Source organism: Pseudomonas sp. S2_H01, from assembly GCF_054668305.1.
Genome location: NZ_CP162756.1, coordinates 1,036,683 through 1,094,353, shown reverse-complemented (window position 1 = coordinate 1,094,353; position 57,671 = coordinate 1,036,683). Strand labels below are relative to the sequence as shown.

Genomic DNA, 57,671 nt, shown 5'->3' with positions numbered 1-57,671 from the left:
CATTCTAGGGTACGTCGAACCGTGTGGAAAGCCAACTCTGACCACGGAATGTCGGCCTCATCGAACAACTTCACCTCAAGGCTTTCAACGCCTGCGGCAAACTCCGCACCGGCCATGCTGGCCCGGTAGAAAATGTGCACCTGATTGATGTGCGGCACGTCGATCATTGCGTACAGGTGCAGGTCTTCCAGAAGGGCGCAGGCCTCCTCGACAGTTTCTCGTCGGGCGGCCTGTTCGACGCTTTCGCCGTTCTCCATGAAGCCTGCCGGCAGCGTCCAGTAACCCAGGCGCGGCTCGATGGCGCGACGGCACAGCAACACCTTGTCGTCCCATATCGGCAGTACACCGGCGACAATGTTCGGGTTCTGGTAATGAATCGTATGGCAGTGTTCGCACACGTAACGCGGGCGGCTATCGCCCTCGGGAATGCGCTGGATAACCTGTTCGCCGCATTGGCTGCAGAATTTCATGATCGAATCGGGTTCCTGTCGTCAGCGGCTATCTTGGCGTGCGGCGCGGGTGGTCGGCAAGTGGCGTCTTGTTAACGGCTGCCCGGATGTACTGCAAGGGGTTGGGCGCATTCGCGCTTTGGTGCATGATGCCGGGTAGGCAACAGGACGAGAATTCCCATGCTGGACGAGCTACTTAGTCGTATAAGCAGCCATACGCCGGGCACTCTGGAAACGGACAAACGCTTTCCCGAGGCGGCGGTGTTACTGCCCATCACCCGCAGCGACGAACCTGAACTGGTCTTGACCTTGCGTGCCAGCGGTCTATCGACGCACGGTGGCGAAGTGGCGTTTCCGGGTGGCCGGCGTGATCCGGAAGACCCGGACCTGATCTTCACGGCGCTGCGCGAGGCCGAAGAAGAAATCGGCCTGCCGCCTGGACTGGTCGAGATCGTCGGCCCCCTCAGTCCGCTGATCTCCAAGCACGGAATCAAAGTCACACCGTACGTGGGCGTGATTCCCGACTTCGTCGAATACCGTCCCAATGACGGCGAGATCGCTGCCGTATTTAGCGTTCCTCTGGCGTTTTTTCGAGAGGACGCCCGCGAGCACACTCACCGCATCGACTATCAGGGCCGCAGTTGGTACGTGCCGAGCTATCGTTTTGGCGAGTACAAGATCTGGGGGCTAACGGCCATCATGATTGTCGAACTCATGAACGTAATGTTCGATAGCAATATCAGCCTCAACCATCCGCCCAAGCGCTCGATCATTCACACCTTGAAGTCCTGACCGCACTTCTTCATTCAACCGTGAGCCATGCGCTCGACCCACGGCCGCAGAGCCTTGAGGACAACAATATGAAATACCGTCTGGGGACGTCCCGTGTCCAAGCCCACCCGCAAAGCTGGATCGCGCCGACCGCCACCCTGATCGGCAACGTCAGGCTTCAGGCCAATGCCAGCGTCTGGTTCGGCGCGGTGCTGCGCGGGGATAACGAACTGATCGATATCGGCGAGAACAGCAACGTGCAAGATGGCACGGTCATGCACACCGACATGGGGTCGCCGCTGACCATCGGCAGGAACGTGACCATCGGCCACAACGTCATGCTGCATGGCTGCACCGTGGACGACAACACGCTCATCGGCATCAACTCGGTGATCCTCAACGGCGCCAAAATCGGCAAATACTGCATCATCGGCGCCAACTCGCTGATCGGCGAAGGCAAGGTGATTCCGGATGGCTCGCTGGTGATGGGATCGCCCGGCAAGATCGTGCGTGAGCTGACCGACGCGCAGAAGAAAATGCTTGAGGCCAGCGCCGCGCATTACGTTCACAATGCGCAGCGTTACGCGCGCGATCTGGCGCCACAGGAAGACTGATGTCCACCGACCCTACACAACACGAGAAACCCGTTCGTTCGCCCTGCGTGAGCATCTGTGCGCTGGACGAGGCCGATATCTGCGTCGGCTGCCAGCGCACCGTTGCGGAAATCACCGGCTGGAGTCGCATGAGCAACGAGGCGCGGCGCGCAGTGCTGGTGCTCTGTGATGATCGCGCCAGGGCCAGCGGGATGATGTTCTCGGTGCCCGCTCGCTGAGGCGCCCGTCCGCGGTCGCACCCCAATCCCCGGCCTTCGTGGTAAATTGCGCGCCTTTCTCCCCTGCGGTTGCTCGTCCATGGCGGGCTGCCCTCGATATCTGCTCCACGAGGACCTGTGATGACTCAAATCGGAACTCCACTGTCGCCGACCGCGACCCGCGTATTGCTCTGCGGTTGCGGTGAGCTGGGCAAGGAAGTGGTGATCGAACTGCAACGCCTGGGCGTTGAAGTGATTGCCGTCGACCGTTACGCCAATGCTCCGGCCATGCAAGTCGCGCACCGCAGTCATGTGATTAACATGCTCGACGGCGCCGCGCTGCGTGCCGTGATCGAGGCCGAGAAGCCGCATTACATCGTCCCGGAAATCGAAGCGATCGCCACCGCGACGCTGGTGGAGCTGGAGTCCGAAGGTTTCACCGTGATCCCGACGGCGCGTGCCGCACAGCTGACCATGAACCGCGAAGGCATTCGCCGTCTGGCGGCTGAAGAGCTGGATCTGCCGACCTCGCCGTATCACTTTGCCGACACTTTCGAAGACTACAAGAAAGCCGTCGAAGACCTGGGCTTCCCGTGCGTCGTCAAGCCGGTCATGAGCTCGTCGGGCAAGGGGCAGAGCCTGTTGAAAACCGACGCTGATATCCAGAAGGCGTGGGATTACGCGCAGGAAGGCGGTCGTGCCGGCAAAGGCCGCGTGATCATCGAAGGCTTCATCGACTTCGACTACGAAATCACCCTGCTGACCGTGCGTCACGTCGGCGGCACTACGTTCTGCGCGCCGGTCGGCCACCGTCAGGAGAAGGGCGACTATCAGGAATCCTGGCAGCCACAAGCCATGAGTCCGATTGCACTGGCGGAGTCCGAGCGCGTTGCCAAGGCTGTGACCGAAGCACTGGGCGGCCGCGGCCTGTTTGGCGTCGAGCTGTTCATCAAGGGCGATCAAGTCTGGTTCAGCGAAGTGTCGCCGCGTCCTCACGACACCGGTCTTGTCACCCTGATTTCCCAGGACCTATCGCAGTTCGCGCTGCACGCTCGCGCGATTCTGGGCCTGCCGATTCCGTTGATCCGCCAGTTCGGCCCATCGGCCTCGGCGGTGATTCTGGTGGAAGGCACATCGACCCAGACCGCCTTCGCCAACCTGGAACAAGCCCTGAGCGAGCCAGACACCGCGCTGCGTCTGTTCGGCAAGCCTGAAGTCAACGGCCAGCGCCGCATGGGTGTGGCCCTGGCGCGTGACGTGTCGATCGAAGCCGCGCGCGGCAAGGCGACCCGCTCGTCGATGGCCGTCAAGGTTCAGCTGTAAGCGTTCCCGCAACAAAAAAACGGCGCCCTCAGTGGCGCCGTTTTTGTGTGTGGCTTACGCGGTGCCGTGTAGGAGCGCGCTTGCCCGCGATTGCGGTGGGTCAACACCCCATTTTTACCTGACACACCGCAATCGCGGGCAAGCGCGCTCCTACAGATCAGGCATTACCTGATCGTATCCAGATCCGCATGACGGGTTTCTTTCAGGCACAGCACCGCGATCACGCTGATCAGTGCCGCGGCTGATACATAGCCGCCGACCCAGCTCAATCCACCCATCTCTACCAGTTTCTGTGCGAAGAACGGTGCAACCGACGCGCCGACGATGCCACCGATGTTGTAGGCCGCCGACGCGCCGGTATAGCGCACGCGAGTGGGAAACAGTTCAGGCAACATCGCGCCCATCGGTGCGAACGTCACGCCCATCAGGAACAACTCGATCGACAGGAACAGTGTCACGGCCCAGGTCGCGCCATGTGTCAGCAGCGGTTCCATCAGAAAACCCGACAGAATTGCCAGTACACCACCAATGATCAGTACCGGCTTGCGCCCGAAACGGTCACTGGCCCATGCGGAAAGCGGGGTGGCCAGTGCCATGAACAGCACGGCAAAACACAGCATGGCCAAGAACGACTCACGGCTGTAGCCCAGCGTCTTGACCCCGTAGCTCAGGGAGAACACGGTCGAGATATAGAACAGCGCGTAACACACCACCATCGACGCCGCGCCCAGCAGCATCGGCGCCCAGTATTGCGAAAACAGCTCGGCAATCGGCATTTTCAGGCGTTCATTGCGCGCGATGGCTTTGGCGAAGACCGGTGTTTCTTCCAGCTTCAGGCGCACGTACAAACCAATTACGACCAGCACCGCGCTGAGCAGGAACGGAACGCGCCAGCCCCACGAGCGGAATTGTTCGTCGGTCAGGGTCATGGCCAGCGTCAGAAACAGGCCATTGGCCGCGAGGAAACCGATCGAAGGGCCGAGTTGCGGGAACATGCCGAACCAGGCGCGTTTGCCTTTGGGTGCATTCTCGGTGGCGAGCAATGCGGCACCGCCCCATTCACCACCCAGTCCGAGCCCTTGGCCAAAACGCAGGACGCACAGCAGGATTGGCGCCCACGACCCTATGGCTTCATAACCCGGCAGCACGCCGATCAGGGTGGTGCAGATGCCCATCAGCAGCAAAGAAGCGACCAGTGTCGATTTACGGCCGATGCGGTCGCCAAAGTGGCCGAACAGCGCGGAGCCCAGCGGGCGGGCCAGAAACGCGATACCGAAGGTCAGAAATGCCGACAGCATCTGTGCGGTGCTGGAAGTCTGCGGGAAGAACACCGGTCCGATCACCAGCGCCGCGGCGGTGGCGTAGACGTAGAAGTCATAGAACTCGATGGCGGTGCCGATGAAGCTGGCGGTGGCCACGCGGGCGGCGGAGTTGGCAGGACGTGCCTCGCGCTCGTCGCTTGGCTGATAGGTGGAAGTGCTGGTCATGCGGGTATCCCTGGCAGTCATCTTGCCTGTCAGCGAGGAACGAAAGATCGTACGCGCGCTGGGGCAATCGTTAATTATTTTTGGGTACAGCGCTGAACAGACTAGCCCGGATGCGGGCGAAGGCGACTGGCGACGCTCGGGATATGAGCTGGCCAGGGTGTTGCGTGAAGACGTCAGGCTGAGTGACTGGCCGGATCGCGCTTTGTGCGGGTAGCACGCGGATCGGCGGGGCTGGGTAAGCGGCTCGATTATAGGAAGGGCGTCAGCGCGGAAACAAGTGTTTCAAACGCGCTTTAGATCACGTCTTTGGTGCGGGTGTTCTGCCACATGAGCACACGAGTGACGCGGTTGTCCTCGGTTTCGAGGGTTTCCAGCCGATACGGGCCGATTTTCAAACACACGGAGCTGTCGGGAATGGTTTCCAGCGCTTCGGTGATCAGCCCGTTGAGGGTTTTCGGGCCGTCGGCAGGAAGGTGCCAACTGAGGGTCTTGTTCAGGTCGCGAATCGACGCCGCGCCATCCACTACCAGACGCCCGTCGGGCTGTGGGTGGATGTGCGGATTGTCGAGGGATTGCTCGCTTTCGAACTCGCCGACGATCTCCTCGAGAATGTCTTCCAGGCTGACGATGCCCAGCACTTCCCCGTATTCGTCGACCACGACGCCCATGCGTCGCTGCTGCTTGTGGAAGTTGAGCAGTTGCAGCTGCAGCGGGGTGCTTTCCGGCACGAAGTAAGGTTCATAGCAGGCGGCTTTCAGCGCCTCTTTGGTCAATTCCCCGCGCGGCAGCAGATGGCTGATCATGCGGGTATTGAGCACGCCTTCAACCTGGTTGATGTCGTTGTGGTAGACCGGCAGACGGGTGTGGCGCGAAATGATCAGCTTGTCGGCGATCTCTTCAATGGTGTCATCCAGATTGATGCCGTCCACTTCACTGCGCGGCACGAGAATGTCGTTGACGCTCATGCTGTCCAGCGCATGAATCCCTGAAATGATGTGCGCGCGACCGAACTGGCTTTCGTTGTCCTGGTAGATCGTGGGGCCCATGTCGTCGTCATCGTCGGTGTCGTCTGGCCGGCGTTTCGACAGGAACGGGCGCAACAGCAGCTTGGCGATGTTCTTGTAAATCCAGGTCAGCGGACGCAGCAGGCGAACGGGAATGCGCAGGACATTGTTGCCCAGCAGCAGGATCGCCTCGGGACGACGTGCGGCCAGTTTGCGTGGAATGAATTCGGTGACGATGACCAGCACGCTGGCGACCGCGAGCCAGGCAATCAGTGGGCCATGGAAATACCACTGACTGATGGCCAGCAGCGTAGCCAGCACGGTGATCAACACCTTTAGCAGCGTGTTGCCCAGAATCAGACTGTTGAGGTTGAACGCCAGCGTCGGTTTGGGCGGCTCGGACGAGCGCGGATTGACCGGCACGGCGCGCAGGTTGTGGTGAGCCGCTTCGACTGCCGTGAACAGCGCTGACCACAAGGTGAGCAGGGCGAGCAGCGCAAGCATCGTGCCGGTGGGCAGGTTATCCATGGTCGGCGCCCGTCAGATGTGCAGGATGTATTCGCGGACGAGCTTGCTGCCGAAATAGGCCAGCATCAACAGCAGAAAGCCGCCCAGGGTCCAGCGAATGGCTTTGTGGCCGCGCCAGCCCAGACGCGTGCGCCCCCACAACAGCACACTGAACACGATCCACGCCAGGATCGACAGCAAGGTCTTGTGCACCAGGTGCTGTGCAAACAGGTTCTCGACGAACAGCCAGCCGGAAATAAGCGACATCGAAAGCAGGGTCCAGCCGGCCCACAGGAAACCGAACAGCAAGCTTTCCATGGTTTGCAGCGGCGGGAAGTTCCGGATCAGGCCGGAAGGGTGTTTGTTCTTCAATTGATGGTTCTGCAGCAGGAGCAGCAGCGCCTGGAACACGGCGATGGTGAACATGCCATACGCCAGGATCGACAGCAGGATGTGCCCGATCAGGCCTTGCTCCGCGACGATCGGCTGCAGCGTGCCGGGCGGTGCGAACTGCGCCATCAGCGTGGTCAGGATACCCAGCGGGAATAGCAGGATCAGCAGGATTTCCACGGGAATGCGGATGCACGCCAACATGGTCACGATGATCACCGCCACGGCAATCAGGCTGGCGGCGCTGAAAAAGTCCAGGCCCAGGCCGATCGGGCGCACCAACTGGCCGAAAAGCGCACTGGTCTGACAGGCAACAGCCAGGGTGCCGATCAGGCACAGCAGCCATTTATCGGCCTTTTTGCCCTGACGCAGGCGAGTACCTTGATAGAGGGTCGCAGCGGCGTAGAGAACGGCGGCGGCGAGGCTGAATAGCAAACTCGGTGACAAGGGGAACATAGATCCTGATGGGCGTGCCCGAAAGCCGCTGAGTTTGGCATAGAACCGACAGTCCACGAAAGACCACAGAAGCAGACGTCGTGGTGTCCGTGCGCCAGACTCTTCGCTATAATCCGCGACCTGCTCAAGCCACAGGCTCGTCGAGCGCTGCTCCTTCTCTATAAATGCATCGCGTTTTGACGCTGCATCGGGGGGCAGAGCCGCATCAACTGGGGTTCATGACGAACTCAAAGGATCACGCATGTTTGAAAATCTGACAGATCGTCTCTCGCAGACGCTGCGCCAGGTCACCGGCAAGGCCAAGCTGACCGAGGACAACATCAAGGACACTCTGCGTGAAGTGCGTATGGCGCTGCTCGAAGCCGACGTCGCCTTGCCGGTGGTCAAAGACTTCGTCAACCGCATCAAGGAACGCGCCGTCGGCACCGAGGTGTCGCGCAGCCTGACGCCGGGCCAGGCGTTCGTGAAGATCGTCCAGGCCGAACTGGAAGAGATGATGGGGGCCGCCAACGAAGAGCTGACCCTCAACGTCACGCCGCCAGCGGTCATCCTGATGGCGGGTTTGCAGGGTGCGGGTAAGACCACCACTGCGGGCAAGCTGGCGAAATTCCTCAAAGAGCGCAAAAAGAAAACCGTGATGGTGGTGTCGGCGGACGTGTATCGTCCTGCGGCCATCAAGCAGCTGGAAACCCTGGCCAACGACATCGGCGTGACGTTCTTCCCGTCCGACATCAGCCAGAAGCCGGTGGCGATCGCCGAAGCTGCCATTAAAGAAGCCAAACTCAAATTCATCGATGTCGTGATCCTCGACACCGCCGGCCGTCTGCACATTGACGCCGAGATGATGGGCGAGATCCAGGCGCTGCACGCGGCGGTGAAGCCGGCTGAAACACTGTTCGTGGTTGATGCCATGACCGGCCAGGACGCCGCCAACACGGCCAAGGCCTTCGGCGACGCGCTGCCGCTGACCGGTGTGATCCTGACCAAGGTCGATGGTGACGCACGAGGCGGTGCTGCGCTGTCGGTTCGCGCCATTACCGGCAAGCCGATCAAGTTCATCGGTATGGGCGAGAAGAGCGACGCTCTGGAGCCTTTCCACCCTGACCGTATTGCCTCGCGCATCCTCGGCATGGGTGACGTGCTCAGCCTGATCGAACAGGCCGAGCAGACCCTCGACAAGGACAAGGCCGACAAACTGGCCAAAAAGCTGAAGAAGGGCAAAGGCTTCGACCTCGAAGACTTCCGCGATCAGCTGCAACAGATGAAAAACATGGGCGGCCTCGGCGGCCTCATGGACAAGCTGCCGACCATGGGCGGCGTCAATCTTTCGCAAATGGGCAACGCCCAGAGCGCGGCAGAGAAGCAGTTCAAGCAGATGGAAGCCATCATCAACTCCATGACCCCGGCCGAGCGCCGCGACCCTGAGCTGATCAGCGGTTCGCGCAAACGCCGTATCGCCATGGGCTCCGGCACTCAGGTGCAGGACATCGGGCGTCTGATCAAGCAACACAAGCAGATGCAGAAGATGATGAAAAAGTTTTCCACCAAAGGCGGCATGGCCAAAATGATGCGTGGCATGGGCGGAATGCTGCCCGGCGGTGGCATGCCCAAGATGTGATTTGCACCGCGCGGGAGTCTCTTTCGCGCGTCCTTCTTTGGGGCAACCGTCCCACTGGCCTGCTTGCGCAGGCGCTAAATGGCCGTTGTTGATGACGGCTCCATTGCAAATCTTGATGGCCCGACGGCGTGCGCCGGAAAAAGTCATTTGCAAAAGTCCGGATATTCCTTAGAATATGCGGCCTTTCGGGCACCCATGCCCGCTGTGCATCTTAGATTTGCAGCACCGACTACAGGAACTTTGTTCAATGCTAACAATCCGTCTTGCCCTTGGCGGCTCCAAAAAGCGCCCGTTTTACCACCTGACTGTGACCGACAGCCGTAACCCACGCGACGGTTCGCACAAGGAACAAGTAGGTTTCTTCAACCCGGTTGCCCGTGGTCAGGAAATCCGTCTGTCCGTGAACCAAGAGCGCGTTGCCTACTGGCTGAGCGTTGGTGCACAACCTTCTGAGCGCGTTGCTCAGTTGTTGAAGGAATCTGCCAAGGCTGCGGCCTGAGCAATATGAACGCGACGCCAGTTGTTGCTGATGACCTGATCGTTGTTGGCAAAATTTATTCTGTTCATGGCGTTCGCGGCGAAGTGAAGGTGTATTCCTTTACTGATCCGACTGAAAACCTGTTGCAGTACAAAACCTGGACGCTCAAGCGCGAAGGCAATGTGAAGCAGGTTGAGCTGGTCAGTGGACGCGGGAGCGACAAGTTCCTGGTCGCGAAGCTCAAAGGTCTTGATGATCGTGAAGAAGCTCGTCTTCTCGCGGGTTATGAGATCTGCGTGCCGCGCAACCTGTTCCCTGAACTGACCGACGGCGAGTACTACTGGTACCAGCTTGTGGGTTTGAAGGTCATCGACCACCTTGGGCAATTGCTCGGGAAGATCGATCATCTTCTGGAAACCGGCTCGAACGATGTAATGGTGGTCAAGCCCTGCGCAGGCAGTCTGGATGATCGCGAACGCTTGTTGCCCTACACAGAGCAATGCGTGTTGGCCGTCGATCTGGTTGCAGGCGAGATGAAGGTGGATTGGGACGCGGATTTCTAAGCAATGGCTAGCCTGCGCATAGAAGTCATCAGTTTGTTTCCCGAGATGTTTTCCGCCATCAGCGAATACGGCATTACCAGCCGTGCGGTGAAACAAGGGCTATTGCAGCTCACTTGTTGGAATCCGCGGGACTACACCACGGATCGGCATCACACTGTGGACGATCGCCCGTTTGGCGGCGGCCCTGGCATGGTGATGAAGATCAAGCCTCTGGAAGATGCACTGGTTCAGGCCAGGCAAGCTGCCGGGGACGCGGCGAAGGTTATTTACCTGTCGCCACAAGGCCGCAAGCTGGATCAGTCTGCGGTGCGCGAGTTGGCGCAGGAAGAAGCACTTATCCTGATTGCCGGTCGTTATGAAGGCATTGACGAGCGTTTTATTGATGCTCATGTCGATGAAGAGTGGTCGATTGGAGACTATGTGTTGTCTGGCGGTGAGCTGCCGGCCATGGTCCTGATAGATGCGGTTACGCGACTGCTGCCTGGAGCTTTAGGGCATGTGGATTCCGCGGAGGAAGATTCCTTCACGGATGGTCTGCTGGATTGCCCGCACTACACCCGACCGGAGGTGTATGCGGATCAGCGTGTTCCCGACGTATTGCTAAGTGGCAATCACGCACACATCCGGCGTTGGCGTTTACAGCAGTCCCTTGGGCGGACCTATGAACGACGCGCCGATCTTCTGGAAAGCCGCTCGCTTTCTGGAGAAGAGAAGAAGCTGCTGGCGGAATACCTCCGCGAGCGGGACGATAGTTAACGTATCGATGGTAAATCCGATTGATTTACCTTAGGAGCACAGCATGACTAACAAAATCATTCTTGCACTCGAAGCAGAGCAGATGACCAAAGAAATCCCTCCCTTTGCCCCGGGCGACACCATTGTCGTTCAGGTGAAAGTGAAGGAAGGCGACCGTTCGCGTCTGCAAGCGTTCGAAGGCGTTGTTATCGCCAAGCGTAACCGTGGTGTGAACAGTGCTTTCACTGTTCGTAAAATCTCCAACGGTGTTGGCGTTGAGCGTACTTTCCAGACCTACAGCCCGCAAATCGACAGCATGGCTGTGAAACGTCGCGGTGACGTTCGCAAGGCCAAACTGTACTACCTGCGTGACCTGTCCGGTAAAGCAGCTCGCATCAAGGAAAAACTGGTTTAATCCCAGTCTCCGATGCAGAAAAAAGCAGCCTACGGGCTGCTTTTTTGTTGCCTGAAGAAAAGCCAATCCCGGTTCTCACAAAATCGTGGGAGCGAAGTTAATCGCGAGAGGCCGTTATAAACACTGCATTCACATCGCTCACACCCTCGCATCGCGGATAAATCCGCTCCCACGGTTGCTGTGCATGCCTGATGGTTTTTGTACCGCGCTTGCTTATATGAAAGACTGCCCCTCGTTTTCCTCCGCTCAAGCCGAAACCATGCCCGCCTTAGACCATCCCATGATCGACCGCTTCCTCGACGCCCTGTGGCTGGAAAAAGGACTCTCGGACAACACCCGCGATGCCTACCGTAGCGATCTGACGTTGTTCAACGGCTGGTTGCAGGAAAGGGGTATTGACCTGATGGCGGTCGGGCGGGGCGCGATCTTCGATCACTTGGCCTGGCGCGTCGATAACGGTTACAAAGCGCGTTCGAGTGCACGATTCCTCTCCGGCGTGCGGGGTTTCTATCGTTACCTGCTGCGGGAAAAACTGATCTCGGTCGACCCCACCTTGCAGGTGGACATGCCGCAACTGGGCAAACCCTTGCCCAAATCGCTGTCCGAGGCTGACGTGGAGGCGCTGCTCGCCGCGCCGGACTTGAGCGAGGCCATTGGTCAGCGGGACCGGGCCATGCTGGAAGTGCTTTACGCCTGCGGTCTGCGGGTGACCGAACTGGTCAGCCTGACGCTGGAACAGGTCAACCTTCGGCAAGGTGTGCTGCGAGTCATGGGCAAGGGCAGCAAGGAGCGATTGGTGCCGATGGGCGAGGAAGCCATCGTTTGGGTCGAGCGTTATATGCGGGACGCGCGGCAGGAAATACTCGGCGGCCGCCCCAGCGATGTGCTGTTTCCCAGCTTGCGTGGCGAACAGATGACCCGACAGACGTTCTGGCACCGAATCAAGCTTCAGGCCAAGGTGGCGGGCATCGGCAAATCACTGTCGCCGCACACGTTGCGTCATGCGTTCGCCACTCACCTGCTTAACCATGGCGCCGATCTTCGCGTGGTGCAGATGCTTCTCGGGCACAGCGATCTGTCCACCACGCAGATCTACACCCATGTGGCGCGCGCGAGGCTGCAGGACCTGCACGCCAAACACCACCCCCGAGGGTAGGGGCGACCGTAATTTACGACGTGTCTTACATCAGTCGGCGTCGGTGTTGCGGGCCTTATGTGATAGGCTTTGCCGGTTTCGCAGATTGGAGCTCCGAAAACTTGCCGGTGCGTCCGCGTCCGCCGTTTTCATTCCCGCCCGTCTGCCCACCGCCCGAGGAGTTTTCATGCGCGTGACTCGTATTATCGGTGCTGCCGTTGTAGCGCTGGCCAGCACTTTCAGCCTGTTTGCCCACGCCGATGAGGCGTCTGACAAGGCGATTCGCAAGACCCTGGAAACCCTGAACCTGGAGATTCCTGTCGAAAGCATTTCCAGCAGTCCGCTCAATGGCCTGTACGAAGTCAACCTGAAGGGCGGCCGCGTGCTCTACGCCAGCGCCGACGGTCAGTTCGTGATGCAAGGCAACCTGTACCAGATTCAGGGCGGCAAGCCGGTCAACCTGACCGAAAAAGTCGAACGCCAGGCGATTTCCAAGACGATCAATGGCATTCCGGCCGCAGAAATGGTCGTGTACCCGGCCGTTGGCGAGACCAAGTCGCACATCACCGTGTTCACCGACACGACCTGCCCGTACTGCCACAAACTGCATGGCGAAGTGCCGGAGCTGAACAAGCGTGGCATCGAAGTGCGTTACGTCGCGTTCCCGCGTCAGGGCTTGGGCTCGCCGGGTGACGAACAACTGCAGGCCGTGTGGTGCTCCAAGGATCGTCGCGCCGCCATGGACCGCATGGTCGATGGCAAGAACATCGAGGCACCGAAGTGCGCCAACCCGGTGACCAAGCAATTCGAGATCGGTCAGTCGATTGGCGTGAACGGCACGCCAGCCATTGTTCTGGCTGACGGTCAGGTGATTCCGGGCTACCAGCCAGCGCCGCAAGTCGCCAAACTGGCACTCAGCGCCAAGTAATCCTGTTCGTCGCGGGCTGCCTGCGACGAACATTGAAGCGGCGAATCTGCCGGTGCTTCATCAATAGCGAGCCGCAATTCACTGCGGCTGTTTTCACGGCCGGCCTCGCGTCGGCCGTTTTATGGGGAGTTCATAGTGAAACCGGTCAAAGTAGGCATCTGTGGGCTGGGTACTGTCGGTGGCGGTACCTTCAATGTGCTAAAGCGTAACGCCGAGGAGATTGCCCGCCGTGCCGGGCGTGGAATCGAAGTGGCGCAGATCGCTGTGCGTACACCCAACCCCAATTGCCAGATTACCGGTACACCGACCACGACCGACGTATTTGACGTGGCCAGCAACCCTGAAATCGACATCGTCATCGAACTGATCGGTGGCTATACCGTCGCCCGCGAACTGGTGCTCAAAGCCATCGAGAATGGCAAGCACGTGGTCACCGCCAACAAGGCGCTGATCGCTGTTCACGGTAACGAAATCTTCGCCAAGGCCCGTGAGAAGGGCGTCATTGTTGCGTTCGAAGCGGCAGTGGCGGGCGGCATCCCGGTGATCAAGGCGATTCGTGAAGGCCTGTCGGCCAACCGTATCAACTGGGTCGCGGGCATCATCAACGGCACCGGTAACTTCATCCTGACCGAGATGCGCGAGAAGGGTCGCACCTTCCCCGACGTCCTGGCCGAAGCCCAGGCGCTGGGTTACGCCGAAGCCGATCCGACCTTCGACGTCGAAGGCATCGATGCCGCGCACAAGCTGACCATTCTGGCGTCGATTGCCTTCGGTATTCCGTTGCAGTTCGACAAGGCGTACACCGAAGGCATCACCAAGCTCACCACCGCTGACGTCAACTACGCCGAGGCGCTGGGCTATCGCATCAAGCACCTGGGCGTGGCTCGCAGCACCGCCGCCGGCATCGAACTGCGCGTGCACCCGACCCTGATCCCGGCTGACCGTCTGATCGCCAACGTCAACGGCGTGATGAACGCTGTGATGGTCAATGGCGACGCGGCCGGCTCGACCTTGTTCTACGGCGCTGGCGCCGGCATGGAGCCGACTGCATCGTCCGTGGTCGCTGACCTGGTCGACGTCGTTCGTGCGCTGACCACTGACCCGGAAAACCGTGTTCCGCATCTGGCGTTTCAGCCTGACTCGCTGTCGGCTCATCCGATTCTCCCAATCGAAGCCTGCGAGAGTGCGTACTACCTGCGCATTCAGGCCAAAGACCATCCAGGCGTTCTGGCCCAGGTGGCGAGCATCCTGTCCGAGCGTGGCATCAACATCGAGTCGATCATGCAGAAGGAAGTCGAAGAGCATGACGGCCTGGTGCCGATGATTCTGTTGACCCACCGTGTGGTCGAGCAGCGCATGAACGATGCGATCCAGGCGCTGGAAGCCTTGCAGGACGTGGCTGGACCGGTTGTTCGTATCCGCGTCGAGCATCTCAACTAAGCAGCGAAGAGCCCCAAGCGGCTTGCTGCAAGTCAGAGCACAATCACATCGCGGTGAGCTTCGAGCCGCGAGCTGCAGGTAAAAAGGCGGACCGCTTTGACTTGCAGCTTGGCACTTGAAGCTTGCGGCCCAAACCGAAGGTTTGACTTATGCGCTACATCAGTACCCGTGGCCAGGCACCGGCCCTGAATTTCGAAGACGTGCTGCTCGCCGGCCTCGCCAGCGATGGCGGTTTGTATGTTCCGGAAAACCTGCCGCGTTTCACTCAGGAAGAGATCGCTTCCTGGGCTGGCCTGCCTTACCACGAGCTCGCATTCCGCGTGATGCGCCCGTTCGTCACCGGCAGCATTCCGGATGCGGACTTCAAGAAAATCCTCGAAGAGACCTATGGCGTGTTTGCGCACAGCGCGGTCGCGCCGCTGCGTCAGTTGAACGGCAACGAATGGGTGATGGAGTTGTTTCACGGCCCAACGCTGGCGTTCAAGGACTTCGCCCTGCAACTGCTGGGTCGTCTGCTGGACTATGTGCTGGAAAAACGCGGTGAACGCGTCGTGATCATCGGCGCCACCTCCGGCGACACCGGTTCTGCCGCCATCGAAGGTTGCCGTCGCTGCGACAACGTCGACATCTTCATCCTGCACCCGAACAATCGTGTGTCGGACGTTCAGCGCCGCCAGATGACCACGATCTTCGGCGACAACATCCACAACATCGCCATCGAAGGCAACTTCGACGACTGCCAGGAGATGGTCAAGAACAGTTTCGCTGACCAGAGCTTCCTCAAAGGCACGCGTCTGGTCGCGGTGAACTCGATCAACTGGGCGCGGATCATGGCCCAGATCGTCTACTACTTCCACGCATCCCTGCAGTTGGGCGGCCCGGCGCGTTCGGTGGCATTCTCGGTACCAACCGGCAACTTCGGCGACATCTTCGCGGGTTATCTGGCACGCAACATGGGCCTGCCCATCAGCCAGTTGATCGTCGCCACTAATCGCAACGACATCCTGCACCGCTTCATGAGCGGCAATCAGTACGTCAAGGAAACCCTGCACGCCACGCTGTCGCCGTCGATGGACATCATGGTGTCGTCGAACTTCGAACGTCTGCTGTTCGACATGCACGGCCGCAACGGTTCGGCGATTGCCGCGCTGATGGACAGCTTCAAGCAAGGCGGCGGTTTCAGTGTTGAAGAGGACCGCTGGACCGAAACCCGCAAGCTGTTCGATTCGCTGGCCGTCAGTGACGAACAAACCTGCGAAACCATCGCCGAAGTCTTTGCCAGCACCGGTGAGTTGCTGGATCCACACACGGCGATCGGTGTGAAAGCCGCGCGCGATTGCCGTCGCAGCCTGGACACGCCGATGGTGATTCTGGGAACCGCCCACCCGGTTAAATTCCCGGAAGCCGTGCAGAAAGCGGGCGTAGGAAAAGCGCTAGAGCTGCCTGCACATTTGTCTGATTTGTTCGAGCGCGACGAGCGCTGCACAGTGCTGCCGAATGACCTCAAAGCCATGCAGGCGTTCGTAAGCCAGCACGGTAACCGGGGTAAACCGCTCTAACGGTTTCTCCCTGTAACAACTTCAGGCCCGCTCTCCAGCGGGCCTTCTCATTTCTGCGTGCCACACTTGCAAGGTATTTCTGAATTTCACGGACAATCCAGTGGCGGTAGAACCCATGAACATGAGCACTTCAGTGGTGCTCATCAAGACCCGATTCCTTCGATATGCGCTGTGCGTCTTGTTGTCGCTGGCGTGTGTCTGGAGTGTGAAGGGCCAGGCGGCACAGAACCTGCCGTTTGTGCTCGGCACCCCCTTTTTGAGCCAGCCAGCGCTGGCACTCGATCCTGCTGACCGGCAATGGCTGCACGAGCACAAGGTATTGAGGGTCGGCATTGCGATCGCCGACTACGAACCCATCGACATCACGAGTGATCGCAATCGTTATCAAGGGGTGAGCGCGGATTATCTGAGCCTGGTCAGCGCCAAGCTCGGGATACCGGTCCGGGTTTCGGGATTCGCCAAGCGCGAGCAGGCGGTTGCTGCCTTGCTGGCCGGTGACATTGATCTGCTGACCAGTGGCAACGGGTACGAGCGCGGGGTCGAGGGGCTGGCATTTACCCACGACTACCTGCCGGACCGGGCCGTGGTGGTAGGGCGGGGCAACGACGCCAGCCTGACGGTTTCGTTGAAGGGAAAACGGCTGGCCTTGCTGGATGGATACGCCGATGCGCAGGTGCTGCACCGTGTGTATCCGGACAGCGACATCGTGCTGGCACCCACGCTGTACAGCGCGATGGAGGCGTTGTCACATGGCGACGTTGACGCATTCATTGGCAACGAAGTGATCGTTCGAGCGTACAACGCGCAGCGGCCTTACCAAGGGCTGCAGATCAAGTTCGAGAGCCTGCTGCCGCCCACCGGTTTCGCGTTCGCCATGCGGCAGGATGAGTCAAGGCTGCTCGCCCTGTTCAATCGCTCGCTCGCCGAGCTGGGAGAGTCGGTCGACCGTGAGATTCAAGGTCGATGGACAACCGGACTGGGTGCTGACGTTGCCCAGCAACGGATTCACCTCAGTACTGCCGAGCAGTTGTGGGTGCGCAATCACCCGCAGGTCATCATCGCCTCCACGCAACACCCGCCCTATATCTACACGGACAACCGCGGCGATTGGGTCGGTTTGAATATCGACGTGCTCAATCGCATCGCCCGCATGACCGGGCTCAAGTTCGTCCATCAGGTCATGCCGTCGACCCAGGCGGCGCTGGAGGCGCTGACTGCAGGGACGGCGGACATGAACACCACGCTCGCTGAAAGCCCCAGCCGCCGCGCCTTTCTCGATTTCACTTACGCGTTTGGCGGCAACAATTGGGTCTACGTGGTCCGTTCGGATCGCTCGTCAGAGATCAACCTTGCGCAGATGGCTGGCAAGGTCCTGGCGCTGCCGGCGCGTCACGCGTTGCTGGAGTTTATTCAATCCCACTACCCCGATATTCAATTGCGTCTGGTGCCGACCTACGACGATGCCCGCAGGCTGGTGGAAACCGGGCAGGCCGATGCGACCATTCAGAATGAGGCAGGGGCCTGGTTGTACCCGCCGGGCCGTTTGAAGGTCGGACGCAGTGTCGAAGGCAAATGGTCCCCGGACCGCTTCTCGGTCATCAAGACCCAACCGGAGTTGTTGAGCATTCTGAACAAGGCGCTCGACGAGTTTCCGGTCCCGGAAATGCGCGCCATCCGGTTGAAATGGCTCGGCGCGGTGATTTCTCAACCCTCGCTGTGGCAACGTATTCCGGGGTGGGTGTACTGGACGCTGGCCGTTGCATTGTTGCTGGGCCTGGTGTCGCTGACCTGGAGCAGCCGTCTCAAATTTCAGATTCGCCAGCGTCTGCGCGCGGAAGAGCAACTCAGCGACCAGCTGGCATTCAAGCGGGCGTTGCTCGACGGCATTCCCAACCCTATTTACGTCCGTGACCTCACGGGGCGTCTGATCTCCTGCAACCGCAGCTATGAGGAAAGCTTCGGTATCAGCTACGAACAAATGAATGGCCGTCGGTTGATCGACGTAGACCTGATTCCCCGCGACAGCGCCGAACGCATGCACGCTGACTACATGACGCTGCTGCAGACCCAGACCCCTGTGTTCGCTGATCGCAGCATGCTGCTGGCTGGCAAGCACATTGAGGCGTGGCAGTGGACGGTGCCGTTTTACAGCGCCGATGGTCAGCTTCAGGGACTGCTCGGCGGCTGGATCGACATCACCGAACGCAAGCGACTGGAGCGCGAGTTGACCCTGGCGCAGCAACAAGCCGAGCAGGCAAACCGCGCGAAAAGTGCGTTTCTGGCGACGATGAGCCATGACATTCGCACGCCCATGGGCGCCATCATCGGCCTGCTGGAGCTGGAACGTGAACACCGCAAGCTGCGCGGTGAGCCACCTGCCGAGGGACTGGACGTCGCGCACCGTGCAGCCGTTGAGTTGGTTGAGTTGATCGGCGAAAGCCTTGATCTGGCAAAGATTGAATCAGGTCGGCTGCAGCTGTCGACGGTCGCAACGATACTGCGGCCATTTCTGGAGGACGTCTATCAGCTGTTCAGGGTTCGTGCGCAGGAAAATAACCTGTCGCTTACCCTCAAGATTGCGCCTGATGTCGAACCCGCTTACTTCATCGACCCGCTGCGCGTGCGACAGATCCTGCACAACCTGATTGGCAACGCGCTGAAGTTCACTGCCCAAGGGTCAGTCTCGGTCACGGTGACGCGCGGTTGCGAGACTGATCAACCAGGGCTGCATATCGAAATTGCCGACACCGGTTCAGGGATGAGCCGGGAGCAGCAAGCGCAGTTGTTCCAGCCATTCAGTCAGGGCGATGATCAGGCCGCCGGCTTGTTGGGTGGCAGTGGGCTGGGGCTGAGTATTTGCAAACAACTGGTCGACCTGATGGGCGGCCGGATCACGGTCATCAGCGCGGTGGGAGAGGGGACGCGGGTCAACGTTGATCTTCCGGTCAAACCGGCGGATGTGCTGGCCCTGCCGGAGCAACCGCCCGTGCACTCGCAACGCTCGGAAACGAGTCTGAACATTCTGGTGGCTGATGACCTTTCTGCCAATCGCCTGGTGCTGACAGGGCAACTGGAGCTGCTCGGGCATCGGGTGACGGCCGTCGACAGCGGCGAAGCGGCTTTTGCGGCGTGGCGCGACGGAAGCTTCGATGTACTGATCACCGATTGCAACATGCCAGGCATGGACGGTTATGAGCTGACTCGCGCCATTCGAAGCCTTGAGCAACGGGATCGTCTACGCGAGCGCCCGATCATTGGCTGCACCGCCAACGCGATGCACGAGGAACGCGACCGGTGTGAAACGGCAGGCATGGATGCGCTGCTGGTCAAGCCGGTCTCGTTGGCGCAATTGGCGCAAAAGCTCGAAGACGTCGTGATGCCCGCAGAGAAAGAAGAGCGAGCATTCGACATTCAGGTATTGCATCACATGACGCAGGCCAACGAGGTGCAGATCCAGCGCATGCTGGCTGAACTCTGGAAAAACCTGCGACAGGAACACGATCTGCTGGTGCCAGCGGTGGCGGCGCATGACTGGCAGGCCCTCAGCGCGAGCCTGCATCGCCTCAAGGGCGTGGCCTGTCTCATCGATGCGGTGCCGCTTGCCAAGGCGTGTGCGCAGATGGACAGCGACGTGCGTGAGCAGCGCGGCGCCAGAATCGAGGTTACCTGGCAGACCCTGAACGCCTGCATGGACGCATTGCTCGACGAACTTCAGGACCATCTGGTCGAGGTGCCTGCACTTTAGGACGTGTCCTATGGGGGGCAGATGGCGGGCTCTTTAGAGTGCAGATACCGGGGCCGAAAAGGGCCTCGACTGCAAGAGGGTCCAGCGTGTGCATTCGCTCAAGGTTCTGATACTCGAAGACAATCCTTTCCAGATGATGGCGTTGCACCAGATGCTCAATGCCAATCAGGTGTTCGACGTGCTCACGGCGGACTGCGTCGAAGCCGCGCAGCGTTCGCTCCAGCTGCGCGGGCCGGTGGACATCGCCATCTGTGACTTGCAAATGGAGGGGCAGGACGGCCTCTCGCTGATCGGGCACCTTGCAACGTCCGGTATGGCGCGCGCGGTCATCATTCTCAGCAGTGCTGAAGACACAGTGCTCGACAGCGCGGCACAGCTTGCACGGCAGCAAGGTATCAACGTGCTTGGGATCATGCGCAAGCCGGCATCGGTGGCCGCCATTGGCGGGTTGCTCAGCAAATGGCTGCTGGGGCAGTCGGGTGCGGCGCAGGTGGTGACACCCTTGGCTCCGTCCGAGGCGCCCGCCTTGAGTGCGCTCGATCCCGCCCACGATTACGCCTCGCAATGGATCGCCCATTTTCAGCCCAAGGTGAGTCTCGACGGGGCATTGGCGGGGGTTGAGCTGCTGGCCCGCTGGGATCATCCAGAGCACGGGTTGTTGATGCCGGGCCGTTTTCTCCCGATGGTTGAAAGCGCCGGGCTGATGGGTGCGCTGACGTGGCACATGCTTGAGCTGGCGCTCAGCCTGTCTCATCAGCGATTGCTTTCCCATGGTCGGGCGCTGCCGGTGGCGGTGAACATTCCGCCCGCGCTGCTGGATCAGCCGGATTTCGTCCCGCGCTTGCTGGTGCTGCTGGAGCGGTTTCCCGTCAGGCCCCAGATGTTGACGCTGGAGGTGATCGAGCAATCGGCGCGGCAATTGGCGGTGGTTCAGTTCGAAAACCTGCTCAGACTGCGCATGGCGGGCTGCCGTCTTTCCATCGACGATTTCGGAACGGGCGCGTCGAACATCCAGCGTTTGCTTGAGTTGCCGTTCAGCGAGTTGAAGATTCCGGCGGAGTTCGTGCGCGGCCTTGCCGACGACCGACGTAAAGCGGCGATCGTCGGCGGGGCGTTGTTCATGGCTCAGAAGATGGCGCTGGATGTGGTGGTCGAGGGCGTAGAAACCGCCGACGACTATGAGGCGCTGTTGATGCTCGGTCACCCCGTTATACAGGGCTATTTCATTGCCAGACCGATGCCGGAGGCCGACTTTCTAAACTGGCTTCAGGTGCTTGAGCGCAATCCTGAGCGGGTCCTGCCGTTCGACACGGTCAGACCAGACCGTGCTCCTGCACGTAAATGAACAAGGCCGCATCGTTGGCCAACCCCAACTTGCGCATGGCGCTGACTTTCTGGGCGCTGACGGTCTGTTTGCTGCGGTTGAGCTGCGCGGCAATGGCCCCGACCGATTTACCGGCGGCGAGCAAGCGGATGACCTCCAGCTCTCGAGGCGAGAGGTCCTGCAGGGCGACCAGCGTGTCGGGACCGTAATCCGCTGCTTCCAGCAGGCTGCGCTGGACGGAATCGGCAACGAACGATTTGCCATGGCTGACACTGTTGATCGCCGCAGGCAGCTCGTCGGCCATGCTTGCCTTGCTGAGCAGCCCTTGGATCTTCAGCGAGAGCATCGAGCGAAACAGCCCTGCATGGTTGAGCATGGTCACCACGATGATCGGCAGCGCCGGGTACTCGCGTCGAATCCGCTCAAGCAACCGCAATCCGTCATTTTGATCCTGAACCGGCATCATGAAGTCGGTCACCAGCAGGTCGCAGGGGTGCTCGCGGAGTTTGTCCAGCAGTTCGTCCGGGGCACTGGCTTGAGCGATCACCCTGGCGCGCTCGTTCTGCTCGATCACCACCTTCAGACCAATGAGGAATATCGGGTGATCGTCCGCCAGGATGATGCGCAACGGTCGATTGTCGGTAGCCATCGTGGCTTTTCCTCTGAGTCCGGCCTGATTGATTTTCGGACGCGTCCTAAATGCCTGTAGACGGTTCCGGCCGAGAATCAAGGCCAGTCGTCTTGTTGCAGGAGTTGTCGATGCGCATGTGCAAGGAACACCCGATATGTCGGGAAGAGCAAGTCTCTTCTACAGCGCTGATCACCGATTATGTGGCGCGTATCACGCCTTGCCGGTATTCGGTTCGTCAGGCCATTGGTCGTTATCGCCACATCCAGAACGACGAAGTTAATCAGCCGTTATCGGTATTCGTCGCGGTCTTGGGATGAGCTGAAGGCTCTGCCCCGGGCGTCAGGATACTGAATTCTTTCTGTCACATCCGGCAGGCATGCTCCAGTGACCAGGTTGCAGCAATCACCCAACTCACGGCACAAAAGAACTTTCCGGTTCCGCCGATGGTCATTGATAAGCACCTTTGCATTCAAACTGTTGAGTGGTGATCCGGATGGAAAATATCAGCTTACTGCTAAGCGAAGCACTGGCACCGTATCAGGCAAGCCTGGGCGCTGCGGGTGTAAATGGCGAGCGTCTGGTGACGCTGAGAAATGCAGCCGGTGCGATTGTGATCGAACGCATGTATTCCGCTGCGCAGTTGTGTGACAAGCGCCAACTGACGGATGTGGTCGACGGGCTTCACCGTGATCTGATGGTTGCCGAAGGGCGAATTGAACCGTGTGTCATCGCGGCCATGCGAAATGCGACACAGGTCAACAATTTCACTGCAGGTCGGGCTTTTGTCTGAGCCGCGGGGAACCTTATCGATTCAGTAGGCTCCTATCAGTTACGGCAGGCGCAGGCATTGTGCTCCGGTGTTTATGTTGCCTGCCGTACGGGTCCAAGAAGGACCACGGTTGACCCCGAGCAGTCTCCCCGCTGCTCGGGGTTTCTTTTTGCCTGACCGCCAGACAGCCACTCGGTCGCCGGCTGACGTTTCACTTCGGCGGTTCGTCGAAAAACGTCTGGGCATCGCGCAGGTACTCTTCTTTCTTGACCATCCACTCCGCGTAGAAACCAATCAGCCTGGTGCTGCGCAGCACGCGCATTTCCCGGTTGATGATCTCCATGGCTGCGCGCCCCTTGTCAGTCTTTGAACAGCCGATGTGCGCGAACTGGTATTTGGGGGCGCCCTTGACCGGGAAAAACTCAAGTTCTGTCAGAGGGATGCCCTGCTGCTGGGCGTGATAGCGCGCCTCTGGCCAGTAACTGATGATGGCCTGGAAACGGTTCATGCGTTCCATTTGCAGCATGCTGCCCACGGCGGCGTTGCCGTAGTGAAGGATCAGGATGTCGGGCTGCGGGGTAGCGCGAAGGATCTTGTCCACCACCGGCCCATAGCTGCGTTCGGCGACGATGCCGACCTTGACCGTGTTGCTCGCCAGCAGGGCGGCGAGATCGAGATGGCCGTCTTCGTCCAGGAACGGCGTGAACAGCGCCTCTTTGCTGCGTTCGATGGTGACGCCATTGCCGGGCGTGGCATAGGCGGGAATCGAGAACAGGATGGTTTTTTCGCGCTCCGGGGTCCACAGCAGGGTCGGGTCACAGGCGAAAACGTCAGGGTCCTGAAGCATCTGCGTCCCGCGTGCCCGGTTGACGTGCATGATCTGGTGATTGTATTCGGGCATTCGCGCAATCAGTTCGGGCATCAGCTTGTCGATCGCGCCCTGACCGCTTTGCGGGCCGGTGAAGATCGTCAGTGGCGGAAAATCACGTAACAGCCAGGTCAGCGTCTCCTTGGCGTGTGCGGTTCCCGGTGTCGCGCCCAATACCGAGGTGGCAAGCAGGAGCACAAGCCCGGCTTTGTGGAAAAGCGGGTAACGATTGACCATCCGTCGATGTAATTCCCGAAAAAACTGACTGAGTCCGAGGACAACGCACCCTCGATCGCCTTGGGCGGATCGACAGCAGACGTCGGCAACGGGCCGCTCTGAATACTTCATGCTAGAGGGTCTCGCAGTAAGGTATCGGCGTTGTGGATCATTTGTTTAACACTCGTCACCTTCGGATCAGTAAAGCACTGCACGGAGCCTGCGGCAGAGTGAATTTGCGGGCAGGGTCGAGGCGACCGTCGAGTTCGTTCGTTCAACGGTCCCGCATCGGGTAGACTTGGCGCCTTTCCTGTCTTTAGAAGCCCGTTCATGGCCCAGCCGTCCACGACCTACAAATTCGAACTGAACCTCACCGACCTCGATCGTGGGGTTTACGAAAACGTCAAACAGACCATCGCGCGCCACCCTTCTGAAACGGAAGAGCGCATGACCGTGCGCCTGTTGGCTTACGCGTTCTGGTACAACGAGCATCTGTCGTTCGGACGTGGCCTGTCGGACGTGGATGAGCCTGCGTTGTGGGAAAAGAGCCTGGACGATCGCGTGCTGCACTGGATCGAAGTCGGCCAGCCCGACGCTGACCGCCTGACCTGGTGCTCGCGTCGTACCGAGCGCACCAGTCTGCTGGCTTACGGCAGTCTGCGCGTGTGGGAAGGCAAGGTCGTACCGGCTGTGAAGAATCTGAAGAACGTCAACATCGCCGCCGTTCCCCAGGACGTGCTGGAGACGCTGGCCAAGGACATGCCACGGGTGATCAAGTGGGATGTGATGATCAGCGAAGGCACGATTTTCGTGACCGACGATCGCGGTCAGCATGAAGTGCAGTTGCAGTGGTTGGCGGGCGAGCGCGGCTGATCGCCGACCTCCCGACGCGACACCCCATCAGCTCCAACAAAAGAACATCAGCGGAACCCGCATGCGCATCGAACCACGCCAGTTGCCCGACACCCTGCCTTTTCTGGGCGACCTGCCGCCCTTGTTGACCCGCCTTTATGCGGCTCGCGGCGTGCAGTCGCAGGATGAGCTGGATAAGGGGCTGGCGCGGCTGATTCCGTATCAGCAGCTCAAGGGGATTGATGCGGCCGTGGACCTGCTGGTGACGGCCTTGCAGCAGCGCCAGCGCATTCTCATCGTCGGCGACTTCGATGCGGACGGCGCCACGGCCAGCACGGTCGGTGTGCTGGGCCTGAGATTGCTGGGCGCGGCCCATGTGGATTATCTGGTGCCGAACCGCTTCGAGTACGGCTACGGCCTGACGCCGGAGATCGTTCAGGTGGCGCTGGAACGTCAGCCTGATCTGTTGATGACCGTGGACAATGGCATCTCCAGCGTCGAGGGCGTCGCTGCCGCCAAGGCCGCGGGTTTGCAGGTGCTGGTCACCGATCACCACTTGCCGGGCAACGAGTTGCCGGCTGCCGACGCCATCGTCAATCCCAACCAGCCCGGTTGTACCTTCCCGAGCAAAGCGCTGGCTGGCGTGGGCGTGATGTTCTACGTGTTGATGGCCCTGCGCGCGCGTTTGCGTGACATGGGCTGGTTCGAGGCCAATGGCCGTGCCCAGCCCAACCTCGGTGAGTTGCTGGACCTGGTCGCCCTGGGCAGTGTGGCCGACGTGGTCCCGCTGGACGCCAACAATCGAATCCTCGTGCATCAGGGCCTGATGCGTATCCGCGCCGGTCGTGCGCGTCCCGGTTTGCGGGCGATTCTCGAAGTCGCTCGCCGCGAGCCGTCGCGCATTACGTCGACCGATCTGGGTTTCATCCTTGGGCCCAGGCTGAACGCCGCCGGCCGGCTGGATGACATGAGCCTGGGCATCGAATGCCTGCTCTGCGACGACGAGACGCAGGCGCGGGAAATGGCGGTGCAACTGGATGAGCTCAATCAGGACCGCAAATCCATCGAGCAGGGCATGCAGCGTGAGGCGTTGGCCCAGCTCAAGGATTTGCCCCTGGAATCGATGCCGTTTGGCCTGTGCCTGTTCGAGGCTGAATGGCATCAGGGCGTGATCGGCATCCTCGCTTCGCGGCTGAAAGAGCGTTATCACCGGCCGACCATCGCGTTTGCCAGTGCGGGCGAGGGCGTATTGAAAGGCTCGGCGCGTTCGGTGCCGGGTTTTCACATTCGTGACGCACTGGATGCCGTGGCCGCGAAGCATCCCGAATTGATCAGCAAGTTTGGTGGCCACGCGATGGCAGCCGGCCTCTCCTTGCCGGAAGCGAACTTTCCGGCATTCGCCGAGGCGTTCGATGCCGAAGTGCGCCGTCAGTTGAACGAAGAGGACCTGACCGGACGCCTGCTGTCGGACGGCACGCTGGCGGTTGAAGAGTTTCACCTGGAGCTGGCGCGCGCCTTGCGCAATGCCGGGCCCTGGGGCCAGCACTTTCCGGAGCCGCTGTTCCACGGCGTGTTCCAGTTGGTGGAGCAGCGCGTGGTGGGCGAGCGGCACCTGAAGATGGTGCTCAAGACCGAATGTGGCACGGTGAAGCTCGACGGCATCGCGTTCGGCGTCGACCGCGACGTGTGGCCCAACCCGACGGTTCGCTGGGTCGAGCTGGCCTACAAGCTGGACCTGAACGAATTCCGTGGCAACGAAACCGTGCAACTGATGGTGGCGCACATTTCGCCGCGCTGAGGCTCCCGATGCACGGCAGCAGGAACCTGAACTTCTCTCGGGTTGTCGACTAGGCTCTAGGTTCATAACAAAGGAACCTTTACGTCGACTTGAGAGGTGCCCATGAGCCTGCTGCTTGAACCTTACACCCTTCGCCAACTGACCTTTCTGAATCGCATCGCGGTATCACCGATGTGCCAGTACTGCTGCGTCGACGGTCTTGCCAATGACTGGCATCTGGTCCACCTCGGCAGCCGTGCCGTTGGCGGTGCGGGGCTGATCTTCACCGAGGCAGCGGCGGTGACCCGCGACGGTCGCATCACCCCGGAAGACCTCGGCATCTGGAACGATGATCAGATCGAACCGCTGCAACGCATTACCCGATTCATCACCGCCCAGGGCGCCGTCGCCGGTATTCAACTCGCCCATGCCGGGCGCAAGGCCAGCACCTGGCGTCCGTGGCTGGGCAAGCACGGCAGCATCAAACCGGAGGATGGCGGGTGGATTCCGTGGGGTCCGTCGAAGATTGCCTTCGACCCGCAGCACACGCCACCGACGCCACTGGAAGAGGACCAGATCCAGACCGTGATCCAGGCCTTCGTCGACGCCGCCAAACGTGCCCTGACCGCCGGGTTCAAAGTAGTGGAGATACACGCGGCGCACGGCTATCTGCTGCATCAGTTCCTGTCGCCATTGAGCAACCAGCGACGTGATCAATACGGTGGATCGTTTGAAAATCGCATCCGGCTGACGCTGGAAGTGACCAAGGCCGTGCGCGAGGTGTGGCCGCAAGAGCTGCCGCTGTTCGTGCGCGTGTCGGCAACGGACTGGGTGGAAGACGGCTGGAATCCGGACGAGACGGTCGAACTCGCCAAGCGTTTGAAGACGCTGGGCGTCGACTTGATCGACGTGTCGTCTGGCGGCACGGCGGCCAATGCCGAGATCCCGGTCGGGCCGGGGTATCAGACGGAATTTGCGGGCCGTGTGCGCCGTGAGTCAGGGATTGCGACGGGGACGGTCGGGATGATCACCGAGCCGTTCCAGGCGGATACGATTCTGCGCACAGGACAGGCGGACCTGATTCTGCTGGCGCGTGAACTGTTGCGCGATCCGTATTGGCCGCTGCATGCCGACGACGATCTGGGAGGGCGCAAAGCGGTATGGCCGGCGCAATACCAGCGCGCAACGCACCGTGACCAGCCCATTCACGAGTCGGATTTGCGCGACTGATCAACGTCCAGGCACCTGCTTGTTCCCGAGGCGTGGGAGTCGGCCAGCCGGCTTCCACGGGCTTCATCCGTCAGCCAAGGCCGGGCCTTATTCTTCCAGCAGTCCCTTCACCCGCTCACTCAGAGAGGGAATCGAAAACGGTTTGGTCAGCACATGCATGCCGGGCTCCAGTTGACCGTTGCCCAGTGCGGCGTTTTCCGCGTAGCCGGTGACAAACAGGACTTTCAGGCCGGGTCGCAGCGAGCGCGCGGCATCGGCCAGTTGTCGGCCGTTCATGCCGCCGGGTAATCCGACGTCTGAAACCAGCAAATCAATCGTCTGCCGTGTTCGCAGGATGTCCAGCGCCACGGCGCCGCGGTCAGCCTCCAGTACGCGATAACCCTGATCCGTCAGGGCCTCGGCCACGAGTGCCCGTACGGCAGGTTCGTCATCGACCACCAACACCGTTTCGCCGCCCGCTGTGCGATCGGGCAACTCCCGGTGATCCGGTGGATCGTTGGCGATGGGGGCTGACTCGTTGCACGCCGGCACATAAATGCACACGCGCGTGCCTCGTCCTGGCGTGGAGTCGATGTGGACGCCGCCACCGGACTGTCGCGCAAAACCGTAAATCATCGACAGGCCAAGACCGGTGCCCATACCGATGGGCTTGGTCGTGAAGAACGGGTCGAACGCACGCTTGAGGACTTCATCGGTCATGCCGCTGCCGTTGTCGCTGACGCACAGTGCCACGTAGTCACCGGCAGACAGATCAAGGGCTCGTGCTTCGTCCGCATCAAGATGCCTGTTGCTGGTTTCGATCAACAATTGCCCGCCATCGGGCATCGCATCGCGGGCGTTGAGGCACAGGTTGAGCAGCGCGTTTTCCAACTGAGGAGGGTCCACCAAAGTCGACCACAACCCCCGGGTTGCGAGCACATCCATGGCAATGGACGGCCCAACCGTACGGCGAATCAACTCGGCCATGCCGTCGACCAGGTGATCGACGTCAGTGAGTTTCGGATCAAGGGTTTGCCGACGCGAAAAGGCCAGCAAGCGGTGGGTCAACGCCGCTGCCCGACGCGATCCCTCAAGCGCCGCGTCGATGTAGCGATCCAGATGCTCGGTGCGGCCTTTGGCGACACGGTTCTTCAGCAGCTCCAGGTTGCCGCTGACCCCCATCAGCAAGTTGTTGAAGTCGTGGGCCAAGCCGCCAGTGAGTTGCCCCACGGCGTCCATTTTGTGTGACTGGCGCAGGGCTTCTTCGGCGGTGCGCAGTGCCTGGGCCTGTTGTTTTTCGGTGGTGATGTCCCTGGCGCTGCAATACAGCTTGCCGCTTTCTGGCACCGCGACCCAGGACAGCCAGCGATAGCGGCCATCTTTGTGGCGGTAGCGGATTTCCAGATTGAGCACCGGGTGGTTGCTCGACAGCGTGTTGAGTGCTACCTGGCTTCGCGCAACGTCGTCGGGATGGAGGAGATCAATGAACGTGAATCCGGACAGTTCATCCTCAGACCAGCCGAGGGTCTGTCGCCAGGCAGGGTTTGTGGTTTCGAAATGCCCCTGCGACGTCATCACTGACAACAGGTCCGGGCTGACTTGCCACGTGAGGCCGCGTTGATGGGCGCGTTCGATCACCTTGCGCTCCAGGTCGGCAATCAGGTCGAGACGGCTTTGCTCGCTGGCCTTCAGCGCCCGCTGATCGAGCACGCGACGGGTGGTTTCGTTAGTGACGCACAACAGCCCGACCACCTCGTTGTTTTCGTCGATCAGCGGCGAAAACGTAAATGACCACCACGTGTGCTCGGTCTCACCGTAGCGGGCCATCGTCAATGGCAGATCTTCACATTCGTAGGGAATGCCGCGCAGGGCGTCCTCCGCATAAGGCTTGACCTGACTCCACACGTCCGACCACAGCTCGTCCACGCGTGCGCCCATTGCCTGGTTGAGGCGTGGCCCGAGAATCGGTGCGTAGGCGTCATTGTGGAAAAACAGCAGATCGGGGCCCCAGAGCAGATACATCGACTCCGGTGAATTGAGGATCAGGTTCAAGTGGATCTTCAACGCGGCAGGCCAGGCTTGCATCGGGCCCAACGTCGTCGTGCTCCAGTCGATTGCCGTCAGGGCACGACCCGCTTCACTGTCGCCTGCGGGGAAGCGCGGGTATCTGGTCAACGAGGCAAGCTCCAGTCAGGGGGAAATCAGTGTACGGAGCCGGACGGAGAAAATCCCCACCTTTCATATCCAGTTGAAGGGTGAAAGGAACGTATTGAGGACTTTTTGTTACTCATACGAATAGCAAAAAAGCCTCGACCGATCCAGAGCAGCGTCTGATCTGTTGACCATTGGGAAGCGCAGGGGTTGCGTAGTGATATCAAATTCTAATCATTTCTCTGAGAGGCGCGATTGAACGTGTTTTGAGTCCGGGGAGCGGCTGTTCGACCTGTCGACGGCGGCGATTTCAAAACCTCCACCGTCGGTTGTCGTACTGCTACGGCGGCTCTGTCAGGTCAGGTACCACGCGTTCATGGGTTGCGCTTCCACGCATCACCCGCAGGTGCAGTCCCGTGGTCATACGGTTTGCCGATCCACATGTACACCAGGCCCAGGCCGATGACGATCACAGTCGTCAGAACCATAGAGTAGTTGATGTACCAGGCCGCGTCCGGTGTGCGTGGCCAGGCCATGTTGATGATGGCGAGCACGCCGTAGATCAGCGCGCCGAGGTTCACCGGCCAGCCCCATTTACCGAGGCTGAACTGGCCGCTTGGAATCCACCCACGCATCCGTGCGAACAGGGCGGCAAGTACGATCATCTGGAAGGCCAGGTAGATGCCGATGGCCGCGAAGCTGACGATGGTGGCGACGGCGTCCTGCAGGACAAAGCCCAGGCAGATGATGATGGCGGGCACCACGCCGGAAACGAACAGCGCGGCGACCGGGACTTGCGTAGTGGGTGAGATGCGTTTGAGCAGGTCGCTGCCGACGATCATTTCGTCCCGCGCATAGGCGTAGAGCAACCGGCTGGCGGCGGCTTGCAGGCTGATGACGCAGGAGATGAACGACACCATGACGATGCCCATCACCACTTTCGAGCCGGTGACGCCGAAGGCCATGCTCAGGATGGTGGTGACCGGGTCCTTGTCGGTGCCATTGATCACGGCGTTCATGTCCGGCACGGCGAGGATCAGTGCCAGGCACGCGAACATCGCAGCGGCGCCACCGATCCAGATGGTCATGCGCATGGCACGGGGAATCTGCTTGCTTGGGTTCGGTGTCTCTTCGGCCACGTCACCGCAGGCTTCGAAACCGTAGTACAGGAACATCCCGGCCAGCGATGCGGTGAGGAACGCCGGCAGGTAAGAGCCGTCTATGCGGATGTCGAAGGTGTTGAAGAACACGCTCAGCGGCTGATGACGCTCGAAGATCAGCAGATACCCGCCCACCAGCACGGCGCCGATCAGTTCGCAGAGGAAGCCGAACATCGCGATGCGTGACAGCACCTTGGTGCCGCTGAGGTTGACGACGGTGGCGAACAGCGTCAGCACCAGCGCGATGACGATGTTGGTGTTGGCGCTCGGTTCAAAACCCAGCATCGCGGCCAGATAAGGACCGGCACCGACCGCTACGGCGGCGATGGTTACGCACAGGGCGATGGCGTAGACCCAGCCGACCATCCACGCCCAGCGTTTGCCGACCAGGCGGCGCGCCCATGGATAGACACCACCGGAAATCGGGAACTGCGAAACCACTTCGCCGAACACCAGGCACACCAGCATCTGGCCGATTCCCACCAGCAGATAGGCCCAGAACATCGGTGGTCCGCCCGCCGCGAGACACAGGCCGAACAGCGTGTACACGCCCACCACGGGCGAGAGGTAAGTGAAGCCCAGCGCAAAGTTTTCCCACAGGCTCATGCTGCGATTGAAGTTGGAGGTGTAGCCCAACTTTCTCAGTTGTTCGGCATCGCTGTCGGCGGCCGGTGGAACGGGGATGCTGCTCATCGTGTTTCTCCAGGAAATCGGCAGATTTCGGATGGCCGAGGCCGTGGCGGTGCACTTGGGCACAACCCGGTCGGTGGTTATTGTTTTAAAAGCAGTTGCGGTTAAAGCGTTCTTGAGTGCAAAGCTCTTGATCGTTCCCACGCTCCGAGGGGTAACGCCTCCCTGGACGCTCTGCGTCCCTTGTGTGACGCAGAGCGTCACCGGCTGCATGCCCACGTGGAACGTGGGAACGATCATGCGTTGACTGACGCAAAGCTTTCGCGGGCAAGCGCGCTCCTACGGTGGTTCTGCGTCAGTGCTTGAACATCACATGCCGCACGGTGGTGTAATCCTCCAGCCCGTACATGGACATGTCCTTGCCATAGCCGGACAGCTTCTGCCCGCCGTGCGGCATTTCGCTGACCAGCATGAAGTGCGTGTTCACCCAGGTGCAGCCGTATTGCAGGCGGGCAGACAGGCGATGGGCACGGCCTACATCCTGTGTCCAGACCGACGACGCCAGGCCGTAATCCGAATCGTTGGCCCAACCCAGTACCTGCGCCTCGTCGTCAAACCGAGTCACGGAAACCACAGGGCCGAACACTTCACGGCGTACGATTTCATCGTCCTGCTGGGCGTCGGCGATGACCGTCGGCTGGAAGAAGAAACCGTTGCCTTCGATGGCCTTGCCACCGGTGATCAGGCGGATGTGCGACTGCGCGACCGCACGCTCCACAAAGCCCGTCACCCGGTCGCGATGCTGCGCGGTGATCAATGGCCCCAACTCGGTTTCCGGGTCGTCCTGCTGACCCACTTTGATGCTGCTGACCGCTTCGCCGAGCTTCTGCACGAACTGCTCGTAGATGCCTTTCTGCGCGTAGATACGGCACGCGGCGGTGCAGTCTTGCCCGGCGTTGTAGAAGCCGAACGTGCGAATGCCTTCCACCGCAGCATCGATGTCGGCGTCGTCAAAAATGATCACGGGCGCCTTGCCGCCCAGCTCCATGTGCATGCGTTTGACGCTGTCGGCGGTGCTGGAAATGATGTGCGAGCCGGTGGCGATGGACCCGGTCAGCGACACCATGCGCACCTTCGGATGGGTCACCAGCGGGTTGCCCACGGTCTGGCCGCGACCGAAGACTAGGTTCAGTACACCGGCCGGGAAAATATCGTTGGCCAGTTCCACCAGACGCAGCGCGGTCAACGGTGTTTGTTCGGACGGTTTGAGCACGACAGTGTTGCCGGCGGCCAGCGCTGGCGCGATTTTCCAGGCGACCATCATCAGCGGGTAGTTCCACGGGGCGATGGACGCGATCACGCCGACCGGGTCGCGGCGAATCATCGAGGTGTGACCGGGCAGGTATTCACCGGCGGCCGAGCCGCTCATGCAGCGGCTGGCACCGGCGAAAAAGCGGAACACATCGGCGATGGCCGGAAGCTCATCGTTCAACGCGGCGTGGTACGGCTTGCCACAGTTGTCCGATTCCAGCTTCGCCAGTTCCTCGGCGTTTTCATCGATGGCGTCGGCCAGTTTCAACAGCAGCAGCGAGCGGTCTTTGGGCGCGGTCTGCGACCAGCTTTCAAACGCGGCATCGGCGGCGCGCACGGCGGTGTCGACCTGACCTTCGGTGGCCTCGTTGATTTCCACCAGCACCCGGCCCAACGCAGGGTTGAACACCGGCTGGGCGGGACCGTCGCCGGCGACCAGTTGGCCATTGATCAGCAGTTTGGTTTGCATTGTTTTCTCCTGAATGACTCAGTCTATGTAGGAGCGTGGCTTGTCCCGCGATCGGCTGCGCAGCAGTCGCAAAATCACGCGCCGCGGTTTTGCTGACACACCGCATTAGCAGGTTTTACGACCGGTTCCCGGCCGATCGTCCGAATGCGGCCCAGACACAAGCCACGCTCCTACAGTTGTATGTATTCCAGGCCGGGAGCGGGATCTGCCACGCGGCCTCACTTTGGTTATTTCCCGCCACTTCCGGCCACGCTTTCCCCGCCTCGGGTGAGGTAATAGGCGCCGAAAATCGGCAGCATGGTCACGATCATCACCAGCATCGCGACCACATTGGTCACGGGCACATCCCGTGGGCGGCTGAGTTGGTTGAGCAGCCAGATCGGCAGCGTGCGTTCGTGGCCTGCGGTGAAAGTGGTGACGATGATTTCGTCGAACGACAGCGCGAACGCCAGCATGCCGCCGGCCAGCAACGCCGAGCCGAGGTTGGGCATGATGATGTAGCGAAAGGTCTGCCAGCCGTCGGCACCCAGGTCCATCGAGGCTTCGATAAGGCTGTGAGAGGTGCGGCGCAGACGTGCGATGACGTTGTTGTAGACGATCACCACACAGAAGGTCGCGTGACCGACGATGATCGTGAACATCCCCGGCTCGATGCCCAGCGTCTTGAACGCCGACAGCAACGCCAGGCCGGTGATGATGCCGGGCAGGGCGATCGGCAGGATCAGCATCAGGGAGATGCCGTCCTTGCCGAAGAAGTCGCGTCGATACAGCGCCGCCGAGGCCAGCGTGCCGAGCACGATGGCAATCAGCGTGGCGACGCAGGCGATCTGCAGCGACAGCTTGATCGACTCCAGCACGTCAGGCCGTGAGAACGCCACGCTGAACCACTTCAGGGTGAAGCCCTGCGGCGGAAAGCTGAACGCGGCGTCTTCGGTGTTGAAGGCGTACAGGAAGATGATCAGGATCGGGAAATGCAGAAACACCAGCCCGCCCCACGCCGCGATCTTCAGACCCCAGGAGGCCTGGTCGCCCTGCTTCACGAAAGGTTTAGAGCGCATCGAAAGCCCCCAGTCGTTTGACGATGGACAGGTAGATGGCGATCAGCACGATCGGCACCAGGGTGAAGGCCGCCGCCATGGGCATGTTGCCGATGGCGCCTTGCTGGGCGTAGACCATGCTGCCGATGAAGTAGCCGGGTGGGCCGATCAGTTGCGGCACGATGAAGTCACCCAGGGTCAGCGAGAAGGTGAAGATCGAGCCCGCAGCGATGCCTGGCACCGACAGCGGCAGGATCACGTGCATGAACGTCTGCCGAGGCTTGGCGCCCAGGTCGGCCGAGGCTTGCAGCAGCGACGGTGGCAGGCGCTCCAGCGAGGCCTGGATCGGCAGGATCATGAAGGGCAGCCAGATGTAGACGAACACCAGGAAGCGCCCTAGGTGCGAGGTCGACAAGGTGCTTCCGCCGACACCGGGAATCCCCAGAATCACCTGTAACACCGGCTCAAGGCCCAGGTGCTGAACGAACCACTGAGCGACGCCACCTTTGGCCAGCAGCAGCGTCCAGGCATAGGCCTTGACGATGTAACTGGCCCACATCGGCATCATCACCGCGATGTAGAAAAACGCCTTGGTCTTGCCCGTGGTGTAGCGCGCCATGTAATAGGCGATGGGGAACGCGACGATGGCGCTGGCGATGGACACGGCAATCGCCATGCTCAACGTGCGCTGGATCACGTCGAAGTTGGCCGGGTTGAACAGCGCGCCGAAGTTGGTCAGGGTCAGGTCCGGCGTGACCGTCATGCTGAAGTCGTCGAAGGTGTAGAACCCTTGCCACAACAGCGTCAGCAGCGAGCCGAGGTAGATCGCGCCGAACCACAGCAGCGGCGGGATCAGCAGCAGCGACAGGTACAGGTTCGGCCGTCGGTACAGCAGATTGGAAAAGCGCCGCAGAAGGGTTTGCCCTGACATCGGCGCCGAATGGGCGAGTGTCTGGCTCATCTCAATGGGCCTCTGTAACGGTGTCGGCCAGCGGGATCATCGCCTCGCGTGCCCAGCGAGCGCAGATACGCTGACCGGTCTGGTGCTGCGCGCTGGTGTCCAGCCATTGGGTATTGGCCTGGCTGACGCTGAGGGTCTGGCCGTTGTCCAGTTTCAGCTCGTAGCGCGTGGCGCTGCCCTGATATTGAATGTCGTGCAGCAGGCCGCTGATCTCGATTTCATGACTCGCCAGCGGGCCTTCTGCAAAGCGGATGTGTTCCGGGCGAATGGAAAAGGCGTTCGGTGTGCCGCTCAGCTGTTGCGCCAGTTCGCCGCGCAACACGTTGGAGGTGCCGACGAATTCGGCGACGAACGTGGTCGCCGGTTTCATGTACAGATTGCGCGGGGTGTCGACCTGCTCGATGCGGCCCTTGTTGAACACGGCGACACGGTCCGACATCGACAGCGCTTCGGTCTGGTCGTGGGTCACGAAGATAAAGGTGATGCCAAGCTGGCGTTGCAGCTTCTTCAGCTCGCTCTGCATCTGCTCGCGTAACTTCAGGTCGAGGGCACCGAGGGGCTCGTCGAGCAACAGAACACGAGGCCGATTGACCAACGCACGGGCCAGTGCCACGCGCTGGCGCTGACCGCCCGACAGTTGCACAGGCTTGCGATCGCCGTAGCCGCCCAGGGCGACCATGCTCAAGGCCTCTTCGGCACGCGCCAGGCGCTCGCTTTTGCCGACGCCTTTAACCTTCAAGCCATACGCCACGTTGTCGCGCACGTTCATGTGGGGGAACAGCGCGTAATCCTGAAACACGGTGTTGACGTCGCGCTGGTAGGGCGGCAATCCGGCGGCTTCTTCGCCGTGGATGCGGATCGAACCGGCGCTGGGTTGTTCAAAGCCTGCGATCAGGCGCAGGCAAGTGGTTTTGCCCGAGCCCGACGGGCCCAGCATGGAAAAGAACTCGCCGTCCTTGATGTCGATGGAAACCCGGTCAACGGCTTTCACTTCGCCGAACTGACGGGAAACGTGGGTGAACTGGACTGCAAGGGTCATGGTGAAACCTCAAGTGAACGCGAACGCCGTCGCAGCGGGTTCGCCGGGTGCATCAAAATGCAGACATCTGAAAGAACGCCGTCACTGGGATGATCGTTCCCACGCGGAGCGTGGAGCGATCAAAAGTAGGAGCGCGCTTGCCCGCGATGGCGGTGTGTCAGGCACCCTCCATGTCACAGACAGATCGCATTCGCGGGCCAGCGCGCTCCTACAGGTTTTGCGGTGTGCCGGAGACCGGAGTCAGCCGACACCTCCCTGCCTTATCGCCCGCCCATGATCGCGATGTAGTCCTGGGTCCAGCGGCTGTACGGCACGTACTTGCCACCCTCGGCTTGCGGGGTTTTCCAGAAGGCGATCTTGTCGAACAGGTCGAAGCCGTTGGTGGCGCAGCCTTCGGCACCTAATAGCTCGCTGGCCTTGCACGCTTCAGGCACCACCGGCAGTGAACCGAACCACGCGGCGACGTCGCCCTGGACTTTCGGTTGCAGCGACCAGTTCATCCACTTGTAGGCGCAGTTCGGGTGCTTGGCGTCGGCGTGCAACATGGTGGTGTCGGCCCAACCGGTCGCGCCTTCCTGCGGGATGGTCGAGGCGACTGGCTGCTTGTCGGCGACCAGGCCGTTGACCATGTAGCCCCAGGAGCTGGAGGCCGCGACGCCTTCGTTCTTCACGTCGCTCATCTGCACGGTTGCGTCATGCCAGTAGCGGTGCACCAACGGGTGCTGGGCGCGCAGCAGGTCGAGCACGGCCTTGTACTGGGTTTCGGTCAGCTGGTACGGGTCTTCGATTTTCAATTCCGGCTTGGCGGTTTTCAGATACAGCGCTGCGTCGGCGATGTAGATCGGGCCGTCATAGGCCTGGACGCGGCCTTTGTTGGGCTTGCCGTCCGGCAGGTCCTGCGCCTCGAACACCACGCTCCAGCTCACCGGCGGCGTCTTGAACACGTTGGTGTTGTACATCAGCACGTTCGGGCCCCATTGGTAGGGCGTGCCGTAAGTCTGCTTGTTGACGGTGTACCACGGGCCGTCTTTCAGGCGCGGGTCGAGGGTTTTCCAGTTGGGAATCAGGTCGGTGTTGATTGGCTGAACACGCTTGCCGGCCACCAGACGCAGCGACGCATCCCCCGATGCCGTCACCAGGTCATAACCGCCCTTGGTCATCAGGCTGACCATCTCGTCAGAGGTCGCCGCCGTCTTGACGTTGACCTTGCACCCGGTCTCCTGTTCGAAGCCGGTGACCCAGTCATAGGCCTTGTCGCTTTCGCCCCGTTCGATGTAGCCCGGCCACGCCACGATATCCAGCTGGCCTTCGCCGTTGCCGACAGCCTTGAGCGTTTCAGCCGCCTGCAAGGTGCCGCTGGCGAACAACGCGGTGATCACAGCGCTCAGGAGCGCGGTCTTTTGCACTGACATGGGGGTTCCCTCTTTTTCAAATTATGGTCGGGGCAGTTTTGAACGGTGACTCGGTGCGGCGTGCTTGTTTCAAGCTCTTATTAGCGTAGCGGTGTTAGTTGTAGCCGATGTGGCATCTGCTGTTCACGGCAGATCGCTGCCGTGGCGGGCCATGATGTGTCTGACAACGCTGTAGTCCTGAAGCGAATCGCTCGACAGGTCTTTCCCGTAGCCCGAACGTTTCAGGCCGCCATGGGGCATTTCGCTGACCAGCATGAAATGGCTGTTGATCCAGGTGCAGCCGTACTGCAAACGCGCGGCGACTTGCATGGCCTTGTCGAGGTTTTGCGTCCAGATCGACGAGGCCAGGCCGTATTCCGAGTCGTTGGCCCATTCCACGGCCTGGGACAATTCGTCGAAGCGGGTGACGGTTACCACCGGGCCGAACACTTCTCGCTGGACGATCTCATCGCCTTGCTTGCACCCGGCGAGCAAGGTCGGCTGATAAAAGAAGCCAGGGCCTGAGTGCACCGCGGCGCCAGTGATGCGTTCGATATGGGGCTGGCTCAGCGCACGCTCAACGAAGCTGGCGACCCGATCACGCTGACGCACACTGATCAGCGGGCCGATCTCGTTGTCGGCATCGCGCTTGCCGGCGAATCGCAGGCTGCTGACCGCAGCACCCAGCTCGGCGACCAATTTGTCGTGAATACCGGCCTGAGCGTAGATGCGACACGCGGCCGTGCAGTCCTGGCCGGCGTTGTAATAGCCGTAGGTGCGCACACCCTCGACGACCGCCGCAATGTCGGCATCGTTGCAGACGATCACCGGCGCCTTGCCGCCCAGTTCGAGGTGCGTTCGTTTCAGGGTTTTGGCCGCAGCCTGGAGGATTTTCTGGCCGGTGACGATATCGCCGGTCAGCGAGACCATGCGCACTTTCGGGTGGCTGACCAGGTGACTGCCGACCCCTTCACCGCCGCCGCAGAGAATGTTGATCACACCGTTGGGCAGCAGGCGGGCGAAAACCGGCGCCAACGCCAATATGGACAGTGGTGTGTGTTCCGAGGGTTTGAACACCAGCGTATTGCCCGCCGCCAGCGCCGGAGCGATCTTCCAGGCAGCCATCATGATCGGGTAGTTCCACGGCGCAATCGATGCAACGACGCCAATCGGGTCGCGGCGGACCATGCTGGTGTAGCCCGGTACGTATTCGCCGGACAATTGGCCGGTCTGGCAACGGACGGCGCCGGCGAAGAAGCGGAACACGTCGACAGCGGCGGTCAGGTCATCTTGACGCGCAAGGTGCAGGGGTTTGCCGCAGTTCAGCGATTCCAGTTGCGCCAGATGGTCAGCGTTTTTTTCGATGGCATCGGCAATGCTCAACAGAATATTCGAGCGTTGTTGTGGCGTGGTGCGCGACCAGCCGGTGAAAGCGCGGTTGGCCGCCAGAATGGCAGTCTCGACCTGCTCGGTGCTGGCTTCGGCAATGTGGGTCAATACCTCGCCGGTGGCGGGGTTAAGGATCGGTTCGACAAACCCCTGACCCGCGACCAGTTCACCGTCGATCAGCAAAGAGGTGAACAGTTGAGCGGTTGTGGTGTGTGGGGTTGCTGCGCCAGCCATTGTTCGAGCTTCCTTGTGTCGATGCTTTGTTATTTATGGCGCGTAGCCAACGTGTCGCCGTTGTCGGGCGCAGCGCTGGATAACTGTGGGAGCGAATGTATTCGCGATAGATGCACACGGCGACCTGTCTCTACCGGCTGTACGGGCGTCTCGCGAATAAATTCGCTCCCACAGATCCGGCGCTGCGGCGCTCCGCAAAATCCGGAAACAACTCAGTTCCCAAGCCTCAGAGCCTAGTGCGGCTTCCAGGGCTCGACAAATTCTAAATACTGAATGCAGCGTTCGATTAAATAGATGGCCTGCGCCCTGGATGCGGTTGCTCGCGGGCCACGCTGAGAAATGGGTCGACCAACGAGGGACGCGCAGTGCCCCGCCGCCACGCAAGGCCGACGTCCAGGGTCTGGGTCAGGTCCGCGATCGGGCGTGCTTCGATGATGTCGCCCTCCAGCGACCACGGGCGATAGGTCATGTCCGGCTGGATCGACACGCCCAGGCCGGCGGCCACCAGGCTGCGGACCGCCTCGGTCGAGGCCGTGCGCAGCGTGACCTTGGGTTGCAGCCCGGCGCGTGACCAGACGCGCTGGGCATTGGTGCCCATTTCATCGACGTTGAGCTGGATCAGCGGCTCACGCGCGACGTCGGCCAGGTTGATGCTGTCGTGCTCCAGCAACGGGTGTTGCGCCGGCAGCCACAGGCGGTGGGGTGAGTGAGTCAGGACCTCGGTCTGCAGTGCGTGGCGATCTTCCAGGTTCGACAGAATCAATACCCCGACGTCGATTTCGCCGCTGACCAGCAGATGTTCGATATAAGGCCGCTCATCCTCCATCACGCGGATGTCCACGTTGGGGTACGCGCGCTGAAAACGGGTCAGCAGGTCTGCGAGGTAGTAACCGGCGACCAGGCTCGTCACGCCGATGATCAACTGCCCGGCCACCTGATCGGCGCCTTGCTGCAGGCTGCGCTTGGCGTTTTCGACGGTGGCAAGAATCAGGTGGGCCTGACGCAGGAACTGGTGGCCTTGGTGGGTCAGGGTCATGCCCTTGGCGTGACGGCTGAACAGGCTGACCCCGATCTCTTCTTCCAGTTGCTGAATGGCCAGGGTCAGCGTCGATTGAGAGATGAACACCGCTTGGGCGGCCGCCGAGATCGATCCGGTTTCCGCGACCGCAATGAAGTGACGGATCTGGCGTAGCGTCATCATGAGGGCACCGGCTCGCTTGGCTTTTTAGAATTGAACGACTGTATATCGTTTTTCCTGAGGGGCCGCCAGCGACGTCTATGGAGGCGGCAACATTCAGAAGCACACCTGAAAGCCCGGTTTGCCGACTTCGTCTTACCCTGCGAGTCGAATGATTTCTTCCGTTTTCAGGAGCTTTCTTATGAACACCCGTGGCTTGCTCGATCAATTGTTGAAATCCGGCCAGGACCTGCTGAAGAACGCCTCAGGCGGGCCGGCGCCCTCCGGTTCTCACGGTAAAAGCGTGCAGGGGAAGGGCGCGCAAGGCGGCCTCAACGATTTGCTGGGCAAAGTAGGCGGCGGCAACCTTGGCGGGTTTCTTTCGGGCGCGGGAGGCGGCGCGCTGGCAGCCGGGGCAATGGGATTGCTGCTGGGCAACAAAAGCGCGCGCAAGATCGGAGGCAAGGCGCTGACCTACGGCGGTCTGGCCGCGTTAGGCGTCCTGGCGTACAAGGCCTATGGCAACTGGCAGGCCAATCAAGGTCAAGGCGCCTCGCAACAGATCGAGCTGCAGACCGTTGACCGGGTGCCTCCTGCACAGGTCGAGCAACACAGCGAGGCCATCCTGCGAGCGCTGGTGGCGGCGGCCAAGGCCGACGGGCACGTCGATGCAAACGAACGACAGTTGATCGAAGGCGAATTTACTCGCCTGACTGGCGACAGTGATTTGCAGCAATGGCTGCACGTCGAGCTGAACAAGCCGCTGGACCCGACCGACGTCGCCCGTTCCGCGCGCACCCCGGAAATCGCCGCCGAGATGTACCTGGCCAGCGTGATGATGGTCGATGAAGAGCACTTCATGGAGCGCGCGTATCTGGATGAACTCGCCAAGCAGTTGAAGATTGAGCCAGGGCTCAAGCAGGAACTGGAAAACCAGGTGCGGCAATCTCAGCAGTAACAGACACCCGATTCCCTGTAGGAGACGTCGGAGGTTACGACGGCAGCGAACGAATGGCTTCAGTGGTAGATGGGTTGCCTGACACTACGCTTTCGCTGCCGTCGTAACCTCCGACGTCTCCTACAGGTTCGAAGGTGATTCAGTGCTCCCGATAACGCCTGGGCGCCTGCCATCAAGCAATCCTCCCACATGCCGATAGCGTGTCAGATATTTCTGATATATCTGTGCGTTATCGCGTTATCTATGTCGGAAACAGCCCGGTTAATTGGTAAGGCACTAGGCTATACTCCGCTCGCTTCGGGCCGTCTGTGGTCCGCTTCTTGAACCCGGTATCTGCCGGTGTTGAACTCTTGAGGGCTGACTGTGAAGAACTGGACGTTGCGTCAACGTATTTTGGCGAGCTTTGCGGTAATCATCACCATCATGCTGTTGATGGTCGTTGTGGCGTTCAATCGGCTGTGGGTCATTGAAAACAGCGGCGATGAAGTTCGACTGGATGCGCTGCCTGGCGTCTATTACAGCGGCACTGTGCGAGGCGCTTGGGCGGAAAGTTACGTGCGCACCCAACAGTTGCTGGTCGAGGGCACTGGGCGCAGCCTCAGCAGTACTGAAGAAGATGAATACAAAGATTTCGAAGACCGTCTGCAAACGCAAATTGCGAACTATCAGAAGAGCATTTTTGAAGAAGACGATCGCAGTGACTTTGCCCATTTCCTGCAATTGCGCGAGCGTTATGGGTTGGTGCTCAATAGCGTTCTTGCCGCCTATCAAAGTGACAACTTCCCGCTGGCGCAACGTATTTTCGCCGAGCAACTGACGCCGGTGTGGTCTGAAGGTCGCAAGGTGCTCAATACGTTGGGCGCCAAGAACAAGCTCAACGCTGATCGGTCGTCCGACAATATTCAGGCCGCTGTTTCCAGTGCAAAGATCACCCTGGGGATTTCGCTGATCGTTGCCGTGCTGGTGGCAGCCGGTTGCGGCTTGCTGCTGATGCGCGCGATTCTGGCGCCGATGAACCGCATCGTGCGGATTCTCGACACCATGCGCACGGGTGATCTGAGCAGCCGTCTGAAGCTGGACCGCAACGATGAGTTCGGTTCCGTGCAGACCGGTTTCAACGACATGGTCACCGAACTGGCCGCACTGGTGTCCCAGGCGCAGCGCTCGTCCGTGCAGGTCACCACGTCGGTCACCGAAATTGCGGCCACCTCCAAACAGCAGCAGGCGACCGCCACGGAAACCGCCGCGACCACCACCGAGATCGGTGCAACCTCCCGTGAAATCGCCGCCACGTCGCGCGATTTGGTCCGGACCATGACAGAAGTCACCTCCGCTGCGGACCAGGCCTCGATTCTTGCCGGTTCCGGACAGCAAGGGCTGGCGCGCATGGAAGACACCATGCATTCGGTGATGGGCGCGGCCGACCTGGTCAACTCCAAGCTGGCGATCCTCAATGAGAAAGCCGGCAACATCAATCAGGTGGTGGTGACCATCGTCAAGGTGGCCGACCAGACCAACCTGCTGTCCCTCAACGCCGCCATCGAAGCCGAGAAAGCCGGCGAGTACGGCCGTGGTTTTTCCGTGGTCGCGACCGAAGTGCGACGTCTTGCCGACCAGACCGCCGTGGCGACCTACGACATCGAACAGATGGTGCGTGAGATCCAGTCGGCGGTGTCGGCGGGCGTCATGGGCATGGACAAATTCTCCGAAGAAGTGCGGCGGGGGATGTTCGAAGTGACGCAGGTCGGCGAGCAGCTTTCGCAGATCATCCACCAGGTGCAGGCGCTGGCGCCCCGGGTGTTGATGGTCAACGAAGGCATGCAGGCGCAAGCCACCGGTGCCGAGCAGATCAATCAGGCCCTGGTGCAGCTGGGCGATGCCAGCAGCCAGACCGTGGAGTCCCTGCGCCAGGCCAGTTTCGCCATCGACGAGCTGAGCCAGGTCGCGGTGGGACTGCGCAGCGGCGTTTCGCGCTTCAAGGTCTGAGTCGGGACCATGATCGAGCATTCAGCCAAGCGCAGCACGGTCGTGTTGCCGAAGAACAAGCTGTTCCTGTTGTTTCGCATCGGGACGGAACGGTATGCGCTGGAAGCGACGGAAGTCGCCGAAGTGCTGCCTCGGCTGGTGCTTAAACCCATTGCTCAGGCGCCGCATTGGGTGGCGGGGGTGTTTGCTCATCGTGGTGCGGTGGTGCCGGTCATCGACCTGAGCGCTTTGACCTTCGGTGAACCTGCCCAGTCACGCACCAGCACTCGTCTGGTGCTGGTGAACTACCGCGTCAGCGCCGAGCGCGCGCCGCAGTGGCTGGGGCTGATTCTTGAGCAGGCCACCGAAACCCTGCGCTGCGCCCCGGATGAGTTCAAAGCGTACGGCCTGGACAACCGGCAGGCGCCGTACCTTGGCCCGGTGCGTGAAGACGCCCTGGGTTTACTGCAGTGGATTCGCGTGCAGGATTTGCTGACCGATGCTGTGCGTGAATTGCTGTTTCCGGCCCAGCCGTTGAGCCTTGAATCGTTCGAGGCGACGTCATGAGCGAAGACGCGCGTTTCTTCGCGTTCCTCAAGCACCGCATCGGGCTGGACGTGGCGTCCGTTGGCGAGGCCATCATCGAACGCGCGGTGCGCCAGCGCTGCACGAGCGCTAGGGCCGTGGACCATGACGCCTACTGGCAACTGCTGCAGAGCTCGGCAGAAGAACAGCAAGCGCTGATCGAAGCGGTGATCGTGCCCGAAACCTGGTTTTTCCGTTACCCGGAGTCTTTCGGCACGCTGGGCAAGCTGGCCGCTGCGCGTCTGGCGCAGCTCAACGGCGTGCGACCGCTGCGCATCCTCAGCCTGCCCTGCTCGACGGGTGAAGAGCCTTACTCGATTGCCATGGCGTTGTTCGATGCCGGTCTGCAACCGCAGCAGTTCAAGGTCGAGGCGGTGGACATCAGCCCGCTGTCCTTGCAGCGCGCGCGCCAGGGCGTATACGGCAAAAACTCGTTTCGCGGCTCTGACCTCGGTTTTCGCGAGCGTTACTTCAGTCAGGTCAATGAGGGCTATCGCGTCGAGGATCGGGTTCGCGAGCGCGTCAGTTTTCAAGCCGGGAACCTGCTTGATCCGACCTTGCTCGTCGCGCAGTCGGCCTACGATTTTGTGTTCTGTCGCAACCTGCTGATCTATTTCGACGTCGACACCCAGAAGCGTGGCTTCGAGGCGCTCAAGCGCATGACGCGCGATGACGGCGTGTTGTTCATCGGACCTGCTGAGGGCAGCCTGCTCGGTCGCATGGGGATGGCGTCGATCGGCATCGCCCAGTCGTTCGCCTTTCGCCATCGTGCCGACCCGCTGCCCGATCCGCTCACTGTGGTGACCGCGACGCCGGTCGCTCCGCCGCTGCCCGTTGAATCGTCACGTCTGGTCAAGCCGATACCGCCGACCACTGCGCGGATCAGAAGCAGCGTAAGCCCGTTTGCACCGGCTCCACCCGTGCCCCGCGCGACGATGCCACCGTCGGCTGCCGCAGGCGAAGCCGCCACCTTGCTCGACGACATCAGGCGTCTTGCCAACGAAGGCAAGAGTGCCGAGGCAAAAGCGGCGTGCGATCAATACCTCAAGCGCTACGAGCCGGTGGCGCGAGTGTTCTATTGGCTGGGGCTGCTCAGCGAAGTCGGAGGTGACGTGTCGGGCGCACAAGGGTTTTACCGCAAGGCGTTGTACCTCGAGCCTCAGCACCCCGAAGCATTGGCGCAGTTGGCGGCGTTGCTGGCGGCTCAGGGCGACGCGGCGGGCGCTCGCCGTTTGCAGGAACGTGCAGCGCGTGGCGTGAACAAAGAAGGACGTAATCGATGACCGGCGTACACAGTGAACTGGTGAGCCACGACGCTCAGGCCATCGACGATTGCTGGAACCGGATCGGCATTCATGGCGACCGCTCATGCCCATTGCTGGTGGAGCACATCCATTGCCGCAACTGTTCGGTGTATTCGGCGGCGGCCACACGATTGCTCGACCGCTATGCGTTGGCTCAGGAGCACCGCGTGTCGATGCAGGGCGAGGACCTGGCCAGTGACGTCCAGACCCGCTCCCTGGTGGTGTTTCGTCTGGGGGAAGAGTGGCTGGGCCTGCCGACGCGCTGCCTGGTCGAGGTCTCGCCGGTGCAGACCATTCACTCGCTTCCGCATCAACGCTCGCGCGCGCTGCTGGGCGTTGCCAACGTGCGAGGCGCGCTGGTCGCGTGCCTGTCGTTCGTCGAGCTGCTCGGACTGGACACCTCGCTGCCCCCATCGACGTCGGCGCGCATCATGCCGCGCATGTTGATCGTCTCGGCCGAGGGCGGGCCGGTGGTGGTGCCGGTCGATGAAGTGGACGGAATTCACGCCATCGAGGCGCGGCTGCTGGATTCGGCCTCGGCGCCCGCGCAGAACAGCAACGCCCGGTTCACCCGAGGCGTGGTGCAGTGGAAAAATCGCAGCCTGCGGTTGCTGGATGAAGAACACCTGTTGTCGGCAGTGAACCGGAGCCTGACATGACGCCCGATCAGATGCGCGACGCTTCGTTGTTCGAACTGTTTACCCTGGAAGCCGAAGCCCAGACCCAGGTCCTGAGCGCAGGCTTGCTGGCGCTTGAGCGCAACCCCACGCAGGCGGATCAGCTGGAAGCCTGCATGCGCGCAGCGCATTCGCTCAAGGGCGCGGCGCGGATCGTCGGGGTCAATGCCGGCGTCAGTGTTTCCCACGTCATGGAAGATTGTCTGGTGGAGGCGCAGGAAGGGCGTCTGCACCTCAAGCCCGAGCACATCGACGCGCTGTTGATGGGCACCGACATGCTCATGCGCATTGCCACGCCAGGCGAAAGCAGCGTTGGACAAAGCGATGTCGACGGTTATGTCGCGCTGATGACCGACCTGATCAAGCCCGGTGTGCGCCACGCGGTCATTGCGCCAAGCGCCACACCCTCAATGGACGATCTTTTGCTCGCCAACGCTCAGTCGCTGGTGGCGTCCGTTCAGTCTGCGTTGGGGCCTGCGGCGTTGAGCGCACCGCTGTCGGCGCAACCGCTGCCCGCCGATCTGTTATTGCCGGTGCCCTCAACGTCTTCCACGCCGACTGAAAGCGAAGACGATTCCGCGCCGTCGAAGCCCGGGCGCCGCAGTGAGCGCCGTGTTGCCGAGGGTGGCGAGCGCGTGCTGCGAGTGACCGCCGAGCGCTTGAATAACCTGCTCGACCTGTCGAGCAAGTCGCTGGTTGAAACGCAGCGGCTGAAGCCGTACCTGACCGCCATGCAGCGGGTCAAACGGTCGCAAAGCGGTGCCAGCCGTGCGCTCGACAGCCTGGAAGCCTTGCTCGATGCCAGTGTCGATCCCGATGCGCAAAAGATGCTCGAAGAAGCCCGGCGTCTGTTGAGCGAGGCGCAGCACCTGTTGATTCAGCAGACCTCCGATCTGGACGAGTTCGGCTGGCAGGCGACCCAGCGTGCCCAGTTGCTGTACGACACCGCGTTGGCCTGCCGCATGCGTCCGTTTGCGGACGTCCTGGTCGGGCAGGCGCGCATGGTTCGCGACCTTGGACGCTCTCTGGGCAAACAGGTGCGTTTGGAGATTGAAGGCGAGAAGACCCAGGTCGATCGCGATGTACTGGAAAAACTCGAGGCCCCGCTGACGCATTTGCTGCGCAACGCGGTCGATCACGGCATCGAATCACCCGAGCAGCGACTTGCCAGCGGCAAGTCCGCGGAGGGATTGATAACGCTCAGGGCGTCGCATCAGGCGGGGCTGCTGGTGGTCGAACTGATCGATGACGGCGCCGGGGTCGATCTTGAACGCCTGCGTCGCAGCATCATCGACCGCAAGTTGTCGCCCGAGGAAACGGCGGCGCAGTTGAGCGAGGAAGAGTTGTTGAGCTTCCTGTTCCTGCCCGGTTTCAGCATGCGCGACAAGGTTACCGAAGTCTCGGGCCGGGGTGTCGGGCTGGATGCCGTGCAGCACATGGTTCGGCAGCTGCGGGGAGGTGTCGAACTGGTCCAGCAGGCGGGGCAGGGCAGCTGCTTCCATCTCGAAGTCCCCCTGACGCTGTCGGTGGTGCGCAGCCTGGTGGTGGAGGTCGGTGGTGAGGCCTATGCTTTCCCGTTGGCGCACATCGAACGCATGCGTGACGTGCAGGCCGATGACATCGTGCAGCTCGAAGGCCGTCAGCACTTCTGGCACGAGGAGCGTCATGTCGGGCTGGTCGCGGCCAGTCAGTTGCTCAATCGCCCGGCCAGTCAGCACAACGAAGACGTGCTCACGGTGGTCGTCATCCGAGAGCGCGACGCGGTGTACGGCGTGGCGGTGGAGCGATTTATCGGCGAGCGTACGCTGGTGGTGCTGCCACTGGATCCCCGCCTGGGCAAGGTTCAGGACATCTCGGCGGGCGCGTTGCTTGACGATGGTTCTGCGGTGCTGATCATCGACGTCGAGGACATGCTGCGTTCGGTTGAAAAATTGCTGAATACCGGACGCCTGGAACGTATCGATCGGCGCAATCGTCAGGCGGATAATCAAGCCCGCAAACGCGTGCTGGTGGTCGACGATTCGCTGACCGTGCGCGAGCTTGAACGCAAATTGTTGCTGGGGCGCGGCTATGACGTAGCGGTGGCGGTGGACGGCATGGACGGGTGGAACGCGTTGCGCGCCGAGGATTTTGACTTGCTGATCACCGACATCGACATGCCGCGCATGGACGGTATCGAACTGGTGACATTGCTGCGTCGCGACAGTCGCCTGCAGTCATTGCCGGTGATGGTGGTGTCATACAAGGATCGTGAGGAAGACCGCCGTCGAGGACTCGACGCCGGTGCCGACTATTATCTGGCCAAGGCCAGTTTCCATGACGACGCGTTGCTCGACGCGGTCGTTGAGTTGATAGGAGATGCGCAAGGATGAAGATCGCCATCGTCAATGACATGCCCATGGCGGTCGAAGCGCTGCGCCGTGCGCTGGCGTTCGAGCCCGCGCATCAGGTGGTGTGGGTCGCCAGCAATGGGGCCGAGGCGGTGGAACGGTGTGCCGAACTGACCCCGGATCTGATCCTGATGGACTTGATCATGCCGGTGATGGATGGCGTGGAGGCCACCCGCCGCATCATGGCCGAGACGCCGTGCGCCATCGTGATTGTGACGGTGGACCGTGAACAGAACGTCCACCGGGTATTCGAGGCCATGGGCCACGGTGCGCTGGACGTCGTGGACACCCCGGCGATCGGTGCGGGCAACCCCAAGGATGCTGCCGCGCCTTTGTTACGCAAGATTCTTAATATAGGCTGGCTCATTGGTCAGCGTGACAGCCGCGTGCGTCCTACACCGGCTCCGTTGCGCGAAGCCTCGCAGCGTCAGGGTCTGGTCGCTATTGGTTCGTCCGCAGGTGGGCCGGCGGCGCTGGAAGTGCTGCTCAAGGCGCTGCCTCAGGACTTTCCGGCCGCCATCGTGTTGGTGCAGCACGTGGATCAAGTGTTTGCCGCCGGGATGGCACAGTGGTTGAGCAGCTCTTCGGGGTTGCAGGTGCGGCTGGCCCGTGACGGTGAGCCGCCACAAAGCGGCGCCGTGCTGCTGGCGGGCACCAACCACCATATTCGTCTGTTGAAGAACGGCACGCTGGCTTATACGGCAGAGCCGGTGAATGAGATTTACAGGCCTTCGATCGATGTGTTTTTCGAAAGCGTGGCCAGTTATTGGAACGGTGATGCAGTCGGTGTTCTGTTGACGGGGATGGGGCGCGATGGCGCACAGGGGCTCAAGCTGATGCGTCAGCGCGGGTTCCTCACCATCGCCCAGGACCAGCGAAGCTGTGCGGTGTACGGCATGCCCAAAGCGGCAGCCGCAATTGACGCCGCCAAGGAGATTCGCCCGCTGGACACGATAGCGCCTCGCTTGACCGAGGTATTCACCCAATGAATTTCCAGGTGATTTCACAGCCCGCCTGTGACCAGGAGACCTTGAATGCATGATTTGCAGCTGGACGATGTAAACGCCACGGACGAAAACGCTGCCATGGTGTTACTGGTCGACGATCAGGCGATGATTGGCGAGGCAGTCCGGCGTGGGCTGGCGAACGAAGAAAACATCGATTTTCACTTTTGCGCCGACCCGCATCAGGCCATCGCTCAGGCGATCCAGATCAAACCGACGGTGATCCTTCAGGATCTGGTCATGCCGGGTCTGGACGGTCTCACGCTGGTGCGCGAATACCGCAACAACCCGGCCACCCGGGATATTCCGATCATCGTGCTCTCCACCAAGGAAGACCCGCTGATCAAGAGCGCGGCGTTCGCGGCCGGTGCCAACGATTACCTGGTCAAACTGCCGGATAACATCGAGCTGGTCGCGCGTATCCGCTATCACTCGCGCTCCTACATGACCCTGCTCCAGCGTGACGAAGCCTACCGCGCGCTGCGGGTCAGTCAGCAGCAGTTGCTGGACACTAATCTGGTGCTGCAACGCCTGATGAACTCCGACGGCCTGACCGGGCTGTCCAATCGCCGCCACTTCGACGAATACCTGGAACTGGAGTGGCGCCGGGCGATTCGTGAGCAGACGCAGTTGTCGTTGATGATGATCGATGTCGACTATTTCAAAGCCTATAACGACAATTTCGGTCACCTGGAGGGGGACGAAGCGTTGCGTCAGGTCGCCAAGGCGATCCGTGCCAGCTGCAGCCGTCCTTCCGATTTGCCCGCCCGTTACGGCGGTGAAGAGTTCGCGCTGGTGCTGCCCAATACCTCACCAGGCGGCGCACGCCTGCTGGCCGAGAAACTGCGCCAGACCGTGGCCGGCATGAACATCCCTCATATCGCACCCAGCGACGGTGCCAGCCTGACCGTCAGCATCGGCCTGTCGACCGTGGTGCCGCAGGTCGGCAGCCACAGCCGCCAAGTGATCCAGAGCGCTGATCAGGGGCTTTATGCGGCCAAGCACAATGGGCGCAATCAGGTGGTGGTGGGCTGATCCGATACCGATCAATGGACGTGCGCAGCACTGTGGGAGCTGCTGGAGGTTACGACAGTGGCGAATGCGGTCTGCAGCTGACCTCGATAGAGACCGCCCCGCCGCCTTCGCTGCCGTCGTAACCTCCGACGTCTCCTACAGAATGGACTGCACCTGGAAGCTGGGCACCCAACCCATTTTTTGAGATGTCCAGAGAATGCATTGATCCTCTCTGACCCTGCCCAACGGACTGCCATCAGGGCGGGAGCTGGGGTATACTCGTCGGCTTTGAAAATTTCGCCTGCGAGTGCTGCCTACCATGGAAATCAACCCGATCCTAAACAGCATCAAGGACCTGTCCGAGCGCTCCGAATCCATTCGGGGGTATCTTTGACTACGATCACAAACATGATCGTCTGACCGAAGTAAACCGCGAGCTCGAAGATCCGGCTGTCTGGAACAACCCGTCGTACGCCCAGGAACTGGGTCGTGAGCGTTCTCTGCTCGCACAGATCGTCGAAACCCTCGATGAAATGAGTTCCGGTCTGACAGACGCCAAAGACTTGCTGGACATGGCCGTCGAAGAAGATGACGAAGGGGCTGTCGCCGACGTCGTTGCTGAAATCGATCGCCTGCGCGAGTCGCTGGAGAAGCTCGAATTCCGTCGCATGTTCAGCGGCGAAATGGACCCCAACAACGCCTACCTCGATATCCAGGCCGGCTCCGGCGGTACCGAAGCTCAGGACTGGGCCAACATTCTGCTGCGCATGTACCTGCGCTGGGCCGACAAGCGCGGCTTCGACGCGACCATCATGGAGCTGTCCGAAGGCGAAGTCGCCGGCATCAAGGGGGCCACGGTTCACATCAAGGGCGAGTACGCCTTTGGCTGGCTGCGCACCGAGATCGGCGTGCACCGCCTGGTCCGCAAGAGCCCGTTCGACTCCGGCGCCCGCCGCCACACCTCGTTCTCGGCGGTGTTCGTGTCCCCTGAGATCGACGACCGCATCGAGATCGACATCAACCCGTCTGACCTGCGAATCGATACCTATCGCTCGTCCGGTGCGGGTGGTCAGCACGTCAACACCACTGACTCGGCGGTGCGTATCACCCACGTCCCGACCAACACCGTGGTCAGCTGCCAGAACGAGCGCTCCCAGCACGCGAACAAGGACACCGCCATGAAAATGCTGCGGGCCAAGTTGTATGAGCTGGAAATGCAGAAGCGCAACGCGGCGTCCCAGGCGCTGGAAGACACCAAGTCGGACATCGGCTGGGGTCACCAGATTCGTTCGTACGTCCTCGATGACTCGCGCATCAAGGACTTGCGTACCGGCGTTGAGCGCAGCGATTGCAACAAGGTGCTGGACGGCGACCTCGACGGCTACCTCGAAGCAAGCCTCAAACAGGGGCTGTAAACGCGACACCACTGTTACGGGTACGGCGCATCCTTCTACCGCGACCGGCCCGTGATCCCTTGCCTGTGGCAAGAAGCAACGAACCTGTGATGGAAAATCAAAAGACATGAGCGACCAACAACTCGACCCGCAAGCCCTGCAACAGGAAGAAAACACCCTGATCGCCCTGCGCAAGGAAAAGCTTGCTGCCGAGCGCGCCAAGGGCAATGCCTTCCCGAATGACTTCCGCCGCGAAAACTACTGCAACGACCTGCAGAAACAGTACGCGGACGAGACCAAGGAAGCGCTGGCCGAGGCGGCGATTCCGGTCAAGGTTGCCGGTCGCATCATGCTCAACCGTGGTTCGTTCATGGTGATTCAGGACATGACCGGTCGCATTCAGGTCTACGTCAACCGCAAGACACTGTCCGAAGACACCCTGGCCGCCGTCAAGACCTGGGACATGGGCGATATCATTGCCGCCGAAGGCACCCTGGCCCGTTCCGGCAAGGGCGACCTGTACGTCGAAATGACCAGCGTCCGTCTGCTGACCAAGTCGCTGCGTCCGCTGCCGGACAAGCACCACGGCCTGACCGACACCGAGCAACGCTACCGTCAGCGCTACGTCGATCTGATCGTCAACGAAGACGTGCGTCAGACCTTCCGCGTGCGTTCGCAGGTCATTGCGCACATTCGCAGCTTCCTGATGAAGCGCGACTTCCTGGAAGTCGAAACGCCGATGCTGCAGACCATTCCTGGCGGCGCGGCGGCCAAGCCGTTCGAAACCCACCACAACGCCCTGGACATGGAAATGTTCCTGCGCATCGCGCCTGAGCTGTACCTCAAGCGGCTGGTTGTCGGTGGGTTCGAGAAAGTGTTCGAGATCAACCGCAACTTCCGTAACGAAGGCGTTTCGACCCGTCACAACCCTGAATTCACCATGTTGGAGTTCTACCAGGCGTACGCCGACTACGAAGACAACATGGACCTGACCGAAGAGCTGTTCCGTGAACTGGCTCAACTGGTTCTGGGCAGCACCGACGTGCCGTACGGCGACAAGGTGTTCCACTTCGGCGAACCGTTCGCGCGTCTGTCGGTGTTCGACTCGATCCTCAAGTACAACCCCGACCTGACCGCCGAAGACCTGAACGACATCGACAAGGCTCGCGCCATCGCCAAGAAAGCCGGCGCCAAGGTGCTGGGCTTCGAAGGTCTGGGCAAGCTGCAGGTGATGATTTTTGAAGAGCTGGTCGAGCACAAGCTGGAGCAGCCGCACTTCATCACCCAGTACCCGTTCGAAGTGTCGCCGCTGGCCCGTCGTAACGACGACAACCCGAACGTCACTGACCGTTTCGAACTGTTCATCGGTGGCCGTGAAATCGCCAACGCCTACTCCGAGTTGAACGACGCGGAAGACCAGGCCGAGCGTTTCATGGCACAGGTGGCCGACAAGGACGCAGGTGACGACGAAGCCATGCATTACGACGCCGACTTTGTTCGCGCCCTTGAATATGGCATGCCGCCGACAGCGGGTGAGGGCATCGGTATCGACCGTCTGGTGATGCTGCTGACCAACTCGCCGTCGATCCGCGACGTCATCCTGTTCCCGCACATGCGGCCGCAAGCATAAGCGCTTTAAAACAAGCCGCCTGAGCAGGGCGGCTTTTTTTTGTCCATTACAGTCACGCAGGCCAACGGTAGGAGCGTGGCTTGTCCCGCGATCGGCGACGCAGTCGTCGCAAAACCGGCGAATGCGGTGTAACAGGAAAACCGTGTGCTCAGGATTTACGACGGGTTCCCCGCCGATCGCGGGACAAGCCACGCTCCTACAGGCTCCGCGCCTGCCAGTCATTCAAAGAGGAAAACCTGTCGTGAATCGTACGATCGCTCAAAAGGGAGCCGCTGGCCTTGCCACGGCCGTCGCACAGAGTGTTCAGTATCAAGGCCGCAAGGCGAGCCGACAGGGAAGCGAACAGCGCCGACAGCAGATTCTCGATGCGGCCATGCGCATTCTCATCCGTGATGGCGTGCGGGCCGTCCGGCACCGCGCCGTGGCCGCCGAAGCGCAAGTGCCGCTGTCGGCCACCACTTATTACTTCAAGGACATCGACGACCTGCTCACCGATGCCTTCGCCCAATACGTCGAACGCAGCGCGGCCTACATGGCCAAGCTGTGGACCAACACCGAAACCCTGCTGCGCGAAATGGTCGCGCGCAACGACGGCAGCGCCGATGCCCGCGCGCGGCTGGCGGACGAGATTGCGCGCATGACCCTGGACTACGTGCGCCATCAGTTGCTGACGCGCCGCGATCAATTGATCGCCGAGCACGCCTTCCGCCTCGAAGCGTTGATCAACCCGCGACTGGCGCCTCTGGTCAGCGCGCACCAGCAGATTCTGTTGCAGGGAAGCGCCCAGTTTCTCGAGGTCATGGGCTCGGCCCAACCGCAAGTGGATGCGCAAGTGTTGACGGGGATTATCGGGCGGATGGAATATCAGGGCTTGCTCGAGGGACCACGTCCCCACGCAGACGAAGAAATGCTCGCTATTCTTACCCGCCAGATGCATCTGGTGCTGGGCACCGCCAAGCCCATGACGGGCTGCAACGCATAATTTCAGGGCTCGGTGTCGAGGGCTCACTTTCAGGAGAAGCGATGAAAGTCTGGAGCGTTTTGCTCGCCTTGTCGTTCGCGCTGTTGAGCGGATGCCTGGTGACTTTCAAGGACCCGATTCCCACGCGCGACACCGCGCCGCCGAAACTGCTCGGCACCTGGACCAGCAAAAACGCCTGGGGCGAGCCGCTGGAGCTGGAAATCAGCCGCGCCGGGGCCAATCAGTACAAGGCTGTCAGCTACCGCAAGGGGGATCGCAAGAACCGCGACGAGTACACCTTCACGGTGTCGCGCCATGGCAGCCGCTGGTACGTGTCGGCGGCGTTGCCTGAAAAGTACGGGGCCAATTACGTCATCGCCGGCTTCGACCTGGTCGACAACGATAACGCGGCCGACGAACTGGACGTCTATGACCTGGACCTGGAACGGATGCAGCAACTGATCGAGCAAAAGACCTTCGAAGGCCAGGCGATTGAAACCGAGAAGGGTGACGGCGTGTTGATCACCACCTCCATGGACAAGGTGTTCGCCTATCTGGACGACACCGCCAATTCCGACGTCTTTCTCAAAGCAGCTCAATATCAGCGCATGACCAAATAGCGCTAAAGGTCAATCAAAGGGGTACTGGGTGGACGATTACCAGCAGACCATTCGCACGCTGTCCGATCGTATCGTGTTCGCGCAAACGCCGATCCGGGTACTGGATGCGGTGAAGTGGGACGACAGCATCCGCAAGAATTTTCTTTCCGCCAAGGGCAAGCAAATGCCCGAGATCGATCGGGCCTACTACGAGAATCGCCCGTTGGGTTTTGACTCCGGCGCATTGAAACTGGAATTCCAGAACATCGAGCGCGACATTACCCGGCAACTGGGGCAGTTCAACCCGGTCGGGCAGATCATGCGGCGCATGTGCAAGGAGTACCGGATGGTCATCCGGATGCTCGAGGCCCGTGGCACACCGGATTTTGGCCTCATTTCCCAAGAGCTGTATGGCGCGGCGTCCGATGCGTTTCATGCCGGTGATCCGACGCTGGCCGACCTTGGCCTGATGCTGTCCGATTACCTGAACAACATCGCCGGGCGCGGCGACCTCAAGGACGAACCGAAGATTCTGACGGCGAAAGACGCGGTGGCCATGCTCCAAAGCCGGCTGAATCGCACCTTTGGCGAGGCTGAAGAAACCATCCGTGTGTTTGAGTCCGACGGTATCGTCGCGGACGCGGCGGCGGGCGCCGATTACATCAAGATCCGCAGCGACGCGATGTTCAACGAGCGTGACGTGCGGGCGCTGGAGGTCCACGAAGGCCTGGTGCACGTGGGCACCACGCTGAACGGTCAGAACCAGCCGATCTGCACCTTTCTTGCGAAAGGGCCGCCGTCGTCGACCGTGACCCAGGAGGGCCTGGCGATTCTGATGGAAGTCATCGGCTTCGCCTCCTACCCCAGCCGTCTGCGCAAACTGACCAACCGCACCCGTGCGATTCACATGGCCGAAGAGGGCGCGGATTTCCTGCAGGTGTTCGAGTTCTACCGTGAGCAGGGCTTCGGCATGCCTGAAAGCTACGGCAACGCCAGCCGTGTTTTCCGGGGCTCTGTGCCCAACGGTCTGCCGTTCACCAAGGACCTGTCCTACCTCAAGGGCTTCATCATGGTTTACAACTACATCCAGTTGGCCGTGAGAAAGGGCAAGCTGGAGCAGGTGCCGCTGCTGTTTTGCGGCAAGACCACGCTCGAAGACATGCGCACGTTGCGCCAGTTGGTGGACGAAGGGCTGGTGGTGCCGCCCAAATACCTGCCGGAGCAGTTCCGCGACATGAACGCGTTGTCGGCATGGATGTGCTTCTCCAACTTCCTGAACCATTTGAGCCTGGACCGGATCGAAGCGGATTACTCGAATATCCTTTGAGCGCCGAGCGTTTTCAAAAAACCGGCTTGGTGGCGAAGGTGCAAGAACAGCAAGATCAGTGCTGACCGATCTGGCACCCGCCCGGTAGGCGCTGGCTTGCTGGCGAACGCGTCAGTTCAACACCATCAGATTTGAATGACACACCGCATTTGCCAGCAAGCCGGCTCCTACAAAGGGTACAGCGATAAAAAGGCCTCCTCACACGGCGAAAAAACAAGGATGAAACCCGTTTGAAGCTCATCGTCACTCTCATCACGATCCTCTTTCTCGCCGGCTGCAGCGAACTGCTGTTCTACCCGGAGCGTGACGTCCCCCTCACCCCGGAAAAGGCCCACCTGCCGTACCGTGACCTGACGCTGACCACCGCCGACGGCACAAAACTCAATGCCTGGTTTCTGCCCGCGAAAGCCGGCGTTCCGGTCAAGGGCACGGTGCTGCACCTGCATGGCAACGGCGGGAACATGGCCTGGCACCTGAGCGGCAGCTATTGGCTTCCGGAGCAGGGCTATCAAGTGCTGTTGCTGGATTATCGCGGCTATGGCCATTCCGAAGGCGACCCCAGTCTGCCAGCGGTGTACCAGGACATCGACGCGGCGTTCGACTGGCTGAACAAGGCGCCGGAGGTGCAGGGCAAACCGCTGGTGGTGTTGGGGCAAAGCATTGGTGGCGCGCTGGGTGTGCATTACCTGTCCGAGCACCCGCAACAGCGTTCTCGGGTGAAAGCCTTGGTGCTCGACGGCGTGCCGGCCAGCTATCGCGAAGTGGCGCGCTACACGTTGAGCACGTCGTGGCTCACGTGGCCGTTCAAGCGGCCGTTGTCGTGGGTGATCCCCGACAGCGACAGCGCCATCAATGGTATTACGCAGCTCAAAGGCACACCGATGCTGCTGTTCCAGAGCCTCGACGATTCGCAGGTTCCGTTGCACAACGGCATCAGCCTGTATCAGTCCGCACCGTTGCCACGGGTCCTGCAACTGACGCGGGGGCCTCATGTGCAAACCTTCGAAGACCCGACCTGGCGTGAAGTCATGGTCCGGTATCTGGACGACCCGCAACACTTTAACGGCCTGCGGCGTCTGGCCGAGATCCCCAATTACCCTGATCCTGATGCGAGCAAGAAGACTTCCTCTGCGCCATCGGAAACGCAACCGGCAGAGAGTTCGAAATGAGTGACGAGCGTAATGTGATCCCGCAGATTCTGACTGGGATTGGCTGTATTTTTTTGACCGTCGGGACGCTGTGGTACTACGGGTATCTGCACTTCGCAAAGCCTGAGGATGCGTTGCAGTTGAGCGAATTCACGATGCTCAAGACGGTGCCGGGGGAGGACTACAAAGTCGCGCTGGAGCCGGCGCCGCAGGTGGCTCAGTGTATCGATGGGGTGATGGTGTTGTTCGATACCGCGCAGAAGGGGCTGACCGGAGTGTTGGTGAATGATCGCAAGCAGGCGGTGA

General features: G+C 60.8%; 50 protein-coding genes (2 of these 50 cut by a window edge). 35 read left to right on the top strand and 15 right to left on the bottom strand.

What is annotated here, in order from left to right; genetic code table 11:
* Positions 1–470, bottom strand: the 5' portion of a protein-coding gene (locus AB4N84_RS04890) for an NUDIX hydrolase (protein ID WP_074752809.1). The gene continues 82 nt to the left of window position 1, outside the view; only the first 470 of its 552 coding nucleotides appear in the window; its start codon is at positions 468–470; its stop codon lies off the left edge, out of view.
* Between the two features lie 159 nt (positions 471–629).
* On the opposite strand from AB4N84_RS04890, the gene AB4N84_RS04885 reads away from it, so the two are divergent.
* From AB4N84_RS04885 to purT, 4 genes are all read left to right on the top strand, one after another.
* The gene (locus AB4N84_RS04885) at positions 630–1,241 is read left to right on the top strand and encodes a CoA pyrophosphatase (RefSeq protein WP_460045425.1); all 612 of its coding nucleotides are present in this window, start codon (positions 630–632) and stop codon (positions 1,239–1,241) included.
* 68 nt (positions 1,242–1,309) lie between these two features.
* The gene (locus tag AB4N84_RS04880; protein WP_460045424.1) at positions 1,310–1,834 is read left to right on the top strand and encodes a gamma carbonic anhydrase family protein; all 525 of its coding nucleotides are present in this window, start codon (positions 1,310–1,312) and stop codon (positions 1,832–1,834) included.
* Positions 1,834–2,052, top strand: a complete 219-nt coding sequence (locus tag AB4N84_RS04875) for a DUF1289 domain-containing protein (protein WP_460045423.1) — start codon at positions 1,834–1,836, stop codon at positions 2,050–2,052. The genes AB4N84_RS04880 and AB4N84_RS04875 overlap by 1 nt, the downstream gene beginning before the upstream one ends.
* A 120-nt stretch (positions 2,053–2,172) precedes the next feature.
* Positions 2,173–3,354 carry a formate-dependent phosphoribosylglycinamide formyltransferase gene (gene purT, locus AB4N84_RS04870; RefSeq protein ID WP_074752805.1) on the top strand — a complete coding sequence of 394 codons (1,182 nt, stop codon included), beginning with the start codon at positions 2,173–2,175 and terminating at the stop codon, positions 3,352–3,354.
* 164 nt (positions 3,355–3,518) lie between these two features.
* On the opposite strand, the gene AB4N84_RS04865 is transcribed toward purT, so the two are convergent.
* From AB4N84_RS04865 to AB4N84_RS04855, 3 genes are all read right to left on the bottom strand, one after another.
* On the bottom strand, positions 3,519–4,841 hold the full coding sequence (locus tag AB4N84_RS04865) for an MFS transporter (protein WP_460045421.1): 1,323 nt from the start codon (positions 4,839–4,841) through the stop codon (positions 3,519–3,521).
* A 293-nt stretch (positions 4,842–5,134) separates the two neighbouring features.
* Entirely contained in the window at positions 5,135–6,373 is a 1,239-nt protein-coding gene (locus AB4N84_RS04860) for a transporter associated domain-containing protein (protein ID WP_460045420.1), read from the bottom strand.
* A 12-nt stretch (positions 6,374–6,385) separates the two neighbouring features.
* The gene (locus AB4N84_RS04855; RefSeq protein WP_074752801.1) at positions 6,386–7,198 is read right to left on the bottom strand and encodes a cytochrome C assembly family protein; all 813 of its coding nucleotides are present in this window, start codon (positions 7,196–7,198) and stop codon (positions 6,386–6,388) included.
* A gap of 241 nt (positions 7,199–7,439) precedes the next feature.
* Between AB4N84_RS04855 and ffh the strand changes: the two genes are divergently transcribed.
* From ffh to AB4N84_RS04800, 11 genes are all read left to right on the top strand, one after another.
* Positions 7,440–8,816 (top strand): signal recognition particle protein, encoded by a 1,377-nt coding sequence (ffh, locus tag AB4N84_RS04850; protein WP_074752800.1) that lies wholly within the window; start codon positions 7,440–7,442, stop codon positions 8,814–8,816.
* A gap of 247 nt (positions 8,817–9,063) precedes the next feature.
* Positions 9,064–9,315: a 30S ribosomal protein S16 gene (gene rpsP, locus AB4N84_RS04845; RefSeq protein WP_003185073.1), complete on the top strand. Its 252-nt coding sequence runs from the start codon at positions 9,064–9,066 to the stop codon at positions 9,313–9,315.
* Between the two features lie 5 nt (positions 9,316–9,320).
* On the top strand, positions 9,321–9,857 hold the full coding sequence (gene rimM / locus AB4N84_RS04840) for a ribosome maturation factor RimM (protein WP_062383376.1): 537 nt from the start codon (positions 9,321–9,323) through the stop codon (positions 9,855–9,857).
* Between the two features lie 3 nt (positions 9,858–9,860).
* Positions 9,861–10,613: a tRNA (guanosine(37)-N1)-methyltransferase TrmD gene (gene trmD / locus AB4N84_RS04835; protein ID WP_062383373.1), complete on the top strand. Its 753-nt coding sequence runs from the start codon at positions 9,861–9,863 to the stop codon at positions 10,611–10,613.
* 43 nt (positions 10,614–10,656) lie between these two features.
* Positions 10,657–11,007 carry a 50S ribosomal protein L19 gene (gene rplS, locus AB4N84_RS04830; RefSeq protein WP_008018567.1) on the top strand — a complete coding sequence of 117 codons (351 nt, stop codon included), beginning with the start codon at positions 10,657–10,659 and terminating at the stop codon, positions 11,005–11,007.
* A gap of 259 nt (positions 11,008–11,266) precedes the next feature.
* Entirely contained in the window at positions 11,267–12,163 is an 897-nt protein-coding gene (xerD, locus tag AB4N84_RS04825) for a site-specific tyrosine recombinase XerD (protein WP_074752871.1), read from the top strand.
* 166 nt (positions 12,164–12,329) lie between these two features.
* Positions 12,330–13,070: a bifunctional protein-disulfide isomerase/oxidoreductase DsbC gene (gene dsbC, locus AB4N84_RS04820; RefSeq protein ID WP_074752799.1), complete on the top strand. Its 741-nt coding sequence runs from the start codon at positions 12,330–12,332 to the stop codon at positions 13,068–13,070.
* A gap of 135 nt (positions 13,071–13,205) precedes the next feature.
* Entirely contained in the window at positions 13,206–14,510 is a 1,305-nt protein-coding gene (locus AB4N84_RS04815) for a homoserine dehydrogenase (RefSeq protein ID WP_074752798.1), read from the top strand.
* Positions 14,511–14,659: 149 nt separating this feature from the next.
* Positions 14,660–16,069 carry a threonine synthase gene (thrC, locus tag AB4N84_RS04810; RefSeq protein ID WP_062383361.1) on the top strand — a complete coding sequence of 470 codons (1,410 nt, stop codon included), beginning with the start codon at positions 14,660–14,662 and terminating at the stop codon, positions 16,067–16,069.
* 121 nt (positions 16,070–16,190) lie between these two features.
* Entirely contained in the window at positions 16,191–19,814 is a 3,624-nt protein-coding gene (locus AB4N84_RS04805; protein WP_460046936.1) for an ATP-binding protein, read from the top strand.
* 88 nt (positions 19,815–19,902) lie between these two features.
* On the top strand, positions 19,903–21,159 hold the full coding sequence (locus AB4N84_RS04800; protein ID WP_460045418.1) for an EAL domain-containing response regulator: 1,257 nt from the start codon (positions 19,903–19,905) through the stop codon (positions 21,157–21,159).
* On the opposite strand, the gene AB4N84_RS04795 is transcribed toward AB4N84_RS04800, so the two are convergent.
* Positions 21,128–21,787, bottom strand: coding sequence for a response regulator (locus tag AB4N84_RS04795; RefSeq protein WP_460045417.1), 660 nt, complete (start codon positions 21,785–21,787; stop codon positions 21,128–21,130). The genes AB4N84_RS04800 and AB4N84_RS04795 overlap by 32 nt on opposite strands.
* A 110-nt stretch (positions 21,788–21,897) precedes the next feature.
* On the opposite strand from AB4N84_RS04795, the gene AB4N84_RS04790 reads away from it, so the two are divergent.
* On the top strand, positions 21,898–22,086 hold the full coding sequence (locus AB4N84_RS04790; protein WP_460045415.1) for a hypothetical protein: 189 nt from the start codon (positions 21,898–21,900) through the stop codon (positions 22,084–22,086).
* Positions 22,087–22,262: 176 nt separating this feature from the next.
* Positions 22,263–22,559, top strand: coding sequence for a DUF3509 domain-containing protein (locus AB4N84_RS04785; protein WP_074752794.1), 297 nt, complete (start codon positions 22,263–22,265; stop codon positions 22,557–22,559).
* Between the two features lie 190 nt (positions 22,560–22,749).
* Here AB4N84_RS04785 and AB4N84_RS04780 read toward each other — a convergent pair whose 3' ends face one another.
* Positions 22,750–23,643: a TIGR02285 family protein gene (locus tag AB4N84_RS04780; protein ID WP_460045413.1), complete on the bottom strand. Its 894-nt coding sequence runs from the start codon at positions 23,641–23,643 to the stop codon at positions 22,750–22,752.
* A 309-nt stretch (positions 23,644–23,952) separates the two neighbouring features.
* Here AB4N84_RS04780 and AB4N84_RS04775 point away from each other — a divergent pair, with 309 nt between their 5' ends.
* The 3 genes from AB4N84_RS04775 to AB4N84_RS04765 all read left to right on the top strand — a co-directional run bounded on the left by AB4N84_RS04775 (position 23,953) and on the right by AB4N84_RS04765 (position 27,481).
* Positions 23,953–24,495, top strand: coding sequence for a YaeQ family protein (locus tag AB4N84_RS04775; protein ID WP_074752793.1), 543 nt, complete (start codon positions 23,953–23,955; stop codon positions 24,493–24,495).
* Between the two features lie 61 nt (positions 24,496–24,556).
* Complete coding sequence (gene recJ, locus AB4N84_RS04770; RefSeq protein WP_460045412.1) at positions 24,557–26,272, top strand: single-stranded-DNA-specific exonuclease RecJ; 1,716 nt, start codon at positions 24,557–24,559, stop codon at positions 26,270–26,272.
* A 102-nt stretch (positions 26,273–26,374) separates the two neighbouring features.
* Complete coding sequence (locus AB4N84_RS04765; RefSeq protein ID WP_074752791.1) at positions 26,375–27,481, top strand: NADH:flavin oxidoreductase/NADH oxidase; 1,107 nt, start codon at positions 26,375–26,377, stop codon at positions 27,479–27,481.
* An 87-nt stretch (positions 27,482–27,568) separates the two neighbouring features.
* Here the strand turns inward: AB4N84_RS04765 and AB4N84_RS04760 are convergent, their stop codons facing one another.
* The 9 genes from AB4N84_RS04760 to AB4N84_RS04720 all read right to left on the bottom strand — a co-directional run bounded on the left by AB4N84_RS04760 (position 27,569) and on the right by AB4N84_RS04720 (position 40,433).
* A complete protein-coding gene (locus tag AB4N84_RS04760; RefSeq protein ID WP_460045410.1) occupies positions 27,569–29,635 on the bottom strand; it encodes a hybrid sensor histidine kinase/response regulator in 2,067 nt (688 codons plus the stop codon).
* Positions 29,636–29,985: 350 nt separating this feature from the next.
* Positions 29,986–31,464: an APC family permease gene (locus tag AB4N84_RS04755; protein WP_460045409.1), complete on the bottom strand. Its 1,479-nt coding sequence runs from the start codon at positions 31,462–31,464 to the stop codon at positions 29,986–29,988.
* 292 nt (positions 31,465–31,756) lie between these two features.
* The gene (locus AB4N84_RS04750) at positions 31,757–33,181 is read right to left on the bottom strand and encodes a gamma-aminobutyraldehyde dehydrogenase (RefSeq protein WP_460045408.1); all 1,425 of its coding nucleotides are present in this window, start codon (positions 33,179–33,181) and stop codon (positions 31,757–31,759) included.
* Positions 33,182–33,408: 227 nt separating this feature from the next.
* Complete coding sequence (locus AB4N84_RS04745; RefSeq protein WP_460045407.1) at positions 33,409–34,239, bottom strand: ABC transporter permease; 831 nt, start codon at positions 34,237–34,239, stop codon at positions 33,409–33,411.
* Positions 34,229–35,179 carry an ABC transporter permease gene (locus AB4N84_RS04740; protein WP_460045406.1) on the bottom strand — a complete coding sequence of 317 codons (951 nt, stop codon included), beginning with the start codon at positions 35,177–35,179 and terminating at the stop codon, positions 34,229–34,231. Before AB4N84_RS04740 ends, AB4N84_RS04745 begins: the two co-directional genes overlap by 11 nt.
* A 1-nt stretch (position 35,180) precedes the next feature.
* A complete protein-coding gene (locus AB4N84_RS04735) occupies positions 35,181–36,218 on the bottom strand; it encodes an ABC transporter ATP-binding protein (protein ID WP_460045405.1) in 1,038 nt (345 codons plus the stop codon).
* 260 nt (positions 36,219–36,478) lie between these two features.
* Positions 36,479–37,630: a putative ABC transporter substrate-binding protein YdcS gene (ydcS, locus tag AB4N84_RS04730; RefSeq protein WP_074752784.1), complete on the bottom strand. Its 1,152-nt coding sequence runs from the start codon at positions 37,628–37,630 to the stop codon at positions 36,479–36,481.
* Between the two features lie 123 nt (positions 37,631–37,753).
* A complete protein-coding gene (locus AB4N84_RS04725; protein WP_460045403.1) occupies positions 37,754–39,232 on the bottom strand; it encodes a gamma-aminobutyraldehyde dehydrogenase in 1,479 nt (492 codons plus the stop codon).
* Positions 39,233–39,518: 286 nt separating this feature from the next.
* On the bottom strand, positions 39,519–40,433 hold the full coding sequence (locus AB4N84_RS04720) for a LysR family transcriptional regulator (protein WP_346829335.1): 915 nt from the start codon (positions 40,431–40,433) through the stop codon (positions 39,519–39,521).
* Between the two features lie 178 nt (positions 40,434–40,611).
* On the opposite strand from AB4N84_RS04720, the gene AB4N84_RS04715 reads away from it, so the two are divergent.
* The 15 genes from AB4N84_RS04715 to AB4N84_RS04645 form a co-directional block, all read left to right on the top strand.
* Positions 40,612–41,367 (top strand): tellurite resistance TerB family protein, encoded by a 756-nt coding sequence (locus tag AB4N84_RS04715; protein ID WP_460045402.1) that lies wholly within the window; start codon positions 40,612–40,614, stop codon positions 41,365–41,367.
* 363 nt (positions 41,368–41,730) lie between these two features.
* A complete protein-coding gene (locus AB4N84_RS04710) occupies positions 41,731–43,353 on the top strand; it encodes a methyl-accepting chemotaxis protein (RefSeq protein ID WP_074752780.1) in 1,623 nt (540 codons plus the stop codon).
* Positions 43,354–43,362: 9 nt separating this feature from the next.
* Positions 43,363–43,899, top strand: a complete 537-nt coding sequence (locus AB4N84_RS04705; RefSeq protein ID WP_460045400.1) for a chemotaxis protein CheW — start codon at positions 43,363–43,365, stop codon at positions 43,897–43,899.
* On the top strand, positions 43,896–45,200 hold the full coding sequence (locus AB4N84_RS04700; protein WP_460045398.1) for a CheR family methyltransferase: 1,305 nt from the start codon (positions 43,896–43,898) through the stop codon (positions 45,198–45,200). The genes AB4N84_RS04705 and AB4N84_RS04700 overlap by 4 nt, the downstream gene beginning before the upstream one ends.
* Positions 45,197–45,880: a chemotaxis protein CheW gene (locus AB4N84_RS04695; RefSeq protein ID WP_460045397.1), complete on the top strand. Its 684-nt coding sequence runs from the start codon at positions 45,197–45,199 to the stop codon at positions 45,878–45,880. The genes AB4N84_RS04700 and AB4N84_RS04695 overlap by 4 nt, the downstream gene beginning before the upstream one ends.
* Positions 45,877–48,270 (top strand): response regulator, encoded by a 2,394-nt coding sequence (locus AB4N84_RS04690; RefSeq protein WP_460045396.1) that lies wholly within the window; start codon positions 45,877–45,879, stop codon positions 48,268–48,270. The genes AB4N84_RS04695 and AB4N84_RS04690 overlap by 4 nt, the downstream gene beginning before the upstream one ends.
* Positions 48,267–49,277 (top strand): chemotaxis response regulator protein-glutamate methylesterase, encoded by a 1,011-nt coding sequence (gene cheB / locus AB4N84_RS04685; RefSeq protein ID WP_074752775.1) that lies wholly within the window; start codon positions 48,267–48,269, stop codon positions 49,275–49,277. The genes AB4N84_RS04690 and cheB overlap by 4 nt, the downstream gene beginning before the upstream one ends.
* 45 nt (positions 49,278–49,322) lie before the next feature.
* Complete coding sequence (locus AB4N84_RS04680; RefSeq protein ID WP_460045395.1) at positions 49,323–50,327, top strand: diguanylate cyclase domain-containing protein; 1,005 nt, start codon at positions 49,323–49,325, stop codon at positions 50,325–50,327.
* A 298-nt stretch (positions 50,328–50,625) separates the two neighbouring features.
* A protein-coding gene (gene prfB / locus AB4N84_RS04675; RefSeq protein ID WP_143024366.1) for a peptide chain release factor 2 occupies positions 50,626–51,721 on the top strand; the annotation gives its coding sequence in 2 pieces (ribosomal slippage) (positions 50,626–50,697 and positions 50,699–51,721; 1,095 coding nt in all).
* 106 nt (positions 51,722–51,827) lie between these two features.
* Positions 51,828–53,330, top strand: a complete 1,503-nt coding sequence (gene lysS, locus AB4N84_RS04670) for a lysine--tRNA ligase (RefSeq protein ID WP_074752773.1) — start codon at positions 51,828–51,830, stop codon at positions 53,328–53,330.
* 241 nt (positions 53,331–53,571) lie between these two features.
* The gene (locus AB4N84_RS04665) at positions 53,572–54,312 is read left to right on the top strand and encodes a TetR/AcrR family transcriptional regulator (RefSeq protein ID WP_074752772.1); all 741 of its coding nucleotides are present in this window, start codon (positions 53,572–53,574) and stop codon (positions 54,310–54,312) included.
* A 41-nt stretch (positions 54,313–54,353) separates the two neighbouring features.
* Positions 54,354–54,911 carry a hypothetical protein gene (locus tag AB4N84_RS04660; protein ID WP_074752771.1) on the top strand — a complete coding sequence of 186 codons (558 nt, stop codon included), beginning with the start codon at positions 54,354–54,356 and terminating at the stop codon, positions 54,909–54,911.
* A 28-nt stretch (positions 54,912–54,939) separates the two neighbouring features.
* On the top strand, positions 54,940–56,217 hold the full coding sequence (locus AB4N84_RS04655) for a flavohemoglobin expression-modulating QEGLA motif protein (RefSeq protein WP_074752770.1): 1,278 nt from the start codon (positions 54,940–54,942) through the stop codon (positions 56,215–56,217).
* Positions 56,218–56,447: 230 nt separating this feature from the next.
* Complete coding sequence (locus AB4N84_RS04650; RefSeq protein ID WP_074752769.1) at positions 56,448–57,386, top strand: alpha/beta hydrolase; 939 nt, start codon at positions 56,448–56,450, stop codon at positions 57,384–57,386.
* Positions 57,383–57,671 carry the 5' portion of a hypothetical protein gene (locus AB4N84_RS04645; protein WP_074752768.1) on the top strand. The gene runs 38 nt beyond the window's last position, so the window shows 289 of its 327 coding nt (coding positions 1–289); the start codon lies at positions 57,383–57,385; its stop codon lies off the right edge, out of view. Before AB4N84_RS04650 ends, AB4N84_RS04645 begins: the two co-directional genes overlap by 4 nt.

Coding starts and splice junctions, on each gene's coding strand:
- AB4N84_RS04885 (WP_460045425.1), top strand. CDS start 630: ATGCTGGACGAGCTACTTAGTCGTATAAGCAGCCATACGCCGGGCACT.
- AB4N84_RS04880 (WP_460045424.1), top strand. CDS start 1,310: ATGAAATACCGTCTGGGGACGTCCCGTGTCCAAGCCCACCCGCAAAGC.
- AB4N84_RS04875 (WP_460045423.1), top strand. CDS start 1,834: ATGTCCACCGACCCTACACAACACGAGAAACCCGTTCGTTCGCCCTGC.
- purT (WP_074752805.1), top strand. CDS start 2,173: ATGACTCAAATCGGAACTCCACTGTCGCCGACCGCGACCCGCGTATTG.
- AB4N84_RS04865 (WP_460045421.1), bottom strand. CDS start 4,841: ATGACCAGCACTTCCACCTATCAGCCAAGCGACGAGCGCGAGGCACGT.
- AB4N84_RS04860 (WP_460045420.1), bottom strand. CDS start 6,373: ATGGATAACCTGCCCACCGGCACGATGCTTGCGCTGCTCGCCCTGCTC.
- AB4N84_RS04855 (WP_074752801.1), bottom strand. CDS start 7,198: ATGTTCCCCTTGTCACCGAGTTTGCTATTCAGCCTCGCCGCCGCCGTT.
- ffh (WP_074752800.1), top strand. CDS start 7,440: ATGTTTGAAAATCTGACAGATCGTCTCTCGCAGACGCTGCGCCAGGTC.
- rpsP (WP_003185073.1), top strand. CDS start 9,064: ATGCTAACAATCCGTCTTGCCCTTGGCGGCTCCAAAAAGCGCCCGTTT.
- rimM (WP_062383376.1), top strand. CDS start 9,321: ATGAACGCGACGCCAGTTGTTGCTGATGACCTGATCGTTGTTGGCAAA.
- trmD (WP_062383373.1), top strand. CDS start 9,861: ATGGCTAGCCTGCGCATAGAAGTCATCAGTTTGTTTCCCGAGATGTTT.
- rplS (WP_008018567.1), top strand. CDS start 10,657: ATGACTAACAAAATCATTCTTGCACTCGAAGCAGAGCAGATGACCAAA.
- xerD (WP_074752871.1), top strand. CDS start 11,267: ATGCCCGCCTTAGACCATCCCATGATCGACCGCTTCCTCGACGCCCTG.
- dsbC (WP_074752799.1), top strand. CDS start 12,330: ATGCGCGTGACTCGTATTATCGGTGCTGCCGTTGTAGCGCTGGCCAGC.
- thrC (WP_062383361.1), top strand. CDS start 14,660: ATGCGCTACATCAGTACCCGTGGCCAGGCACCGGCCCTGAATTTCGAA.
- AB4N84_RS04805 (WP_460046936.1), top strand. CDS start 16,191: ATGAGCACTTCAGTGGTGCTCATCAAGACCCGATTCCTTCGATATGCG.
- AB4N84_RS04795 (WP_460045417.1), bottom strand. CDS start 21,787: ATGGCTACCGACAATCGACCGTTGCGCATCATCCTGGCGGACGATCAC.
- AB4N84_RS04790 (WP_460045415.1), top strand. CDS start 21,898: ATGCGCATGTGCAAGGAACACCCGATATGTCGGGAAGAGCAAGTCTCT.
- AB4N84_RS04785 (WP_074752794.1), top strand. CDS start 22,263: ATGGAAAATATCAGCTTACTGCTAAGCGAAGCACTGGCACCGTATCAG.
- AB4N84_RS04780 (WP_460045413.1), bottom strand. CDS start 23,643: ATGGTCAATCGTTACCCGCTTTTCCACAAAGCCGGGCTTGTGCTCCTG.
- AB4N84_RS04775 (WP_074752793.1), top strand. CDS start 23,953: ATGGCCCAGCCGTCCACGACCTACAAATTCGAACTGAACCTCACCGAC.
- recJ (WP_460045412.1), top strand. CDS start 24,557: ATGCGCATCGAACCACGCCAGTTGCCCGACACCCTGCCTTTTCTGGGC.
- AB4N84_RS04765 (WP_074752791.1), top strand. CDS start 26,375: ATGAGCCTGCTGCTTGAACCTTACACCCTTCGCCAACTGACCTTTCTG.
- AB4N84_RS04755 (WP_460045409.1), bottom strand. CDS start 31,464: ATGAGCAGCATCCCCGTTCCACCGGCCGCCGACAGCGATGCCGAACAA.
- AB4N84_RS04750 (WP_460045408.1), bottom strand. CDS start 33,181: ATGCAAACCAAACTGCTGATCAATGGCCAACTGGTCGCCGGCGACGGT.
- AB4N84_RS04745 (WP_460045407.1), bottom strand. CDS start 34,239: ATGCGCTCTAAACCTTTCGTGAAGCAGGGCGACCAGGCCTCCTGGGGT.
- AB4N84_RS04740 (WP_460045406.1), bottom strand. CDS start 35,179: ATGAGCCAGACACTCGCCCATTCGGCGCCGATGTCAGGGCAAACCCTT.
- AB4N84_RS04735 (WP_460045405.1), bottom strand. CDS start 36,218: ATGACCCTTGCAGTCCAGTTCACCCACGTTTCCCGTCAGTTCGGCGAA.
- ydcS (WP_074752784.1), bottom strand. CDS start 37,630: ATGTCAGTGCAAAAGACCGCGCTCCTGAGCGCTGTGATCACCGCGTTG.
- AB4N84_RS04725 (WP_460045403.1), bottom strand. CDS start 39,232: ATGGCTGGCGCAGCAACCCCACACACCACAACCGCTCAACTGTTCACC.
- AB4N84_RS04720 (WP_346829335.1), bottom strand. CDS start 40,433: ATGATGACGCTACGCCAGATCCGTCACTTCATTGCGGTCGCGGAAACC.
- AB4N84_RS04715 (WP_460045402.1), top strand. CDS start 40,612: ATGAACACCCGTGGCTTGCTCGATCAATTGTTGAAATCCGGCCAGGAC.
- AB4N84_RS04705 (WP_460045400.1), top strand. CDS start 43,363: ATGATCGAGCATTCAGCCAAGCGCAGCACGGTCGTGTTGCCGAAGAAC.
- AB4N84_RS04700 (WP_460045398.1), top strand. CDS start 43,896: ATGAGCGAAGACGCGCGTTTCTTCGCGTTCCTCAAGCACCGCATCGGG.
- AB4N84_RS04695 (WP_460045397.1), top strand. CDS start 45,197: ATGACCGGCGTACACAGTGAACTGGTGAGCCACGACGCTCAGGCCATC.
- AB4N84_RS04690 (WP_460045396.1), top strand. CDS start 45,877: ATGACGCCCGATCAGATGCGCGACGCTTCGTTGTTCGAACTGTTTACC.
- cheB (WP_074752775.1), top strand. CDS start 48,267: ATGAAGATCGCCATCGTCAATGACATGCCCATGGCGGTCGAAGCGCTG.
- AB4N84_RS04680 (WP_460045395.1), top strand. CDS start 49,323: ATGCATGATTTGCAGCTGGACGATGTAAACGCCACGGACGAAAACGCT.
- lysS (WP_074752773.1), top strand. CDS start 51,828: ATGAGCGACCAACAACTCGACCCGCAAGCCCTGCAACAGGAAGAAAAC.
- AB4N84_RS04660 (WP_074752771.1), top strand. CDS start 54,354: ATGAAAGTCTGGAGCGTTTTGCTCGCCTTGTCGTTCGCGCTGTTGAGC.